General features: G+C 51.2%; 53 protein-coding genes, 1 rRNA gene, 1 other RNA gene, 1 pseudogene and 1 other annotated feature (1 of these 57 cut by a window edge). Of the genes and pseudogenes, 28 read left to right on the top strand and 28 right to left on the bottom strand.

Annotated features, from left to right (window positions below):
- The 10 genes from ACDO57_RS18205 to ACDO57_RS18160 form a co-directional block, all read left to right on the top strand.
- Nucleotides 1-1,102: the end of an ATP-binding domain-containing protein gene (locus ACDO57_RS18205; protein WP_370884375.1), read on the top strand. It extends 1,601 nt beyond the left edge of the window; 1,102 of the gene's 2,703 nt are visible here — the last part of the coding sequence; its start codon lies off the left edge, out of view; it ends in the stop codon at nt 1,100-1,102.
- 75 nt (nt 1,103-1,177) lie between these two features.
- Nucleotides 1,178-3,127 carry a site-specific DNA-methyltransferase gene (locus ACDO57_RS18200; protein ID WP_370884374.1) on the top strand — a complete coding sequence of 650 codons (1,950 nt, stop codon included), beginning with the start codon at nt 1,178-1,180 and terminating at the stop codon, nt 3,125-3,127.
- 11 nt (nt 3,128-3,138) lie between these two features.
- Nucleotides 3,139-6,210, top strand: a complete 3,072-nt coding sequence (locus ACDO57_RS18195) for a type III restriction-modification system endonuclease (RefSeq protein WP_370884373.1) — start codon at nt 3,139-3,141, stop codon at nt 6,208-6,210.
- A 414-nt stretch (nt 6,211-6,624) separates the two neighbouring features.
- Nucleotides 6,625-7,965 (top strand): DUF262 domain-containing protein, encoded by a 1,341-nt coding sequence (locus ACDO57_RS18190; RefSeq protein ID WP_370884372.1) that lies wholly within the window; start codon nt 6,625-6,627, stop codon nt 7,963-7,965.
- The gene (locus ACDO57_RS18185; RefSeq protein ID WP_370884371.1) at nt 7,952-9,043 is read left to right on the top strand and encodes a DUF262 domain-containing protein; all 1,092 of its coding nucleotides are present in this window, start codon (nt 7,952-7,954) and stop codon (nt 9,041-9,043) included. Before ACDO57_RS18190 ends, ACDO57_RS18185 begins: the two co-directional genes overlap by 14 nt.
- 161 nt (nt 9,044-9,204) lie before the next feature.
- Nucleotides 9,205-9,876 (top strand): DUF1524 domain-containing protein, encoded by a 672-nt coding sequence (locus tag ACDO57_RS18180; RefSeq protein ID WP_370884457.1) that lies wholly within the window; start codon nt 9,205-9,207, stop codon nt 9,874-9,876.
- On the top strand, nt 9,876-9,986 hold the full coding sequence (locus ACDO57_RS18175) for a hypothetical protein (RefSeq protein ID WP_370884370.1): 111 nt from the start codon (nt 9,876-9,878) through the stop codon (nt 9,984-9,986). The genes ACDO57_RS18180 and ACDO57_RS18175 overlap by 1 nt, the downstream gene beginning before the upstream one ends.
- A 209-nt stretch (nt 9,987-10,195) precedes the next feature.
- Entirely contained in the window at nt 10,196-11,812 is a 1,617-nt protein-coding gene (abpA, locus tag ACDO57_RS18170; protein ID WP_370884369.1) for an anti-bacteriophage protein AbpA, read from the top strand.
- Nucleotides 11,809-13,992, top strand: coding sequence for a DEAD/DEAH box helicase (locus tag ACDO57_RS18165; protein WP_370884368.1), 2,184 nt, complete (start codon nt 11,809-11,811; stop codon nt 13,990-13,992). The genes abpA and ACDO57_RS18165 overlap by 4 nt, the downstream gene beginning before the upstream one ends.
- 207 nt (nt 13,993-14,199) lie before the next feature.
- Entirely contained in the window at nt 14,200-15,741 is a 1,542-nt protein-coding gene (locus tag ACDO57_RS18160) for a glycosyltransferase family 9 protein (RefSeq protein ID WP_370884367.1), read from the top strand.
- Here the strand turns inward: ACDO57_RS18160 and ACDO57_RS18155 are convergent.
- The 12 genes and pseudogenes from ACDO57_RS18155 to ACDO57_RS18100 form a co-directional block, all read right to left on the bottom strand.
- A complete protein-coding gene (locus tag ACDO57_RS18155) occupies nt 15,696-16,487 on the bottom strand; it encodes a hypothetical protein (protein ID WP_370884366.1) in 792 nt (263 codons plus the stop codon). The genes ACDO57_RS18160 and ACDO57_RS18155 overlap by 46 nt on opposite strands.
- Nucleotides 16,484-17,614, bottom strand: a complete 1,131-nt coding sequence (locus ACDO57_RS18150; protein WP_370884365.1) for a hypothetical protein — start codon at nt 17,612-17,614, stop codon at nt 16,484-16,486. Before ACDO57_RS18150 ends, ACDO57_RS18155 begins: the two co-directional genes overlap by 4 nt.
- A gap of 11 nt (nt 17,615-17,625) precedes the next feature.
- Nucleotides 17,626-18,471 (bottom strand): histidinol-phosphatase, encoded by an 846-nt coding sequence (locus ACDO57_RS18145; RefSeq protein ID WP_370884364.1) that lies wholly within the window; start codon nt 18,469-18,471, stop codon nt 17,626-17,628.
- Entirely contained in the window at nt 18,468-19,496 is a 1,029-nt protein-coding gene (locus ACDO57_RS18140; protein ID WP_370884363.1) for a radical SAM protein, read from the bottom strand. The genes ACDO57_RS18145 and ACDO57_RS18140 overlap by 4 nt, the downstream gene beginning before the upstream one ends.
- Nucleotides 19,497-19,615: 119 nt before the next feature.
- Nucleotides 19,616-21,202, bottom strand: coding sequence for a hypothetical protein (locus ACDO57_RS18135; protein WP_370884362.1), 1,587 nt, complete (start codon nt 21,200-21,202; stop codon nt 19,616-19,618).
- A 9-nt stretch (nt 21,203-21,211) separates the two neighbouring features.
- Nucleotides 21,212-22,426, bottom strand: a complete 1,215-nt coding sequence (locus ACDO57_RS18130) for a YaaW family protein (protein ID WP_105177914.1) — start codon at nt 22,424-22,426, stop codon at nt 21,212-21,214.
- Nucleotides 22,416-23,408, bottom strand: coding sequence for a YafY family protein (locus ACDO57_RS18125; protein WP_182934602.1), 993 nt, complete (start codon nt 23,406-23,408; stop codon nt 22,416-22,418). Before ACDO57_RS18125 ends, ACDO57_RS18130 begins: the two co-directional genes overlap by 11 nt.
- Before the next feature lie 360 nt (nt 23,409-23,768).
- A pseudogene (locus ACDO57_RS18120) lies at nt 23,769-24,213 on the bottom strand (ATP-binding protein); the annotation flags it as partial.
- A 229-nt stretch (nt 24,214-24,442) separates the two neighbouring features.
- Nucleotides 24,443-25,123: an inovirus Gp2 family protein gene (locus ACDO57_RS18115; protein ID WP_370884361.1), complete on the bottom strand. Its 681-nt coding sequence runs from the start codon at nt 25,121-25,123 to the stop codon at nt 24,443-24,445.
- Between the two features lie 256 nt (nt 25,124-25,379).
- Entirely contained in the window at nt 25,380-26,093 is a 714-nt protein-coding gene (locus tag ACDO57_RS18110; protein WP_370884360.1) for a DUF3987 domain-containing protein, read from the bottom strand.
- A gap of 38 nt (nt 26,094-26,131) precedes the next feature.
- Nucleotides 26,132-26,893, bottom strand: coding sequence for a DUF3987 domain-containing protein (locus ACDO57_RS18105; protein ID WP_370884359.1), 762 nt, complete (start codon nt 26,891-26,893; stop codon nt 26,132-26,134).
- 26 nt (nt 26,894-26,919) lie between these two features.
- Nucleotides 26,920-27,132, bottom strand: coding sequence for an AlpA family transcriptional regulator (locus tag ACDO57_RS18100; protein WP_370884358.1), 213 nt, complete (start codon nt 27,130-27,132; stop codon nt 26,920-26,922).
- Nucleotides 27,133-27,256: 124 nt separating this feature from the next.
- Here ACDO57_RS18100 and ACDO57_RS18095 point away from each other — a divergent pair, with 124 nt between their 5' ends.
- The gene (locus tag ACDO57_RS18095) at nt 27,257-28,132 is read left to right on the top strand and encodes a hypothetical protein (RefSeq protein WP_370884357.1); all 876 of its coding nucleotides are present in this window, start codon (nt 27,257-27,259) and stop codon (nt 28,130-28,132) included.
- 69 nt (nt 28,133-28,201) lie between these two features.
- Here ACDO57_RS18095 and ACDO57_RS18090 read toward each other — a convergent pair whose 3' ends face one another.
- From ACDO57_RS18090 to smpB, 3 genes are all read right to left on the bottom strand, one after another.
- A complete protein-coding gene (locus tag ACDO57_RS18090) occupies nt 28,202-29,443 on the bottom strand; it encodes an integrase (RefSeq protein ID WP_370884356.1) in 1,242 nt (413 codons plus the stop codon).
- A gap of 204 nt (nt 29,444-29,647) precedes the next feature.
- Nucleotides 29,648-30,011: a transfer-messenger RNA gene (gene ssrA / locus ACDO57_RS18085) on the bottom strand.
- 89 nt (nt 30,012-30,100) lie between these two features.
- Complete coding sequence (gene smpB, locus ACDO57_RS18080) at nt 30,101-30,583, bottom strand: SsrA-binding protein SmpB (RefSeq protein WP_008502505.1); 483 nt, start codon at nt 30,581-30,583, stop codon at nt 30,101-30,103.
- Nucleotides 30,584-30,739: 156 nt separating this feature from the next.
- On the opposite strand from smpB, the gene ACDO57_RS18075 reads away from it, so the two are divergent.
- On the top strand, nt 30,740-31,177 hold the full coding sequence (locus ACDO57_RS18075) for a type II toxin-antitoxin system RatA family toxin (protein WP_024908332.1): 438 nt from the start codon (nt 30,740-30,742) through the stop codon (nt 31,175-31,177).
- The gene (locus tag ACDO57_RS18070) at nt 31,167-31,454 is read left to right on the top strand and encodes an RnfH family protein (RefSeq protein WP_023308884.1); all 288 of its coding nucleotides are present in this window, start codon (nt 31,167-31,169) and stop codon (nt 31,452-31,454) included. The genes ACDO57_RS18075 and ACDO57_RS18070 overlap by 11 nt, the downstream gene beginning before the upstream one ends.
- Nucleotides 31,455-31,557: 103 nt before the next feature.
- Here ACDO57_RS18070 and bamE read toward each other — a convergent pair whose 3' ends face one another.
- From bamE to nadK, 3 genes are all read right to left on the bottom strand, one after another.
- Nucleotides 31,558-31,896, bottom strand: coding sequence for an outer membrane protein assembly factor BamE (gene bamE, locus ACDO57_RS18065; RefSeq protein WP_023308883.1), 339 nt, complete (start codon nt 31,894-31,896; stop codon nt 31,558-31,560).
- Between the two features lie 138 nt (nt 31,897-32,034).
- Complete coding sequence (gene recN, locus ACDO57_RS18060; RefSeq protein ID WP_090418274.1) at nt 32,035-33,696, bottom strand: DNA repair protein RecN; 1,662 nt, start codon at nt 33,694-33,696, stop codon at nt 32,035-32,037.
- Nucleotides 33,697-33,781: 85 nt separating this feature from the next.
- The gene (nadK, locus tag ACDO57_RS18055) at nt 33,782-34,660 is read right to left on the bottom strand and encodes an NAD(+) kinase (RefSeq protein WP_008502500.1); all 879 of its coding nucleotides are present in this window, start codon (nt 34,658-34,660) and stop codon (nt 33,782-33,784) included.
- A gap of 122 nt (nt 34,661-34,782) precedes the next feature.
- Between nadK and grpE the strand changes: the two genes are divergently transcribed.
- Complete coding sequence (gene grpE, locus ACDO57_RS18050; protein WP_032646909.1) at nt 34,783-35,376, top strand: nucleotide exchange factor GrpE; 594 nt, start codon at nt 34,783-34,785, stop codon at nt 35,374-35,376.
- Nucleotides 35,377-35,428: 52 nt separating this feature from the next.
- Here the strand turns inward: grpE and ACDO57_RS18045 are convergent, their stop codons facing one another.
- Together ACDO57_RS18045 and ACDO57_RS18040 are read right to left on the bottom strand one after the other, a co-directional pair.
- Nucleotides 35,429-36,715: an HlyC/CorC family transporter gene (locus ACDO57_RS18045; protein ID WP_032640969.1), complete on the bottom strand. Its 1,287-nt coding sequence runs from the start codon at nt 36,713-36,715 to the stop codon at nt 35,429-35,431.
- A gap of 18 nt (nt 36,716-36,733) precedes the next feature.
- Nucleotides 36,734-37,525: an inner membrane protein YpjD gene (locus ACDO57_RS18040; RefSeq protein WP_014884879.1), complete on the bottom strand. Its 792-nt coding sequence runs from the start codon at nt 37,523-37,525 to the stop codon at nt 36,734-36,736.
- A gap of 166 nt (nt 37,526-37,691) precedes the next feature.
- Between ACDO57_RS18040 and ffh the strand changes: the two genes are divergently transcribed.
- From ffh to ACDO57_RS18005, 7 genes are all read left to right on the top strand, one after another.
- Nucleotides 37,692-39,053 carry a signal recognition particle protein gene (gene ffh / locus ACDO57_RS18035; protein ID WP_014884878.1) on the top strand — a complete coding sequence of 454 codons (1,362 nt, stop codon included), beginning with the start codon at nt 37,692-37,694 and terminating at the stop codon, nt 39,051-39,053.
- Nucleotides 39,054-39,169: 116 nt separating this feature from the next.
- Nucleotides 39,170-39,418: a 30S ribosomal protein S16 gene (gene rpsP, locus ACDO57_RS18030; protein ID WP_003863133.1), complete on the top strand. Its 249-nt coding sequence runs from the start codon at nt 39,170-39,172 to the stop codon at nt 39,416-39,418.
- Between the two features lie 15 nt (nt 39,419-39,433).
- On the top strand, nt 39,434-39,973 hold the full coding sequence (rimM, locus tag ACDO57_RS18025) for a ribosome maturation factor RimM (RefSeq protein ID WP_032645319.1): 540 nt from the start codon (nt 39,434-39,436) through the stop codon (nt 39,971-39,973).
- A gap of 31 nt (nt 39,974-40,004) precedes the next feature.
- A complete protein-coding gene (gene trmD, locus ACDO57_RS18020; RefSeq protein WP_008502493.1) occupies nt 40,005-40,772 on the top strand; it encodes a tRNA (guanosine(37)-N1)-methyltransferase TrmD in 768 nt (255 codons plus the stop codon).
- A gap of 43 nt (nt 40,773-40,815) precedes the next feature.
- Nucleotides 40,816-41,163 carry a 50S ribosomal protein L19 gene (rplS, locus tag ACDO57_RS18015; RefSeq protein WP_002914145.1) on the top strand — a complete coding sequence of 116 codons (348 nt, stop codon included), beginning with the start codon at nt 40,816-40,818 and terminating at the stop codon, nt 41,161-41,163.
- Between the two features lie 132 nt (nt 41,164-41,295).
- On the top strand, nt 41,296-41,700 hold the full coding sequence (locus ACDO57_RS18010; protein ID WP_024908337.1) for a DUF2946 domain-containing protein: 405 nt from the start codon (nt 41,296-41,298) through the stop codon (nt 41,698-41,700).
- 39 nt (nt 41,701-41,739) lie between these two features.
- Entirely contained in the window at nt 41,740-43,110 is a 1,371-nt protein-coding gene (locus ACDO57_RS18005) for a PepSY domain-containing protein (protein WP_208763182.1), read from the top strand.
- 2 nt (nt 43,111-43,112) lie between these two features.
- Here ACDO57_RS18005 and ACDO57_RS18000 read toward each other — a convergent pair whose 3' ends face one another.
- The 4 genes from ACDO57_RS18000 to ACDO57_RS17985 all read right to left on the bottom strand — a co-directional run bounded on the left by ACDO57_RS18000 (nt 43,113) and on the right by ACDO57_RS17985 (nt 45,888).
- Nucleotides 43,113-43,598 carry an OmpA family protein gene (locus ACDO57_RS18000; RefSeq protein ID WP_024908339.1) on the bottom strand — a complete coding sequence of 162 codons (486 nt, stop codon included), beginning with the start codon at nt 43,596-43,598 and terminating at the stop codon, nt 43,113-43,115.
- Nucleotides 43,599-43,610: 12 nt separating this feature from the next.
- Nucleotides 43,611-44,831 carry a diguanylate cyclase DgcN gene (gene dgcN / locus ACDO57_RS17995; protein ID WP_024908340.1) on the bottom strand — a complete coding sequence of 407 codons (1,221 nt, stop codon included), beginning with the start codon at nt 44,829-44,831 and terminating at the stop codon, nt 43,611-43,613.
- On the bottom strand, nt 44,824-45,375 hold the full coding sequence (locus ACDO57_RS17990) for a YfiR family protein (protein WP_194266141.1): 552 nt from the start codon (nt 45,373-45,375) through the stop codon (nt 44,824-44,826). Before ACDO57_RS17990 ends, dgcN begins: the two co-directional genes overlap by 8 nt.
- Before the next feature lie 138 nt (nt 45,376-45,513).
- Entirely contained in the window at nt 45,514-45,888 is a 375-nt protein-coding gene (locus ACDO57_RS17985) for a DUF2799 domain-containing protein (protein ID WP_024908342.1), read from the bottom strand.
- A 214-nt stretch (nt 45,889-46,102) separates the two neighbouring features.
- Between ACDO57_RS17985 and aroF the strand changes: the two genes are divergently transcribed.
- The 3 genes from aroF to ACDO57_RS17970 are packed head-to-tail and all read left to right on the top strand — an operon-like array spanning nt 46,103 to nt 49,239.
- A complete protein-coding gene (aroF, locus tag ACDO57_RS17980) occupies nt 46,103-47,173 on the top strand; it encodes a 3-deoxy-7-phosphoheptulonate synthase AroF (RefSeq protein WP_024908343.1) in 1,071 nt (356 codons plus the stop codon).
- A gap of 11 nt (nt 47,174-47,184) precedes the next feature.
- A complete protein-coding gene (gene tyrA, locus ACDO57_RS17975; RefSeq protein ID WP_024908344.1) occupies nt 47,185-48,306 on the top strand; it encodes a bifunctional chorismate mutase/prephenate dehydrogenase in 1,122 nt (373 codons plus the stop codon).
- A 60-nt stretch (nt 48,307-48,366) separates the two neighbouring features.
- Complete coding sequence (locus ACDO57_RS17970; protein WP_370884355.1) at nt 48,367-49,239, top strand: SMP-30/gluconolactonase/LRE family protein; 873 nt, start codon at nt 48,367-48,369, stop codon at nt 49,237-49,239.
- Here ACDO57_RS17970 and pheA read toward each other — a convergent pair.
- From pheA to bamD, 4 genes are all read right to left on the bottom strand, one after another.
- Nucleotides 49,236-50,396: a bifunctional chorismate mutase/prephenate dehydratase gene (gene pheA, locus ACDO57_RS17965; RefSeq protein ID WP_061714606.1), complete on the bottom strand. Its 1,161-nt coding sequence runs from the start codon at nt 50,394-50,396 to the stop codon at nt 49,236-49,238. The genes ACDO57_RS17970 and pheA overlap by 4 nt on opposite strands.
- Nucleotides 50,397-50,426: 30 nt before the next feature.
- Nucleotides 50,427-50,552: a sequence feature (Phe leader region), on the bottom strand.
- Nucleotides 50,504-50,551 carry a pheA operon leader peptide PheL gene (gene pheL / locus ACDO57_RS17960; RefSeq protein WP_100249759.1) on the bottom strand — a complete coding sequence of 16 codons (48 nt, stop codon included), beginning with the start codon at nt 50,549-50,551 and terminating at the stop codon, nt 50,504-50,506. Its footprint overlaps the feature before it by 48 nt.
- Nucleotides 50,553-50,662: 110 nt before the next feature.
- Nucleotides 50,663-51,004, bottom strand: a complete 342-nt coding sequence (gene raiA / locus ACDO57_RS17955; protein ID WP_003863162.1) for a ribosome-associated translation inhibitor RaiA — start codon at nt 51,002-51,004, stop codon at nt 50,663-50,665.
- A 268-nt stretch (nt 51,005-51,272) separates the two neighbouring features.
- Nucleotides 51,273-52,010 (bottom strand): outer membrane protein assembly factor BamD, encoded by a 738-nt coding sequence (gene bamD, locus ACDO57_RS17950; RefSeq protein WP_023308867.1) that lies wholly within the window; start codon nt 52,008-52,010, stop codon nt 51,273-51,275.
- A gap of 131 nt (nt 52,011-52,141) precedes the next feature.
- Here bamD and rluD point away from each other — a divergent pair, with 131 nt between their 5' ends.
- From rluD to ACDO57_RS17930, 4 genes are all read left to right on the top strand, one after another.
- Nucleotides 52,142-53,122 carry a 23S rRNA pseudouridine(1911/1915/1917) synthase RluD gene (gene rluD, locus ACDO57_RS17945; protein ID WP_023308866.1) on the top strand — a complete coding sequence of 327 codons (981 nt, stop codon included), beginning with the start codon at nt 52,142-52,144 and terminating at the stop codon, nt 53,120-53,122.
- A complete protein-coding gene (gene yfiH / locus ACDO57_RS17940; RefSeq protein WP_090418264.1) occupies nt 53,119-53,850 on the top strand; it encodes a purine nucleoside phosphorylase YfiH in 732 nt (243 codons plus the stop codon). The genes rluD and yfiH overlap by 4 nt, the downstream gene beginning before the upstream one ends.
- Nucleotides 53,851-53,979: 129 nt before the next feature.
- Nucleotides 53,980-56,553 (top strand): ATP-dependent chaperone ClpB, encoded by a 2,574-nt coding sequence (gene clpB / locus ACDO57_RS17935; protein WP_032646889.1) that lies wholly within the window; start codon nt 53,980-53,982, stop codon nt 56,551-56,553.
- 428 nt (nt 56,554-56,981) lie between these two features.
- Nucleotides 56,982-57,052, top strand: a 16S ribosomal RNA gene (locus ACDO57_RS17930); the annotation flags it as partial.

Genomic DNA, 57,052 nt, shown 5'->3' with positions numbered 1-57,052 from the left:
GTGGTTAGGGGAGCGTAGTCTGACAGAAGCGGATCGCGTTGAGGTGGGTGCAAGTCTTCTGGTGCAGGCCAGTGCACGCCGCTTCGTTAATCCGGTCAAGCGCTACCTCGAGGGCATCCCGAAGCGCTACCGTGCATTCAGGCGCGAACGCCAACCGGCAAACACCTGGTATCGCCACGAAGGCTTTGAGGCGCGCGACATCCACCCCCTGGAGTTGGACATAGTACTGCTTGCGATCTTGCGCGCCGCAGGCGACCTGCTCAGTCGGCCCAACGTTCAGCGCGACATAGATAGTCCCGCGTGGTCATCGCTCCAGCCCATTCTGGGGCATTACTGCAACCAGATCCTGGTGGATGAAGCCACTGACTTCTCGCCCATCCAGCTGGCGAGCATGGCGGCGCTGACGCATCCGCGGCTGCGCTCATTTTTCGCCTGTGGCGACTTCAATCAACGCCTGACCACCTGGGGCGCACGCTCCGCCGACGACTTGAAGTGGGTTTTCGCCGATTTCGATATCAAGGAGATCACTGTCTCCTATCGGCAGAGCAAGCAACTGAACGATTTGGCCCGCGCCATGATCCGCGCTGTCGGTGGCACCGAGCAAAACGCCAGCTTGCCAGCGCATATGGACAGCATGGGCGTTGCGCCGGCCTTGCTGGAGCACGCGACCAACGCAGAAACCATTGTCGGTTGGCTGGCTGATCGCATTCGCGAGATTGAGCGCTTTGTCGGCCAGTTGCCATCCACCGCCATTTTTGTGAACACCGAGGACGACGTTGCTCCGTTGGCCGACGCGCTGAATATCACCCTAGCCGAGCACAACATCCAGGTCATTGCTTGTCGAGAGGGCCAGGCTGTGGGGCAGGAAAGCAACGTGCGCATATTCGACATCCAGCACATCAAAGGCCTGGAGTTCGAGGCGGTGTTCTTTGTCAGCATTGACCAGCTTGCCACACTGCATCCGGCGCTATTCGACAAATACCTTTACGTCGGCACTACCCGGGCGGCCACCTACTTGGGTGTGACCTGCCAGGGCAGCTTGCCCTCCGCCATCGAAAGTCTGCGCCCGCACTTTTGCCAGGACTGGCAACAAGGCGACTGAACCTGCAAATACGAATTCGAATTGTGAGCCGCTATGCCTTTTCTATAAAAATCATAGCGACCAGAGGAAAAGAACATGGAAAAGCTAAAAATGCATTCACCCAATCTCACGCAGGACAACATCGCCCGCATTCGCGATCTGTTTCCTGGCTGCGTCACCGAAGCCAAGGGCGAGGACGGCAGCGTGAAGTTGGCAGTGGATTTCGACCAGTTGCGGCAAGAGTTGGCCGAGTCGATTGTGGAAGGTCCACAGGAACGCTACCACCTGAACTGGCCGGGCAAGCGTGAAGCCTTGCTTACGGCCAACGCGCCGATTGCCAAAACGCTGCGCCCTTGCCGCGAGGAGAGCGTGGATTTCGATACCACGAAGAACCTATTCATCGAAGGCGATAACCTCGATGCATTAAAGCTGCTGCAGGAGAACTACCTCGGTAAGGTCAAGATGATCTACATCGATCCGCCTTACAACACTGGCAAGGATTTCATCTACGAAGATGATTTCAGTTCAGATGCTGAGAGTTACTTGATGAAATCCAATCAAGTCAATGCGACCGGAGACCGTTATGTTGCGAATCTAGAGACAAATGGACGGTTTCACTCGGACTGGATGTGCATGATTTATGCGCGGCTACGTCTCGCTCGCAACCTTCTTTCGGATGACGGGGTGATATTCATATCGATCGACGACAATGAAGTCGACAACCTTCGGAAAATGTGCAGCGAAATATTTGGCGAAGGAAACTTCATTGCGCAGATGGTCTGGGAAGGGGCAAACAAGAACGATGCTAAACAAATCGGCGTGTCTCATGAATACGCCTTGGTGTATGCAAAGAATCGGGATGCGGTTCCGCGAAACTGGAGCATTCGGAAGGAAGGAGTGGAGGAAGCGCTAGCTGAAGTTGCTCGTCTGAAGAGCAAATATGGTACAGATTACGAGTCTGCATCGAGAGATTTGGCAGGGTGGTTCCGCTCTATGAAGGCAAAGCCTGTTTTTGGGTTGCGCCGGTTTAGGTACATAGATGCCACGGGAGCGTATAAGGAGGACGATCCCACGGCACCAGGAGGACGGCGCTTCCAACTCGTCAACCCGAATTCAGGTGAGCCGATTCCCCTGCGTCGCAATCGTGGATGGAGCTTCGATCAGAACGAATTCAATCGACTGGTTGAAAAAGGGCGTGTTAGCTTTATTACGCCCACCAGCATCATGATTCGGCGTTATCTCCATGAAACAGATTCGCTCACCCCTCCCAGCGTTTTCTATCAGCCGGCACGATCGGCATCGGAACGCCTTGCGTCGCTACTGGGTTCAGGCATTTTCGATTATCCGAAGGATGAGACAGTGATTGCCAAATTCGTCGAAATGGCGACGACGGGGGCTGATGATGACTGCATCGTTATGGATTTCTTCGCTGGATCGGCAACCACTGCACACGCTGTATTACAGTTGAACGCAGAGGATGGAAAGCGACGGCGGTTCGTGCTCGTTCAATTGCCGGAACCTTGTCTCGATTCATCCCCTGCGCAGGAGGCAGGCTACAAAACGATTGCCGATCTCTCTAAGGAGCGCATCCGACGAGCTGCCCACGCCATTCACTCACAAGGATGGCGCGGTGACGGAGGGTTCCGTGTCCTGAAACTCGACACATCTAACATGGCCGACGTTTACTACGCGCCCGATGCGCTGGACAAAGCCAAGTTCGACCTGTTCGTTGACAACATTAAGGCCGACCGCACTCCCGAAGACCTGCTATTCCAGGTGATGCTGGATTGGGGTATCGATCTAGCGTTGCCCATTGCCAAGCAGTCCATCCAAGGTAAGGACGTGTTCTTTGTCGATGGGAATGTGCTTGCAGCCTGCTTCGACGCCAGTGGCAGCATTGACGAAGCCTTTGTGAAGGAACTAGCCAAGCAGCAGCCGATGCGTGTGGTGTTCCGCGACGCGGGCTTCAATAACAGCGCGGTCAAGATCAACGTCGAGCAGATTTTCAAGCTCTTGTCGCCCGTCACCGAAGTGAAGTGTATCTGAGGGCGCGCGCAATGAAACTTAAATTCAAACATCAGCCCTATCAGGCTGCCGCCGTGCAGGCGGTAGTAGATATTTTTCAGGGGCAGCCACCGGCATCTGATTCGGCCACGAGCTATCGCCTTGACCCTGGTAATACCAAAAACGGCATGGGTGATCTGTTTGCGGTAGATACCGGTTTTAAAAATGCTGAGCTAAACCTCAGCGAGGTTGCCTTGTTTGACAATATCCAACAGGCGCAGCGCCAGCAAAACCTGCCGTTGTCGGATAGCTTGGTCAAGACCAAGGTCGCCAGGCTAAATCTTGATATCGAGATGGAGACGGGTACTGGCAAGACCTACTGCTACATCAAGACGATCTTCGAGTTGAACAAACAGTACGGCTGGAGCAAGTTCGTTATAGTGGTGCCAAGCATTGCTATCCGCGAGGGCGTGGCCAAATCGCTGGAAATCACTGCCGAACACTTTCTGGAGACCTACCACAAGAAGGCTCGTTTCTTTATTTACAACTCTAAGCAGTTGCACCATCTGGAGAGCTTCTCCTCCGATGCCGGTATCAATGTCATGGTGATCAACGTACAAGCATTTAACGCCACCGGCAAAGATAACCGCCGCATCTATGAAGCGCTTGATGATTTTCAGTCACGTCGCCCGATCGATGTGATCAGCGCAAACCGACCCATCTTGATCCTCGATGAGCCGCAGCGGATGGAGGGGGGCAAGACGCTGGATTCCTTGGCTAATTTCAACCCGTTGATGGTGTTGCGCTATTCCGCTACCCACAAGACCACACACAACAAGATCCACCGTCTGGATGCGCTCGATGCCTACAACCAGAAGCTGGTGAAGAAGATTGAGGTGCGCGGTATCTCGGTGAAGGGACTGGCGGGAACCAGTGCCTATCTCTATTTACAAGCCATCGAAATCTCAAGCAAAAAACCGCCAGTCGCGGTTGTGGAGTTCGAACAGAAACTCAGCGGAGGAAACATCAAGCGCGTCACTCGCAAACTGTGCAAGGGTGACAATCTATTTGTGCTATCGAACGAGCTGGATCAATACCGCGATGGGTTTGTGGTATCGGACATCAATGCTAATACGGACATCTTGAGCTTTACCAATGGCATAGAGTTGACGGTGGGTGATGCGACTGGAGATATTTCTGAGATAGCGCTGCGTCGCATTCAGATCCGGGAGACGATCAAGGCGCACTTTGATAAGGAGATGGAGCTCTTTGATAAAGGGGTGAAGGTTCTCTCGCTGTTCTTTATCGACGAAGTAGCCAGGTACCGGGACTACTCCGCTGCCGATGAAAAGGGAGAGTACGCAAAAATCTTTGAAGAGGAGTACGCTAAGCACCTTCAAGAAGCGTTTGATAATGGGTTTATGCAGGGGGATACCCCTTATGCTAAATACCTACGCCACATTGCGGCAGATAAGACGCATAGCGGCTACTTTTCCATCGACAAGAAGAGCAAGCGCCTCACCGATCCCAAGACCGTTGCGCGCGGTGAAAATGCGGGCTTGTCGGATGACGTAGATGCTTACGATCTGATCCTCAAAGACAAGGAGCGGTTGTTATCATTAGCTGAGCCGGTGCGTTTTATCTTCTCACATTCGGCCTTGCGTGAAGGCTGGGATAACCCGAACGTGTTTGTGATCTGCATGCTCAAGCATAGTGATAACAACATATCACGCCGCCAGGAGGTCGGGCGTGGCCTGCGTTTGTCCGTCAATCAAAATGGTGACCGCATGGATCACCCGTCCATTGTTCATTACATTAACGTACTGACAGTCGTGGCCAGCGAAAGTTACAAGGACTTCGTGACCGCCTTGCAGAAGGACATTAGTGACTCCTTGTCTGCTCGTCCGCGTGTGGCGGACAAGGCCTACTTCACGGGCAAGATGCTGAACACGAAGGAAGGCACGATTACGGTATCGGACGACCAAGCCACGGACATTGAGTTTTATCTGATCCAGAACGGCTACGTCGATAAGAAGCGCAATATCACGGAGAAATACCACCAAGCTAAGAAAGACGGCACGTTAGAGGCATTGCCGGACGAGCTGCAGCCCTATGCAGAGCAGGTATTCCAGCTGATTAACAGCGTATTCAGCGAAAGCCAGCTCATGCTGGTAGAAGATGGACGCAAGCCCAAAAGACTGCAGACCAACGCCAACTTTGAAAAGCAGGAGTTCAAGGCGCTGTGGGGGCGAATCAATCGTAAAGCTACCTATAGCGTACTGTTTGATGATGTTGAGCTAGTGAACAATGCGATCAAGGTGCTCAATGACAAGAATGCTGGGTTGCGAGTGACGCCGTTACAATACACCATTCACCGTGGCGAGCAGGCTGATACGGCAACTTACGATGACCTCAAAAAGGGTAATGCCTTCGAGCTGAAAGTTACCGAAACAGAATCGCACAACGCTTCCATCCACTCCGCTGTGCAGTACGATTTGATTGGCAAGTTATCAGAGGGAACTTTGCTTACAAGACGAACCGTTGCCGAAATTCTAAAAGGTCTCAATGCTGACGTCTTCGCCCAATTCAAGAGCAACCCGGAAAGTTTCATTGCCGAAGCCATTCGCTTGGTCAACGAACAAAAGGCCAATGTCATAATCGAGCATCTGGCCTATGACACGCTAGAAGACAAGTTTGATTTGGACATCTTTACCACGGGTCAGAGCAAACAGGATCTCAGTAAAGCTGGGAATAAATTGCAAAATCACATCTATGATTACGTGCTTACCGACTCTGCGATTGAGCGCAAGTTCGTCGAAGAGTTGGATACCAGCAAGGATGTGGTGGTATATGCCAAGTTGCCACGTGGTTTTCTGATCCCAACCCCTGTCGGCGATTACAACCCCGATTGGGCCATTTCCTTCAAAGAAGGCTCGGTCAAGCATGTGTATTTCGTTGCTGAGACCAAGGGCTCGATGTCGTCACTGGATTTACGGCCTATTGAAGCTACCAAGATTAAATGTGCCCGTAAGTTCTTCGATGAGATCAATAAGAAGTTTGCTCCAGAAAACGTGAAGTATGACATCGTGGATAGCTTCGGTAAGCTGATGGAAGTGGTGAAGTAGGACGCTAAGGATTGGCCATGTGGTGGGGAGATTATGGCGTACACAAATTGCCACCTATACACATGGCCACATCTGAGCTTTCATCCGGCATCTATTGTTTGCGTTTGTAATACGGCGTTAGTTCTCATCTGAGAACGGCCGTGTAATGCTTTGAGGTAAGATACTTAGCTACGATTAGCTTATCTGAGCGCGCGAAGCAGCAGACTGATCCAGTGTCTGAGGAACATGCAGTTATCGGCAATATTAGCATGACGATAATGGGCGGCTTAACGTTTATCTTCGAATTTGAATCCGCCTAAAACAAAAAGGAAATGAGCTAATGATCCTCAGGGATACGCGAAAAACTTGTCAACGAGCCAACCAGAATACCCAACTCCAACCAGCAAATGCGATTGTTGAGCAGGCATTGTAGTCATGGGAACTGTATCCTATCAGGTAAAAAAAACCGGGATGCTGCTAGAGCAGCGCCTCACTATTCCGTCATACCAGCGCCCCTACAAATGGCAACAAAAACACGTCAATCAATTAATTGATGATGTGTTAACCCACCAAAATAAACAGAGCTATCACCTTGGGACTGTGGTGTTGCATCGGGATAAGTTAAATCCCGCTTATGAAGGTGAGCTCGATATCGTTGATGGTCAGCAGCGCCTTCTGACCTTAACCTTGCTTTGCTCAGTGCTCGATCAGAGTGGTGAGTTTTCAACGCCTCTGCTGGAACAATCTTTTGCTTCAAGGACTAGCATCAATAATCTTGAGCACAATGCCAAAGTCATTGAGAACCGCCTTGTGGGACTAAATGATAACGAGCGCAAATCAATACTTCACTTCGTGTGTAACAAGTGTGAACTGATCGAAGTGACGCTCGATGATTTGAGCGAAGCCTTTCAATTTTTCGACTCACAAAATGCCAGGGGCAAGGCTCTCGCGCCCCATGACTTGCTAAAGGCATACCATTTGCGCGAAATGATGGATGCCACAGAGCAAGCGGAACGACTACATCACGTTAGCCTGTGGGAGCAGGGTGTCAGTCCGGATGATGAATCCGCAAACCTTCCCCTCATTATGGGCGAGTATTTGTTCCGCCTGCGCCGATGGCTGGATGGCGATTATGGCGTTCAGTTCAGCCGCCACAATCTTGAGGTGTTCAAAGGCGTCAACCTCTCCACCTCTGATTACAACTATCTGCAGTCTCTGCTCGCCGTGGATTTTGCAGTTGAGCACTACAATAACGCCCCTATCAGGAAGTGGGACAAGCAGCATAAACCTTATCCGTTTCAGGTTAATCAGTTAATAATTAACGGAAAGCGATTTTTTGAGTATATCCAGCACTACAAATCCCTGCATCACACCCTATTTGAAGGTGACAACGCGCTGCTTGGCAATTTCTTAAAAAAACATACCCGTTACGTTGGCAGTTTACGCAAAGGGGATATGTATATTAAAAATCTCTTTATGTGTGCAGTGATGGCCTATTACGATAAGTTTGGCGATAAAGAATTAATTCAAGCTGCAATAATCTGTTTTTGTTGGAGTTACTACTTGCGCTTGCAATATCAAAAAATCGGTATGGACAGTGTTGATGGCTATGCGCGTGATCCCCGAGGACTATTGAGAGTGCTCGATAAGGCGATCCACCCACAACAAGTCCTACGCTTTCAGCCAAAGCGTTGCATAAACATTCGTTTTCAAAATGCCAAACCCGTAGAAAATTCAATCGCTCAGATGCTGGGAGATGTACATGCCACTGAGTAACGATTTAGCCTTGCTGACCATCGAACAGTTATTCAGCGCTAATAGCCATTATGTTATCCCTATTTATCAGCGTAACTACGCCTGGGGCGCGCAGGAGATTGAACAGCTCATTCAGGACATTGCCGATGCTGCTGAAGCCCTTAAAAATGCAGAGCAACAGGAAGACGCGAAATACTATCTGGGCAGCTTGGTGGTATATGTCCGAGATGGCGCTGATAGCGCACACCAAGGCGTAATAGTCTATGAAACGATTGATGGACAGCAAAGGTACACAACGCTGTCGATTTTGCTCGCATACTTAAAAAAAGTTGCTTGCTGCAGCGAACAAGATTTATCCCTGCTTCACCTAAATCTCGACTTTGACAGCCGTCCTAAATCAGCCCGAACGCTAAATAACCTGTTTCAACAGGTTCAGAGCAATGATCCTGAAGAACCCTCAATCCGAGCGGCATTTACTATTATTGAACGCTACTTTGAGAAAGAGAATATCGACATCAACAACTTTTGCCGATATCTACTCCAGCACGTCACTATTTTGCGGGTTCCGGTGCCAACAGGGACTGATCTCAACCACTACTTTGAGATCATGAATAACCGTGGTGAACAGCTAGAGAAACACGAAGTGTTGAAAGCGAATTTGATGTCAGTTTACAACGCTGATACTGCCGCAAGAAACGGCTTTTCTGCCATATGGGATGCCTGCGCAGATATGAACCGATATGTGCAACTGAGCTTTAGCTCAGAGGCTCGCAAAGCATTATTTGGTGAGCAGTGGTTAGGATTTCCGGCGAGTTTTGAGGTAATAAAATGCGCGATAGAAACTAATCGTGATACAGACGAAAAGCTGACTATACGGGATATTATCGAAAGACGACGCATTCATCACACTGGTGACAACGATGAAAAAGCAAAAGAGCAGCGTTTTGATTCGATTATCGATTTCTCCAACTTCCTACTGCATGTACTAAAAGTGACAGTGGATAATGACGTGTCTTTGGACGATAAAAAGCTACTTCAGGCATTTGAAATCATAAAAAATGACCGAAAAAAATCACCCAGTTTGCTTTTAACTTGCTGAATTTTAGGGTCTTGTTTGATCGCTATATCATTAAGCGCGATCAGGCTGAGAAGTGGAGCCTGCTGACGCTTGAGTACTATGCCAGAGACAGGAGTTCGAGCTTCAGCTATAACAACTCTTTCGATCAAGATGAACTGTCTGGTGTAAATAAACAACTAGCGATGATTTTGTCGATGTTCCATGTCTCCCACCCTGCCTATGTTTACAAGCGATGGCTCAATCGCTCGCTGGTCATTTTGAATACCCTGACTTCGGACCAACTTAATGTTGACGGAGCTGCTTACCTCAGGGAACTTGAACAACTCAGCCACGAGTTCCTGTCAGAGATTTGTGGTGAAACGGAACAATTCAATGTCGAAGCTCTGCATCGTGGTACCGGTGTGCAGAACTATGTGTTCAATTTACTCGATTATCGTTTGTGGCGTGATCTTAATGCTGGCCAATCATTTGATGGTAAAGGGCTTAATAATCCCGACATTAAGAAGCATTTTGACGGCTTCCAGTTTTCACCAAGCCGAACATCGGTTGAGCACTACTTTCCTCAAACAGATCCCTCTGGCGCAAACAAAATGGGGGATGATGTCCATCGTTTCGGTAACCTCTGCCTGATCTCACCAAGCAGTAACTCGAGACTTAGTAATTATTCACCAGCAGACAAGAAAAAATTCTACGTCGAAACAGAACGAGCAGAGAGTCTAAAACAAGCCATCATGATGAGCTATAAGGAGTGGGGTCCGGATGGGCAAGGCATCAACAACATAGAAAGCCATGAACACGCGATGTTGACATTGCTCAAAGAGCATCGAGATATGACCTTACCAACCAGGAAATAATGCGTGCAACTGTGTTTTATAATATCAAGTGTGATTACAATCGCTGGCGGTGCCATAGTACCGTTGGTGGTCTCAGCTCTGAACTATTTGAAAACCAAAACCTTGATTAAGGCTGTGCCTACCTTACGTCAGTTGGGACAGTATGTTATATAACCAAATTAGACGTCAGGGTTCCAATATTTGTGGAATCCTGAAAAGCTTGATACCTGCGACCGAGAATGGCTGTGAAGTGTTTAGATCACTGGTGATGATGCAGTGACCCGATTGGACTGTGTCATAACATCTCTTTAATTTTCGCAAAATTGTCACGGATATCTAAATGGAGTCGAACGATTCAGGCGGGGTAGCCGCCAAGCACGGTTTCTTATTTCAGGACTGCGTAGCCGCTTACCATGTCACCCGAATGCTTCGTGACAAGACTATCCGCAGTGTACGCTGCGAGGTCACAGACGATATCGACATTGTATCTGATAGATACATCGACTTCGTTCAGGTAAAAAGCACGGGCAAAACACGTTGGAACATTTCGGACATCGTTCAGAATTCAAAAGGTGCTGATAAAAAGACGATCCCCTGCAGTTCAATTTTGCACAAATCAATGCAGTGTGAGTCTGACCAGTCCCTTGGACGTAGGTACTCCATCGTCACAGAGGAAAAGGTCAACAAAACCCTTGAGTACCTGACGATCAACCCAAACGCCCGACTAGATAAGCCAGGTAGACAGGAACTCATCGATGATCTCAATAAACGCACAAACAATTATTTAACAGACTCAGGTATAAGCGTTTCAGATTGGATCGATGCGGCTACATGGGAAGTGTTTTCATCCCTGCGAGAACTGGAACTTCTAGGGATCAAAAATATACGACTGGCCTCCCAAGATCTACATGGGGTCATTCTCAGTTCCGAAACCATTGCCGAAGAAATTTGGTGCCGAATCCTTGATACCGTGACGCGCAAGGGCGAGCATTCTCGACGCATTCACAGTGTGGATGACAAGTCCTACTTACGACCAGAACTACTTGAGTGGTTCAAGCAGCGTGTCGAAGATGACCAATCTCGGTCAGGTCGCAAAATCTACGTCAAACGGGACTTACCCCACATCCTTACGCCATTTAGAGCACCTTTGGCTTCGGTCTGTGCTAAGCGTAAAGGCCAGGTTCTACATCAGCAGTACTCGCTTAAGAAATACCGCTACAAGTACATCGCGGATAACGTCTGCCAATGGTTGGATGAGATTTTTCTCCGACCAAAAGAAATGTCTGATATTCATAAACTGACACTCATTGAAAAGCGAGAACGACTAAAGAATTCAGTCTTCAAATCGCTCAATGACGTCAGCGAATTCTTGGGTCGAGTGTTGTTGCATGCAACGATCCGGCAGCACCACCAAAGCCAGCCTATCCCTTGCATGCTATACGTGGAAAAATCAGGGGCCGAAAAAATTCTTGAAAACGTGCATATCGTTCGCCGCGATCCAGAAGGCGATCAGCTTTGGATTGGCTTCAGCGAGTTGGTGACTGATATTGACATTGCCGTCAGACTGCCGGAGTTAAGGGATCGGTTGTACGAGGACATTTCGGATTGCATCGACACAGCACGCAGAAAGATCCTCGACATTAAAGACGATAACTACCTGCTTCGCCACGACATTGACGAAATTCTTGATGGCAGCCAACCTTTCGATGCTCACCTCGATCGTTTCACGTTTGTTCTGTTCGTGGGCTACGACTCCAGGCTGCTAACTGAGCCTGAAACGCCGGGATTCGAGGGTGACTTGGAGAAGGAAACGACGGCGCTATTCGAAAAATTCGCGGCTGACCTTATCGAGGATTCGCCGTTTGCGAATCTTTGCATCCACGTATTCATTTATCCAGTCCCGAGTCTTGAGCGGTTAACCCAATTAGTTGATGAGAAGGTGAGAGAGGTCGTATGACAGAGATCTATGAACAGGCGAAAAATAGTCTGCAGGGTGAGGACTTCTCATCTTTCAATTACCTGTTTACGGTTAACAAGCTGTTGTCCAATCCTGTTTCGTATGACTTGGGACGGGACTTGATCGTGCGTGCACTCGATTCGCGCGAGCGGTTTTCCGAGCACACCACAATTTTGAAAAATATGGTGAGAAAATCAGGTTTGTTCCCGTACCTCAAAAAAGAGTTCACTAGCCTGACACCGGACGACCTGAGGGTACTTGAGCTATACCGGACGCCATTCTCGGATGGTTACGTTTTCCACTCAATGCAGTTCCACATATTCGATCTGCTCAAGTCCGGCCAAAACGTGGTACTGAGCGCTCCAACAAGCATGGGCAAAAGCGCAATTGTTGATTCGTTGCTCGGCATGGGAACGTTGAAGCGGCTCGTTCTGGTTGTTCCGACCGTGGCTCTTGCCGACGAAACCCGTCGCCGGCTGCAAGAAAGATTCGGTGACCGATATCAGATTATCCACCACAGTTCCCAAGTGTGCCATTCCGATCAGGCTGTCTACGTGTTAACGCAGGAGCGAGTGAACGAGCGTGACGACATCATCGACATTGACCTCTTCGTCATTGACGAGTTTTACAAGTTGGCGTTCCGGCAACTAAAAAGCGGGGCCACTGATCATCAAGACGAGCGAGTCATTGAGCTCAATATTGCGTTGAGCAAACTGCTTAAGGTCTCCAAGCAGTTTTACCTGACTGGACCGTTCGTTAACAGTATTCGCGGTCTCGAAAGACTTGGATATCCGCATACTTTCGTTTCCACCGACTTCAATACGGTCGCACTAGATGTTCAGACGTTCGGCATTAAAGCGAATGACGACGAAGCCAAGCTCAAAGCGTTGGGGAAGATCGCGCACGCATGCGTCGACGCAACGATCATTTATTGCAAGTCACCAACTGTTGCCGGCCAAGTGGCGCGCGAGCTGATCAGGCTTGGACATGGCACTCTAACTAAAAGTCCTCATATCGACTGGATCAGCGAAGAGTTCGATGCCGACTGGGATTACGCGGTCGCACTAAGAAACGGTATCGGCTTGCATTTTGGCGCGCTACCTAGGGCACTGCAGCAATACACCGCTGACCAATTCAATGCTGGAAAACTGCGCTTTTTGCTCTGCACCTCCACGATCATTGAAGGAGTCAACACTATCGCTAAGAACGTTGTGATCTACGACAACCGCGATGGAACTCGCAGCATTGACAAATTCACCCATGGGAACATCAAAGGTCGCGCCGGGCGCATGGGAGTTCACTTCGTCGGCAAAATCTTTTGCCTGGAGGAAATCCCGGAAGACAATCTCAATCAAGAGGTGGATATTCCGCTCGGTATTCAGGACATTGATACCCCAATCAACCTGTTAGCCAGCGTTCAACCAGACCACTTGTCCGAGTTTTCACAGGATCGCTTTGATGAGGTTTTCATAAACGACCGTGTTTCCATCGACCTTGTGAAGAAGCATTCGTACTTCCGTGTCGAGCAGTTCGAAATGCTGCAAAGCATGTTCGAGATGATGGACGATAACGAATTTTCCTCGTTAGTGTTTCACTGGACTCCCGCGACAAACTTCCTCAAGACCTTTGCAAAGATCATTGCCAAACTGGTTCCCCATACGTTCAGTCGCAATGGGGTCCCTGTTAAGCCTACGGATGTCATGATCGCAAAACTTGCCGGCTATTTAAGTGCTGAAAGTTATTCGGAATATCTGAAAAACCAGATCGATTATGCACGACAGTGGGTTTCTGAAGGGGAGAAACGTACTCTTTCCATTGCCCTCAACAATGATTTGAAGCTCATCACCAATACCTTCGGTTATACCCTACCTAAGGTGCTCAGCTTGATGGAAGATGTAGTTAAACACCACGCTTTAAAGCGTGGTATACGCAGCAAAGTCGATTACACGCATGTCAAATTGGCGTTCGAAAGCTTCCACCTACCACCAGGTGTCAATGCCTTGGAAGAGATTGGCATTCCCATTCAGACGTTACACCGACTGGTCGACTTGCTGGAATTTTCTGATCAGGCTGATGTGGATGAGTTGTGCCAGTATCTTCGGGATACTCAGGACATTTGGAGTCGATCGATTGGATATGTAGATCAGACGTTCATCAGGCGCGCGCTTGGCATTGAATAGCATTGATTTAGGTACATGTGTGTTCCTTAGTCGGTATAAACCGGTCGTTCCGTCCTGTTTATAATGGCTTTGACCGAATCTCAGTTCACCTCGCTTGCTATTTCGCTTACTAATTGACGGTAAGACAGGGTTTGAGGCTAATTAGAATACACCGCATCACGCCTAAAAAACCGTATCGTGGGGATCAGCCATATGAGAAAATAACTGGTGAGCACATTGTTAAATTTACAGATTTTACGCAAAACGGTTTTAAGGCTGATATTTCGCCTGCTGGCGGACAAACCTCTGCCTGCAAAAGCCCCAAGCGAAAAAACACATATTCTTCTGCTTCGCTGGGATGCAAAATTAGGCGATGCCATCGTATCTTCTTTCTTTTTTCGCGAATCACGTAAGCTCAATGCCCATTTGACTGTACTTACGGTTAACGAGTTAGCTGAAATGCATACCAACACCTTCGGTGTGGATGAAGTCATCGTTACGAATCCGCATCCAGGGCTTGGTGAACTACGCAGATTGGTGAACCAACTAAGTAATGTCGATGTCGTTGTTCATCTGGTTGGACGACTGCAACCTGCCGAAATCGTTTTTATACGGTTACTCCGCCCAGCGAATCTCTATTCCCTTGATGATTCGCTCCGCTGTGTGAATCGTAAAATGGGTTTTGCTGCAAACACGCTCAATATCGTGGAGCAGTACAAATATATTCTGCAGGATCTGGGGGCGAAGGTGATCGACACCCAGTACATTGTGCCGTTGCCTGCCAAGCTCCCGCCTGCGGCACTTTCCCCCCAAATACTTTTTAATCCTTATGCCAGCCGAAGAGACAAGGGGCTATCCCCTTCCCGTGCAACCGCAGCTCTACAAGCTATCACCGATGAGTTTCCCGGCCATTCCGTGGGAATTCTTTGCAGCCCTTCAACGCTGCACAGCGCACAGCATCTGGAAAACGCAGTTGCACGCGATAACGTGGCAGTCTTGCACGACGGGCTAACACCTGAAAAGGTTGCAGGCTATATTCGCCGCGCGCAGGCAGTTGTTAGTGTGGATACAGCCATTGTGCATATGGCTGTTGGCCTGAAAGCGAAACTGGTGGCGATCTACCCGTTGATTGCAGGTCAACACAACCCATGGTTGCCGCCTCGCTCACCTTTTACACAAGTGATCTACAGCGAGCAACAGCCAGACACACTCCGTCGTACGGGCAAAAAAAATATGGATACTTTTTCGCTAACGTCATTAATGAACGCATTGCAGACTCTCTTAGCACTGCCAGCAGAAGCGAAAAACAGCATGTCGCTTAACGCCAGAATCATCCCAGGGCTAGGGGTAGCGACGGGCACGCTGGCGCGACAACTGCCCTTAATCTGTGAAAAATTTCCTGAAGTTGCAGGCTGTTATGCCGGGACGATCAATCTTGAATTCAGCGTTCCTGTCGCAGTCGTTCGGCCCGATCACCGTACCGCACCGCTGGCCTGGACTCCCAGTGGACGCACCACCGAGATATTCGATCTACTGCGCATTGAACTTGAATTCAGCCATTTAACTGAACGCATCCCCGCATGGCTGTATATTGCCCACAGCTCGCCACACCGCCGGACGCCGACCATTCACGAAGCAATCGCGCCGCGCATTAACCTCAATGGCGCCACGCACTGTCGACTCCACTTAGCCGCTGAAGCTATCGTACTGGGCGAACGCGGTACTCAGTCAACGGAAGCTATCAATTTGTCACTTTCATCAACCCAGTAATCCGTATTCGCCTCAATATGCAAAAACAGTTTTGCCAGCAGCGAGCCACCCGCCAGAAATTCAGCCACGGTTTCTCTCCGGGCTTCGGTACGCCGGAAATAGGTGTTGTAAAGTTTGAGAATGGCCACGTCGTTAATCAAAAATGCCCCGACGGCAATATCTGTGCGACGCATCACCTCGCAACCAGCAAAGTTGTAAAGAGGACGGTATCCGGGATCGATGACCTCCCCGCCAATCGGGATGGCAGCATCGGCAGCCTGGGCAATGATATTTTTGATTCTCCCAGGATTACCCCAAGCGTGATTCTCGCTCTCAAGCCCTATAGCTAAGGCTTGCGCAAGTATGGGGTTTTCCGGCAGGGACGCGAAAATACACTCGCTATGCCACTGCAATTTATGGCTCAGCCCTGTCGGAAATAACTCAACACTCGGATCTCTAAACAGCAACGTATCCGCATCCAACCATGCCCCGCCCCAGCGATACACAAACGCCATGCGAATGAAATCGCTCTTCGCCACAATAGCTTCAATGCCGTTCGCCAGCGTAAAACTCAGCGGTTCAAAAGCCCAAGCTTTATTCATGATGTCAGCATCGATGTACTCGCTTACCGTTCGCGGCGTAAGCAGAAGAAAACGATCGCCTAGAGCTCTGCGCATAGAAACCAGTGCCAGGGCAACATAAGCCGGCATGGTCTGACCCGGTGCGTTTTCCCAGTAACTAACGTAATGGGTAGTGTCGGACATCATTTCACCAGCACCTTACCTTTCGCACACAACAGCCCATTTTGCATCAGATATGTTCTGAGCATCACCAGTGATGGCGCGCATGCAGGCTGAGCCAAAAACTCATTATTTAACGCTGACTTATACAGATTAAGCCAGGTCAGCACCGGCACATTTGGCAGGAAAGCCGGTAAACTATCCCGGTTGTCTTCGCCAAATAACAGACGCAACGCACGCAGAATGGGCTGATAGCCCGGAGCAGAGAGCAGTTGCGCGACGTTTTCATCCAAATGCTGCTTTACGCTCACGCTGTTCAGCCGATCCTCCACCGACGCATCAGTTAATGCCACCCGGGGATCTAGCGCCACTGGGTAAATGGCACGAAATGACCGGGCGCCGTTACACAGCGATTCATACAACACTTTGTCCGCCGTTGCCCCAGTCACCAGCACGTCATCTCCAAAAATGACATGCACGCCGCTCCAGCGGTAAAAATTCTCCGCTGGAATCACATGATCCTGCACAAGATTGACCCGATCGCGCTCGGCCTGACTAAGGCTAGCGTAATTTTCACACGGAGGCGCAATCCTGGGCAGTTTAACGTTGATAATGGTGGGCAATCCTTTATGCGCCAACGTGAGATTAATTTCCTCAACCACGATATCGTAGAGCACATTGGCCGTGGAAGGCACATTACGCCAGCCCGTGGTCATCATAACAACACTCTCGCCCTCCTCTTTGGCCTGGCAAAACAACCCTGACCATGAAGAAGAGGTGTCATCCAGTTCTGCGGCAAGATAGTCGATAACGCACCGTGCCAGATAGCGTATCTCGCTCACTCCGCCATATTTCGCACGGCTATAAATGCCCGCCAATGTTGTAGCGTCAGCACCGGTGCGCATATCGCAAAATGATCCAGTCGCATTCGGCGTCAGATAATGCAGCGCCTTACCACCAAAAATAGCGACGTAATCGGACATGTCGATCAAACCGCGCGCCAGCAAATCGGTCGCGAACGCGCGAAAACCGGATTTAACATCCTGCGCATTGATCTGTGCACTGGCCTGGCGAAACATTGCCAACTGGGTTGCGAGCGGTTCGTTGTGCAACGTGTTCCACGCAAGTGAATGCGGAGTTATTAGTCCATTCATGGTGAAGATCCTTAGCGAGACACTGACACAGTGTGAAATTGAAGGTCATCCAACAGAACGTCAATACGTTGACGCTGCTGATAATAGCTGATGGATTGAAGCCCTAATGGCCTAAGTGCCTCCATCAACTCGGCGATCCCCGTTCCGGCATCACGAGGCTCATGCGCATCGGATCCGATGGTCAATGGAACATTGTTCCTCAGTAATTTCTCCAGCAAAGCGCGGGAAGGATAGGACCATCTTCCTGCAATTTCTTTACCCGTCGTAGGATCAAGGCTGGATTTTCGCAGGCCCGAAGCATTCAGTTCATATGCAATACCGCTGCGTACGAGCGGCGCAATCAACGGTTCAAAGCGACGCAAAAACACATCCTCTGGGATTGCGCGCAGTAGCGTGTCAGCGTGCCCAACCGCATCAAACAACCGGCTTTCCAGCAACGCTTCAAGCTGAGCAAAGTACTTGTCCAGAAAGGAGTCTGCCGCTAACCGGGGCAGTTCCCAGACCTTCACCATCGGCTCATCGGCAACAGTGACGTAGTGAATTGAACCGATGACAAAATCCATTGGATAGCGGGCAAGTAATTGCCGGTTATAACGCTCAGTACCCGACATATAATCGAGTTCCAGTCCGCGTAGCAGCGTGATCTCGCCTTTATAGGCCTGCTGCGCCTTATCAATATCGTTGAAATAGCTCTCCAGTTCCGATTCCAGCAAACGGTTCTGCGCATCCACTGGGAACGGAGCATGATCAGTAATGGTGAGTACCGTCACCCCCGCAGCAATCGAGGCACAAACAAGTTCGTCGATAGTACCTACAGCATGTTTCGAGTAGAACGAGTGGCAGTGCGAATCAATCATGCTGCCTTCCATTGTTCAAGCAACCCGGAATGCTTCCCCATCTCTTTGACCAGCCAGTAAGGATTATTGGCGGTCGCGATGATCGCACGAAGCTGCGGGGTGTCTTCCAGCCGCGCCAGCAGTTCGGTTAACGGCTGGGTATATAACGCGCGCGACAAGGGATTATCCCGCACATGGCTCGCCAGATGATGCCAGTCGATCGCATCAGAATGGATATTTGCAACACGCTCGGTCTCAATACCGTACAGAAACACATCGCCGTTGGGTTTAATTGTCACGTCCATGCCATTGGGCTGGGGTGCACGGTTCAGGCTGCCAAAGGTAAAAGGTTTATCCACTTTGGACTCAATCGCGGCAATATATCCCTGTAAGTCCAGATAACCCTCCGGCGTATCTTTTGCCGGATGAACCAGATTTTTGTAGTCGATGTTAAACGTGTCCGCACCTATTAATAATTTGTCTTCCAGTACGCTGACTGGCTTTATGCTGGCGTTAATTCCCCATGACGCCAGTTCACTCACCAGATATTTGCGAGTGAAGGCCCGATCGATATCAATTGAGCGAAATGAAAAACTGAGCGATGACGGTTTTTTGCGCTGAACATAATCCAGGCTAAATCCATGTGCACGCCATTTTACTTTTTCAATATGGTGGCTATCTGAACTCAGGCGAATATTACAGGTATCACCATTGGCGGAGACAAGACGATTGATCTCATCAAAGATCTTTTCCATCTTCTCATGACGAAAAAAACCGCTGGTAATAAACTCAAAACTGTTGCCCCCTCGGGACAACGCCAGTAAGTCATAAAAGGTATGAATGTTATTGAGCGGTTCACCTTCGCCACTCACGGAAATACGCTTTACAGATGGATCATTAATGAGCGCCGACAGGTTGTCACGTGCCTGCGTTGACAGCACCATACTCTTACCTGTTACGTGCTTATCCGCATACATGCAGAACGCACAGCCGATGCCGCAGATCTGGGTGATATCCACATAAAGTAAATGACCATGTAAATCCATATATAATATTCCGCCATATTTTTGAAAAAAAATTCAATTTGGTACAAATCAAACTCTTTTGCAGTGTGTGTTTCGAACACCTATTCTCTGCGTATATCTCCTCGGTGCCTTTGATGTATTTAGACAGGTTTCGGGTCCGATCCCAACAGAGCCTGCAAACGCGCATCGGCCTGCGCCCTGCCGTCCTGTAACATCGTTAGTACTGCATTGTCTTCCTGCTGGTGCTGCGCACCAAACAGATCTAATCGATCGAGCATATAAACCGTTAATACGGTACCAAGGCCGGTGACGCATCCCGTCAACACAGCCACTAGGGTAGTGATCAGCCCACCGGGCAGAACGGTAAGCAGCGCACCGAGAGTTTTGCTGAGGTGCTCTTCAAGCAGTACGCCACCAATGACGAATGCGCCGCTGACGGCAATCTTCAGCCCTGCATCTAGTGCTTCAGCACGGCTTGTACCCTCTGGTCGCATCAGTACGGTTTTGGCTGCGCGGAACAACGAAAAAACCCCTTCACGGATCATTCGCACCAGGCTGCGTGCGGTGGTGAAGAAAGTATTTATCAGCGTTGTCATCAAGTTACTAATGATCCCGCTGATGGCCCCGTCACGGAACGCCGTTAGCACGTTGCGCCAGTTATCGAGACAGCTCTTTGCCACCCGCCCAGCACGGATTTTTAATGCCTCCCACACATGCTCTTGGTCAACCCCATCACAAAACCCGTTATGCCAACTGTCGTGAACTTCCAACAACAGGCCGTCGACAAAATCCGTCAACACCAGGCCAATCGCCTGCTGTAGGCCCATTTTCCCCGCTTCGACAGCGCTGGTTTTCAGTAAATATGCACCGAATTTCGCACTACCGTAGTAGCCCCAACGAAGACTGCTTTCATACTGCTTGCGTGCCGCTTCATCCAGTTCGCGCAACTTCTCCTGATCGACGGCGTTCTGCTGTTTGTACTTCTCCAGTGCGTTCTGATCTTTTTTGCTTAGAGGTTCATTTTTGGCTTTCTCTTCCAACCGGGCAATTTTAGAATCGCGATCGGCGCGGTTTTTGTTCAACCAAGCGATGTACTCCTCTGCACTCTTTTGCAACTTCGATTCATTGATCGAGTGGTGCGTCTGATGCAAATTGGTTTTGTGGTTCGCCAGATCCGCACCATTGGCTTCCGCCAGCCAAACCGCAGGGTCGTTATGGATAGAGGAGGCAGAAATAAGGTGATCCTGCTCCGCATCGGTATTCCTGCTCAGTGCTTGTCCGGTATAGGCATCCACTGCTTCGCCTGCATCCTGTTTTTTACTGTTTTCGGCGTTGGTCTTCTTGTAGTTGTCGTGCTTATGGTATGGATCACTGTTGTACTTACCGCGGCTTTCATAACGCACTTGCTCCTCTTCCGCGGCATACACCCCGGAGCGAACATTATGAATGGTATCAACATTCCCCCCCACTTTGTCCCACGCAGAGACAATGCTCCCCAGCCCAAACGGACCAATAATGCTATACAGAAGACGCTGTCGGCACTCAGCCAGCATCAATGTGGTTTGTTCCGTGCGCCACTTCTGTTGATACTGCCGAACTTGCTGATGTGCCTGCCAAGCACTGACATCGGATAAGGTAACGACCTCTTTTGTTGGTGATGGTATGAGCTCGCTTGTCTGTCGCTGACGCTGCTGGTTCAGACGCAATAAAAGTGTTTTTCTGTCCATAATATCCCCTTAATACGCACCTGCACGCTGACTAAATGCCTCACGAAGCACCGTCATTAGCTCAGCAGCCTCAGATTCCTGAATACCTAACTCTAACGCTTGTTCAAGCGCAGTATGGATATCAGGCGGATTGGCAATAAGACGATTAATTGTGGCTTGTAATATCGAGGAAAGATGCCCGCTCATCATCCCCAAGCAGCAGGTTTCGATATCGCTGCGTACGTCAGACGGCGCGATGCCTTCCTCTTTAGCACAAGCAAAGGCAACAGCCAGCATTGCCTCACAACGTTTTTCAAAACGCTTAACTTCATCCATTTTTTTGAGGAGCTTATCTGCATATTCTTCCCTCGTCTGCTGTTGCCCGGCCACCACTCCCTGCTCAAACGCCATATTGCGCTCACGTCTTACACTGGCTGCAGTAGAGAGTCCTACCATACGAAACATGTTCGCCACCCAGCTGTCAGCATCTTTCTCATCCTGCCAGCGATGATACTCCCACCAAACTTTATCGGCTTCCGCCGTAGCATGAATCCGTTGGCGAAGTAGCGCTACCTGAACGACTGCAGGGATCGTAACGCGAAACGCTGGTCCCGCCAGATCTATGGCGGTCCAAAGCCCAGTAATCACCCAGCCAATCGGCCCCAGGAAAGAAGCTGCCCCTCGCGCAGCCACAAACGAGGCTGCGGACATCACCACCGTCCGTCCGAGCAGTTGGCTGGCAAAGACGTTGGCAATTAACGATGCCAAGAGCAAACTTGAGAAGCGGCTAGACTGCAACTGCGTCATTAATTTTGCTTCTGGGAAAAGCATCGTACTACCCTGAGTAAGATCCATTTTTTCAAGCAGATTTTTGCGTTGAGCTTGGTCCATATCCGACCAAGCCTTGCGAGTAATTGCCGCCAGCACAGCTAGTTCGATACGATCAACGCTCCAGTCCTTCTCGTAGGTCGCGTCAAACTTGTCCGCCACATCAATCACCACGGTTTTCCACTCCGGGCCGCCGCCGCGAAACAGATTGACGACAGTATTGCCACCAAACTCGCACAGCTCATGGGCAATCAGATCGGTATACTGACTGTGCGCGGGGTAATGGGTTTTATAACGTGCTTTACTCTCAATACCGTTGCTGAACGCCTTCGTAATGTATTCCACCAGCGGGGCCAATTCGCTATCCGATGCATCGCGTAATACTGGCAGCAGTTGACGATCACCATTACTCATCATTGTTTTCCTGTTCTGTACTGACATTGTTTGTTTCGCGTTTAATGTTGCTAATGGTGTTGCCAAAGGTGGCAAGAAAGCCATCAAGCATCGGGCTGTCGATGACCGTGGCGCTAAAATGCAGCCGCCCGTCTTCAAGCTCGCTGACCTGTTGATCCGCTGATAGTGGCGACTCCAGCAACAATTGCGCCCGCGCAGTTTCGAGGGTGAAATGAATGCGGATACTTCTCCCCTCGCCAAATCCGAAGCGCCCATCATCGTCGTAACGTTTGAGGTTAAAATCTGCGGGGCGTGTAAAGTGAAAGGTACTGCAGACCGCCGAGGCAATGCGGTTCAGGGCCAGACTGCGTTCGTTATCGTAGCCTTTAAAGCGGCAAACCAGATAAAGCCGCGAGCCCTGTTGCGCTAGCCCGAGGGGCATCACCTCCGCCTGACGGCGAGTACCGTGAGCATTGCTGTAATCAATATTCAGCCAACGGTTGTGATAAAGCGCTTCACTGACCGCGTCAAACACGCCTTCCTGAATCACTGGTGGTAGGAGCGACTGGCTGGCAGCGACCACCCGCACCTTCTGTGACCATTCCCGCTCTCGATGCGCCTGTTCGCTGTGGTTAAGAGTGTGTCCTGCTTGACTAAAAAACGGCGAGAATGAAGCCATCAGATGCGCAGGTAGCAGATGCTTTAAATGCGCCTGCGCCATTTGCATCAGCAGCGATTCTGCTGGCGATAGCTGCGCCATGCTCAGGCCTCGCGAACCTGCCCGCCATCGCCAGCCATAGGGGCGGCAGCGATCATCACACTCTAGATCGAAGTGCTGGCTAAGGCGTTCAAGCTGGCGCTGAATGGTACGCACATTGCGCTCAATTCCCGCATCTGTAAGTTGCTGATGCAACTCTTGGGCGGTAATGCGCTGGCTGCGCGGAATACGACGCAACAGCTCAAGAGAAAAAAACGTGGTATCGACGCTATTTGTTCGCTTTGCCATTACGGTTCCTGTAGCAGCACGCTGAATGTGTAACACACTTATATATATCAGATTTATCGGCAATAGCCGTCAATACTTAACCGGTTTATTCTCCACCAGATAACGACCTGAGTATGCTAGATGCATGCGACAGACTATGTCGCAATAATAAAAAAATCAGTGGAAAGACACAGCACGGTTATTGGCCATTAGTGATGAATTGCATCCCTTACTTATCCATTCCAGTAACTTTGGGCGATAGCCTATGAGGGAAAATATTATAACCTGTTCTGCTTTAAGCTATTCAGGGTAATTCTCAGCCAGAGGATTACTTTTTGAAATGAGCAGGGATGCATCACTTACGAACGTCTGTTCCCACTACCCGAACGGCAGGTTGGAGGTCAGGATCATCGCGCTCTTCTACCTAGAAGAACATCTTGACTTCCTCCTGGTTGAACGGCAGATAGCCTATTTCATCGATGATAAGCAGCTTTGGGGCCATGACACTGTGATTGAGTGTAATTTTGTAGGGGCCCTGGCGCTGTCAAGTCGACAGCTGTAGTTGTAGGTCTGCTGCTGTTGTGAAACGAACCTTGATATCCGCCCACACTGCTTCGTAACCCATGGCTATCACCAGATGCGTTTTCCCCACGCCTGATTGCCCCAGCAACATGATGTTTTCGTTACACTCGATGAAGCTCAGGGATCGTAACGACTGGATTTGCTTTTGAGGGGCACCGGTGGTGAAGGTGAAGTAGTACTCCTCGAACGTCTTCACCGCCGGGAAGGCTGCCATCCGCATGTACATTGCCTGTTTACGCTGATAGGTGATATTTGAACGTTCAAGCCGGTTGTTGTAAGCCGTATCGCTTAAGCTGAAAATGCACGTCTTGTTTTCTGGAAGGCTGCTACAGCTGCTACATGTAGCGGGTTGTAGCAGGGTTTGGATTTACGATTTAAAATTTCTTCACTAGGGAGAGTGCTTTTTATGCGGGTAAGATCACACCTTTACCGGCGCAACGGTTATTAGGTTGAGCACTATGCCTTACGAATAATTAGCCCGAGTATTGGCTTGTACCAAAGTTCCGGTAACCGCTGTGGACATCCTTTGTTCTGGTTTTCGCCAGATACGCCAGTCGAATTAGGAAATTCCAGTAGACAGGGTTACGATCCAGTGCATCAAATCTGCTAAACCTGTAAACAGCATTTGGTGGGAATTCAGCCAATGAGGAGTAATCTTCGTGAGCAAGCCCTATAGCACTACACCAAGCTTTCTGTATTCGGGTTGCCATATTTTTAGCATTGAGTTCTTGGTAATTGCCTAGGTACCCATACACATCTGCGTTAAACAACAACATCAGATGATAATGTGGGTGTACGCTTGTATCACGTTCCCTGCACCATCCATAAGATGGTAATGTCGGATCTCCCGGTCTTCTGGACCGGTTATGATCCGCTCGTAACTGGCTTTTCAATGACTCATAGAAGCGAGTGATTGCCTGCATATCATCTCGTTGGAAGCATATTGGTAGATCTGGCTCTCCCGGTACATGGGACTGGGCGAATCTCGGGTCAGTGCGAATGGCTAGTATTCGGTTATTCTGCTCCAGAGTGCCGTAGACCATGTTAAGGAGTGGGTTAAGAATATTGAGGTCAATAGGGGATTTATACTTTTGGGCTGCTGTACTTACCAATTCCTCGATTTCTTCATTGGTAAGTAAATATTGTGATTCCATAATAATCCTTAAGTATATAAATAATTATCTTTGGATAATGGGTAGCCCTCATGCTACCCATGTGATGTTGGATGTAACTCCTATAGGGAAGTTACTACGGATAAGCACCGATTAGGCACAGAACCTTAACTAAGGTATATTACATATACCACTTTAAAATCATGAATTGCCCTCCCTAGTCATTTAAGTTGAGGCCGCAGGGTTATTGAGCTTTAGAACAAAAAATATTATCCAGAAACACATAGCTACTCTGAAGTTATTCATTCTTTAGTAGTTTATTAAAAGCAATAGATCCAGATGAAATTAAAGGTATTTTTGATGCTTTAGCTATATCAAAAGGATGCACTTCTGAACTAATATATTTCACATAGTCAACACCGTCCTCTTTAAATAACTGCACCATGCCATCCTTTTCAAGTTCCTTTAAAACGGGTATCAGACGTTCTATGCTTCTAAGAGAGTATGGACCATCTCTACGAATGGTGTGCCTCCTAAAATCGTAAGATTTATTACTGATAACATGTTCCTCAAGCCAAAATAACAACTTTTCTTTCTCGCTAGGTCTTCTGGTGGAATCAACTTTTAAAATTAAATGGGTAATACACCATTCACTTATTTTAGCTGCTGACAGAAAAGTATCCCTAGTAATTATTGGTGAGTCGGGTGTAATAAACATTTGCATTACTGCTGCTATTCTCGTAGTTTGCTCCATAATTCTGGAACCAAAATCATCATAATGATGCAACTCACCTCCTGGTTGCATAAGTTCCCTGATTCGCTTATTTTGTGTTTCCCATAGCGCTTTCGCCTCTTCGGATAAAGTAATACAGATACGTTCTCCATTGTTTTCTCTACGCTGTATGCCGTCTTGCAAGTGCTTAACAAGTATAGAGAAAAAGCCATCAAGCCCTGGCTCATCAGACCATGAACATATATCAGGGATATCGCATAATTCAGGTATTTGCTCCAAATCAATTAGTAATAAACGGGCTAAGAACCCTGAGTTTCTTAATTTTTTTCCTGCTTGCTTAGAAAATCGTTAAATATTGCAGGTTGCAGTAACAGCAATATGGTCAGCCGGACATCATCAACATCGTAGCTGGCACGAGATGCTCTGCTGTCTGAAATTCTCCCTTCTCCCCAAAGAGAGTTGAGAACTGATATATCGCGAAAAAGGCTACTGTCAAACACCCCTCCGGCTTCATCAGAACCAAGCATCAATGACGGAGATCCCAGAGCTAATGTCTTTTTAAGTCCCTCGCTTGTTGAATCATTTTTAGTAAGATACTTCATAATCGGTGCTATCGGTCCACTTTTCTGACATTCCTCCAGTGCTTCGCGTGTTTCAGCTACATCAATCTTCTGGCGAACAGCTTTGCTAAATTGCTTTTTAAGTTCTTTTAATTCCGTATCCCAAGATACTTTTTTCAGTTCATAAAGTTTTTCCTTTTCCAGAAAGACATTCTTCAGTTCCTTTTCCATTTGATGGATTGTTTCCATTAGTGCTTTGAATACCGTTGACTTCCTGCTACCTGACCGTGCTAATAAAAGGAGATAAAGTGATGTAAAGGTTCTCCCATTTTTAAGCTGAACATCAAATTTATCCTGGCAGGCAAGTGCCATTACCCCAAGTAACACTATTAAAATAAGTTCAGCGGCGGCACCTGTTTGATAATGTATGTAGCTTATTAACCGTTGTGCAAAAGTGGGAAGCGTCTGGAACTTTAGTCCAAGTTCTTTATTTTGCGTTGAGCTGTTTTTTTTAGACATACATCCTATCTAACTCCTCTTTATTATTAACTAATAAGACTACGATGTAACAACCATTCATCAATTTCTGATTCAAGCCATCCAACTGATTGTGTTCCAAGCTTTCTTTTCTTCGGAAAAGTTGGATCATATCGTGGCGACCTCGGGTTCAACCAGTCATAAATTGTGGCTCGCGAGATACCTGTTTTATGGATAACAGCAGGTAAGCGGAGTATCCTGACTGCTGATGAAGTGTTCATACTAGTTTGCCTCTTGTTAGCTCAGTTTGGTTCCAGCAAAGAATAGCTGCAAGGATTCTTCGAAAAAATACGGCTAGCAAAGGTTTATTTTTAACAGGTTTAACCTGTTGATATTTGGTGATAAATGTTTTCTATTAAAATTTTTAGTGAAGAAATTAGTCGAAAACGCAGTGTTCTCTCTAGTGAGATGAAAGACTGTGAATGGAGCAAGTATGCCCAAATTCTGGATGAAAAACATACAGGCATGCAGGCTGAGTTGACTATGATGAAAGAGCGGGTCTGGAACTCCAAGAAGTTTGGTCCCGGAATATTATTGTATTCATCATCTTATTTGAAGGAGCATAGCTACAGTGACTCTCATAAGGACTTTCCATCAAATGAGAAAAGCATCGAGTTAGCTAAGCTTATTGAACGTTATTGGAGAACATTGGAGGCTGAATTTCTGAGGGATAATGTTGCTGTCATTATTCCTGAATATATCTCTATGGATGAGCTTTTTAAATTTCACCTTAGGTATGCACAGAAGTGCTATAAATGGGGTGAATTAGTTATATCAGACAATGAGGATGTTGCATTTGAAGCATTTAAAAAAGCATCTGAGTTATTTGATAAAAGCATGGGGATGGTTTGGTATAAGATCTCTTTAGATAAACAAACTAAACTTTTATCTACCAGGAATAGATCAGGAAGAAAAGGTGGGGTAAAAAAATCTGAAATGTATCGACCTATTCAGGAAAAACTGGTGGAACTTATCAATGATTTGGCTCCTGAAGAAGGATGGAGAAGTAAAGCTGCTGCGGTGAATGTTCTCATTGAACCTTTGTGGCTATTTATAGAGGAGTCAAAATTGAATGTTAATAAGCAGGATAAAAAATATCGAATGCCAACTACCAGTCGGGAAGCCTTAGCCGATACTATTTTAAAATCGTGGTCTACAAATGTTGAAAGTGTGAGGCAGGCTTTCGAGGATACTGTAAACAGAAAAAAAAGAACTAGTTAGTTGTAGTTATCTTTTATGTGAATTTGGATAATAAGAATAAGCGCTCCCTATGAAGCGCTTATTCGTGTATTAGCCGACAAGCCTTATACCTCGGATGCCATCTCCAATCATATTTCCGTGATCAGCTGCCATAACGAAGTCAGCCCACCACTGCATCATCGGGCGACGCTGCTCCAGGTAATCGCTGCGGTTATAAGCGCGACGAACTTCATTCTTGTCTACATGGGCAAGTGCTGCCTCAATGACATCAGGCGGAAAGCCTTGTTCATTAAGGGCTGTACTGGCGATAGATCGCAGACCGTGTGAAACGAGCACCCCACCAAAACCTGCGCGTTTTAGCGATGCGTTTACGGTCTGACTGTTCATCGGCTGGTTTGGCTTGATGCGACTGGGAAAGATAAATTCCCGATTTCCACTTAACGGCTTCATTATCTCCAGTATCGCAATTGCTTCATCTGACAATGGAACAGTATGGTCGCGGTTCATTTTCATGCGTGCTGCAGGAATCTTCCACTCTCGCGCTTCTATGTCTACCTCTTCCCAGCGAGCTTCTGCCGCTTCGGCAGGGCGGGTAATAGTAAGAAGTTGCCACATGAACAGGCAGCGTGTGGAAAGGCTAATGCTGGCTGTTCGCATTGTCTGCATCAGTTGAGGTAGCTGATCTGGTCGAATGCTGGGCATGTTCTTTTTCTGAGGCTTCTCGAAGGCTTTACCGATATTAACGCTGGGAACAGCATCAATCAGCCCTGTGTTTTGGGCATAGATCATGACCTCATTAATGCGCTGGCACAGGCGACGAACGGTTTCCAGTGCTCCTCTGGCCTGAACCGGTTGGACGGCCTGAACTAGTGTGTGAGCTTTAATATCTGTAACACTAACGTCGCCAATCGCAGGAAAAACATCTCTCTCAAGAGAGCGCCAGATATCCTCTGCGTAGTCTTCGGTCACACTGGCTTTCTTCACATTCCACCAACGTTCAGCCACGACCTGGAAAGTATTGGTTTTGGCTTCCAGCGAATTGCGAAGTTGTTCTTGCTGATGTTCCTGTGGGTCGATTTGTTTCGCCAGGAGAGAGCGAGACTCTGCGCGATAGTTTCTGGCATCGGCAAGAGTAACTGACGGGTAAGGGCCTATGCTCTTTTTCGCTCGCTTCTTGGTGACAGGCCGAATGTAGCGAAATTGCCAGATTTTACTTCCGCTGGATTTGATAAGTAGCTCAAGGCCATCGCCATCATAGAGCACATAGTCCGCTTCCTTTGGTTTGGCAGATTCGATTTCTTTAACTGAGAGAGGTTTGGTTTGTCTTGCCATTGCCGGGTTTCCATAGTTTTAGGCACCTCAAAAACAATAAAGCTTTATGAGGTGCCTAACAAGGTGCCTAAAAGGTTCGGATTTGATTAGTTGGCATCAGACTTCGCGGGACAAATTCAAGGCACAAAAAAGCCCGCAGGGCTTGCGCCGTGCGGGCTCTCAGGACTTCATCGGATGACTCTGGTAATCGCCGATGGAGAATTTTGGTGGAGCTGGCGGGAGTTGAACCCGCGTCCGAAATTTCTACATCCTCGGTACTACATGCTTAGTTTGTCTTTACATTCGCACGCCAGCTGCGGACAGACACGCCACTAACGAACTAGCCTGATTAGTTTTAACGCTTCAACCCCAGGCAGGGCTTCCACGCGATCTCTTTTGGGTTTGACCTCTCTTTGATCCCCGTCTTAAGAGCGGAAGCTAGGGAGAGAGGGCTCAGAGCAGGTTATTAAGCTGCTAAAGCGTAGTTTTCGTCGTTTGCGACTATTTTTTTGCGGCTTTTAACGAGGCAAACCGCCCCTCGGCATGCACCTTGGGTTTCGCAAATCCCGTCGAATCCAGAATCAGCCCCAATAGTGTTGAACTAAGTATACCAGATTTCACTTCCTGGATACCAGCCCGGAACGCTAACTTATTGAATAGTACAATAAGTGTGCAGAATCAACGTCCTGCGTTTTTCATGATGCGCGCTTTGTCGAGCTGCCACTCACGCTCTTTCAGGTCTGTACGTTTGTCGTGCTGTTTTTTACCCTTCGCGACGCCAACTTTCACTTTGCACCAGGCGTTTTTCCAGTACAGCGACAGGGCGACCACGGTGAAACCTTCACGGTTGATGCGTCCGTAGAGGGATTCCAGCTCACGCTTGTTCAGCAGCAGCTTGCGGGTGCGCGTAGGGTCGCACACGTAGTGTGAGGAGGCGACGGTCAGCGGTGTAAAGTTCGCGCCGAACAGGAAGGCTTCGCCATCTTTCAGGATCACGTAGCTATCGCCGATGTTGGCTTTCCCGGCGCGCAGCGATTTTACTTCCCAGCCCTGCAACGCAAGGCCAGCTTCGAATTCTTCTTCAATGAAATACTCGTGGCGAGCACGCTTGTTGAGCGCAATGGTCGCCGAGCCTGGTTTATGTGCTTTTTTCTTCGTCATAAGTGTCGTAAAGCCGTCGGTAATCTGATTTCAAAAAGTCACCTCATTGCGTCCTGTGAGGTCTAACGCGCTATCTTAGCACGAGATGAGGCTTAGCGTTTTTTTAACAGGTGATAAATGTTATTATTTGTCCGTTGTGTGACCATGGGAAATGCTATGCCTCAGATTAGCCGTACTGCGCTTGTGCCTTACAGCGCGGAACAAATGTATCAGTTAGTGAACGATGTTCAGTCTTATCCAGAATTTATTCCGGGATGCACCGGGAGCCGCGTTCTGGAGTCCGGGCCGACGCAGATGACCGCGGCGGTGGATGTCTCTAAAGCGGGGATCAGCAAGACGTTCACCACCCGCAATACGCTGACCAGCAATCAGAGTATTTTGATGCATCTGGTAGATGGTCCGTTTAAAACCCTGATGGGAGGCTGGAAGTTTACGCCGCTGAGCGCTGACGCCTGCCGCATCGAGTTCCAGCTGGACTTTGAATTTACCAATAAGCTGATTGAGCTGGCGTTTGGCCGCATCTTTAAAGAGCTGGCGTCCAATATGGTTCAGGCGTTCACCACCCGCGCCAAAGAGGTTTACAGTGTCGCATAAGATAGCTGTAGAAGTGGTGTACGCATTGCCGGAGAAACAGTACCTGCAGCGCGTGACGCTGGAAGAGGGAGCAACCGTTGAGGCAGCTATCCGCGCGTCCGGCATCCTTGAGCTTCGCAGCGATATCGACCTGGCGAAGAATAAAGTCGGGATTTACAGCCGTCCGGTGAAGCTGGGGGATGTGCTGAAAGAGGGCGACCGGGTAGAGATTTATCGTCCGCTGATTGCCGACCCGAAAGAGCTGCGTCGTCAGCGTGCGGAGAAGGCGGGTAAGTAGCGTGTTTTCCCCTCACCCTGACCCTCTCCCCAAAGGGGCGAGGGGATAAAAGAAATACAAAAAAGGTGCTCAATGAGCACCTTTTTGCATTTCTGACTTCTGATTATTTGGTCAGGGCAGGCTTGTTGTCGATGTTGGTCAACACACCGGCGCTGCTGAAGGTCAGCGTCAGGGTCTGCTGGGTCGCATCTTCGTGGCCCGGCTTCTGACGGAATACATAGAACCAGGTGTTAGTGCCGAACGGATCGGACATCATCGGGGTTCCCAGTGTATAAGCGACCTGCTGTTGTGTCATCCCCACGCGGATTTTGGACACATCGTTAGGGGTAAGGTAGTTCCCCTGGTTGATGTCAGGACGGTAAACCACTTTCTCCAGAGTGGAACAGCCTGCGGTCAACATCAGAAGAACCGCAGCGGCAGCGGTCAGCATTTTACAACGCATAGTGATTTGATTCCTTTTCGGGCCCGAGCAGAACGCGGCTCATATGTAATATGCCGATGATAATAGACCTTGCCCCACTTTGAAACCGGTCTGGCGGCGTTTTTGTTGTTCTGTATGACCCTGAGATCCCGAAAAAGTTTATGCCGCCAGCAGTTCTTTCGCGTTCGCGAGCGTGTTACGCGTGACTTCGCTGCCGCCGAGCAGGCGTGCCAGCTCCTGCAGGCGCGCACGTTTATCCAGCGGCTTCATGTGCGTTTCGGTCATTTCACCGTCGGTTTCTTTGCTGACGATAAAGTGATGATGACCACAGCCCGCGACCTGCGGCAGGTGGGTGACACACATCACCTGCGTTGATTCTCCTAGCTGGCGCAGCAGTTTACCCACCACCGCCGCCGTTGGGCCGCTGATGCCGACATCCACTTCATCGAAAATCAGCGCCGGGGTGTCCATTTTACGCGCGGTAATTACCTGAATTGCCAGCGCAATACGCGACAGTTCACCGCCGGAGGCCACTTTGGAGATAGCCTGCAGCGGCTGCCCCGGGTTGGTAGTGACGCGGAACTCGATGCGGTCCGCACCTTCTGCCGTCAGGTGATTCTCTTCAAAGCGGACATCAATGGTGAATACACCGTGCGGCATCGCCAGCGTGTGCATGCTGTCGGTGATGTGCTGGCTTAGCTCCTGGGCGTAATGCTGACGGATTTCATGCAGCTTTTGCGCTGTCGCCAGGGCCTGTTCATGGTGAAGGTTCACCGCCAGAGAAAGGGTTTCCTGCGAGTCAGCCTGATCGTCAAGCTGCTGCTGCTCTTCCAGCAGAGACTGATAGTAGCCCGGCAGCTCTTCCGGCGTTACGTGGTGCTTGCGCGCCAGTGAAATCTGACGGGAGATACGCTGCTCCAGCTCAAACAGACGGTTCGGGTCGAGATCCAGACGTTCACAGTAGTGGCGCAGTTCGTCACTGGCTTCGGAGATCTGAATAGCCGCTTCCTCCAGCATATCCAGGACGCCTGAAAGCTTGCTGTCCATGCCGACCAGTTCGGTAATCAACTGGCGGACGTTATACAGCTGTCCTTGCAGGTTCACGTCTTCGCCATCCGCCAGCAGGTTAAGCGCATTCTGGCTGGTTGAGAGCAGGTGACCGCTGTTCGCCAGGCGTTTGTACTCTTCGTCGATTTGCTCAAACTCACCCGGCTGTGGGTTGAATTCGTTCAGCTCTTTAAGCTGGTACGCCAGCAGCTCCGCACGTGCGGCGCGCTCCTGGCTTTGCTGCTGGTGCTGGGCGAGCTCGCGGCAGCTTTGATGCCACTGGCGATAGTGTTCCGCCATAAGCTGAGTAAGCGCGTACTCACCCGCATAGCCATCCAGCAGCGCTTTCTGTTGTTCGGGTTTGACGAGTTGCTGGTGCGCATGCTGACCGTGGATCTGGATAAGCAGTTGGCCGAGTTCACGAAGCTGGGAAAGCGGAACCGCCGTGCCGTTGATAAAACCGCGGGAACGGCCGTCGCTGCTGATGACGCGGCGGAGTAAACACTCACGTCCATCTTCGAGCTGGTTCTGTTCCAGCCAGCGCTGGGCGGCAGGGGTGTCTTTCAGGGAGAAACGGGCGCACAGGTCGGCACGGTTGGCGCCCATGCGCACCATATCGCCCTCTGCGCGGCCGCCAAGGCACAAGCCGAGGGCATCAATGGCAATGGATTTACCTGCACCGGTTTCCCCGGTGATCGCCGTCATGCCGCTGTGGAAATCGATCTCAAGCTCACGAACAATGGCAAAGTTGCTGATGGTCAGTTGTGCCAGCATAATTGTTTTCCTGTATGAAAAACCATAACTGTGTTTTCATACAGTATAAACTGGTTTTTTATACAGTAAAGTACTGGATGCAGAATCAGAACAATTTTTTTGACCAGCCAAGCTTCGAGCTTAATGTGTTGAAATAGCTGTAATCTTTCGGATGAATCAGATTCAGGTGGTAATCACACCGGCGAATAAGCACATCTTCACCTTCCTGGATCGGCAGCGCTATCTGGCTGTCGCAGCTGATCTCCAGGTCGTTACGGCGGTGCGAGAAGCGCAGACGGATCGTGCTGTCGCCGTTGATGACCAGCGGGCGGGCGGAGAGCGTGTGCGGGAACATCGGCACCAGGGTAATGGCATCCAATGAGGGCGTCAGAATCGGGCCGCCGGCAGAAAGCGAGTAGGCGGTTGAGCCGGTCGGGGTGGAGATAATCAGCCCGTCAGAACGCTGGGAGAAGGCAAAGATCTCGTCGATATAAACTTCGAACTCGATCATGTGCGCCACTTTACCGGGGTGAAGGACCACCTCGTTAATCGCGGTGCTGATGCGCTTCTGGCAGTCCTGCTGGCACACCTGCGCTTCCAGTAAAAAGCGTTTTTCACTGATATAGTGGCCTTCCAGCACGTCGGCCAGCTGCTGCTGCGCATTGTCCGGGTCAAGGTCGGTTAAAAAGCCGAGATTGCCACGGTTGATGCCGATGACCTTAATGTCATAACGCGCCAGCGTGCGGGCCGCGCCGAGCATGTTGCCGTCGCCGCCCACCACCACGGCGAGATCGGCCTGTTGGCCTATTTCCGCCAGCGTGCCGGTTTTGACGCTCTTCAGCTGCAGCTCCTGAGCAATCTGCTGCTCGACCATCACTTCATAGCCTTTGCTACACAACCAGCGATACAACATTTCATGTGTCGTTAGTGCGGTAGGGTGACGCGGATGCCCGACGATCCCAATACACCTGAAATGATTATTCATTTTCTGGAGGTCCTTGTGCCTGATGAATGATGACAATCTGTCTTGTTCCCTTGAATCCCGGAAACTGATCCCCATAATAAGCGAAGTTAGCGAGATGAATGCAGAAAAACGCGGAGAAATTCATGAGTAGTAAAGAACAGAAAACGCCTGAGGGGCAAGCCCCTGAAGAAATTATCACGGAACAGCACGATGAAGTTGAGGCTGTAGAGCCAGACGCATCTGCTGAGCAGGTGGACCCGCGCGATGAAAAAATTGCGAATCTGGAAGCCCAGCTGGTAGAAGCACAGAATCGCGAACGCGATGGTGTTCTGCGCATCAAGGCAGAAATGGAAAACCTGCGTCGCCGTACCGAGCAGGACGTTGAGAAGGCGCATAAATTTGCGCTGGAGAAATTCGTCAACGAACTGCTGCCGGTAATCGATAGCCTCGATCGCGCGCTGGAAGTGGCTGACAAAGCTAATCCGGACAACGCGGCAATGATCGAAGGTATCGAACTGACGCTGAAATCCATGCTCGACGTGGTGCGTAAGTTTGGCGTGGAAGTAATTGCCGATACCGACGTTCCGCTGGATCCAAACGTTCACCAGGCGATTGCGATGGTTGAATCTGAAGAGATTGAAGCCGGTAAAGTGCTGGGCGTAATGCAGAAAGGTTACACCCTGAACGGCCGTACCATTCGCGCTGCGATGGTAACCGTGGCGAAAGCGAAAGCGTAATTCGCTATCCGTAGTGCCGGGTAGCGGCGTCCGCCTTACCCGGCCTATAACCTTACTCCGCGATACTTTCGCGCAGGGGTTTAACGGGCAGGACTTTCACCTGCTTGATCATATTGTCCTGCACGTCCAGGATATCAATATCGTACTGCTCAATGCGCACCCGCGTGCCCGCCGCCGGGATCTCTTCCAGCGCTTCCAGAATCATCCCGTTAATGGTGCGAGCCTCATCTTCCGGCAAATGCCAGTTAAAGGCTTTGTTGAGTTCGCGAATGTTCGCGCTGCCGTCAATCAGCACCGATCCGTCGTTTTGCGGGGTGACCTCTTCCGCGAGGGAAGGCGACATTGAGGTGGTAAAGTCCCCGACAATCTCTTCCAGAATATCTTCGACCGTCACCAGCCCCTGAATATCGCCGTACTCATTGACCACCAGGCCAACCTTCTTCTTGTTACGCTGGAATTTCACCAGCTGCGTGCTGAGGGGGGTTCCTTCCGGCACGTAGTAAATTTCGTCGGCGGCGCGCAGCATCACCTCTTTGGTGAACTCTTTTTTCTCGGTCATCAGACGGTAGGCTTCGCGCACGCGCAGCATGCTGATGGCGTCATCCAGCGAGTCGCGATAGAGCACAATGCGCCCGTGCGGGGAGTGCGTCAGCTGGCGAACGATGGCTTTCCAGTCGTCATTGATGTCGATACCGACGATTTCGTTACGCGGCACCATGATGTCGTTCACGCTCACCTTTTCCAGATCCAGCACCGACAGGAGCATGTCCTGATTGCGTCGGGAGATCTGCGAGCGGGATTCATGCACGATGGTGCGAAGCTCTTCTTTGCTGAGCGCGCTGCTGATGGTGACATCGGCCTTGATCCCCACCATCCGCATCAGGACGCGCGTCACCATGTTCAGCAGCCAGACCAGCGGCATCATCAGGATTAGCAGCGGTGCCAGCAGGAAGCTGCTCGGGTAGGCGACTTTCTCAGGGTAAAGCGCGGCGATGGTTTTCGGCAGCACTTCGGCAAACACCAGCACCACGAACGTCAGCACGCCGGTGGCAATCGCCACCCCGGCGTTGCCGTACAGGCGCATCCCGACGATGGTGCCGAGGGCAGAGGCCAGAATGTTGACGAGGTTGTTGCCGATGAGCACCAGGCTTATCAGGCGATCCGGCTTGCGGAGCAGTTTTTCAACGCGGCGTGCGGCACGGTTACCCTGTTTAGCACGATGCCGTAACCGGTAGCGGTTTAAGGTCATCATGCCGGTTTCCGAGCCGGAGAAATAGGCGGAGATGACCACCATGACGATCAGCGTAACGATCAGCGTGGTGGTAGAGATGTGTTCCAGGGGGAACTCCTTTGTTTCTTAGCCAGCAAATTGCTGTATGAAGCGGCTGCCAAAATAGGCAAGGGTGAGAATGCCCGCACCCGCGACGTTGAACCAGACCACGCGACGACCGCGCCAGCCTTCATGATAATGGCCCCATAACAGGACAATATAGACAAACCACGCGATGATGGAGAGCACCGCTTTATCGATATTCTCCACGCTGAACAGGTTCTTCATGTAAAACAGGCCCGTGCAGAGCGTCAGCGTCAGCAGCACCACGCCCACCTGGGTGATGTGGAACATCTTGCGCTCAATGACCATCAGCGGCGGCATTTCATGGTTAAAGGCCAGCTTTTTGTTTTTCAGCTGATAGTCAATCCATGCGAGCTGCATGGCGTAAAGCGCGGCGATGATCAGCGTCGCGTAGGCAAAGAGCGACAGGCCGATGTGCACCAGCATCCCCGGGGTAGCCTCCAGATGCGTAATAAACTCATTAGGCATAAAGGTGGCGAGGGCCAGATTGATCAGCGCGAAGGTGTAGACAATCGGCAGCAGCAGCCAGCCGCGATTTTTAGACGCGACGATGGTCATCACCGTACAGATCATCAGGCTGACCAGCGAGCCGACGTTGAGGACGCTCAGGTTTTGCACGCTGCCGTCGCCGGGAATGATGCGTGATTCCAGCGCAAAGGCGTGGCTAATCAGTGCGATGACCGCAGAAAGAATAGCCATGCGCCGCCAGCCGCTGTTTTTTTGCAGCAGTCCGGGAACGATCAGCGCGAGGCTGACAGAGTAGGCAACAAGGGCGATCAGTGCGAAAACAGGCATATAGGCATCGACAGTTGTCTTAATAAGAAAGAGAAGCAGTATAACGTTACGTGACGCCTGCTCCAACCGTTGCATAACAACAAAGACGCCTTCATGTTATACTCCGGCAAAATTCTGTGTATGTGTCGCCCATGGCGGCCCAACGTTTCTACTCAGGCGAGAGACAATGTTTGATAATTTAACCGATCGTTTGTCGCGCACGCTGCGCAACATCAGCGGCCGCGGACGCCTTACTGAAGAGAACATCAAGGAAACGCTGCGCGAAGTGCGCATGGCGCTGCTGGAAGCAGACGTCGCGTTGCCGGTTGTTCGCGATTTTATCAACCGCGTAAAAGAGAAGGCGGTTGGTCATGAAGTTAACAAGAGCCTGACCCCGGGTCAGGAGTTCGTCAAAATCGTTCGTAATGAACTGGTTTCGGCGATGGGCGAAGAGAACCAGGTGCTTAACCTGGCGGCTCAGCCACCGGCCGTGGTGCTGATGGCGGGCCTGCAGGGTGCGGGTAAAACCACCAGCGTCGGTAAGCTGGGTAAGTTCCTGCGTGAAAAGCACAAGAAGAAAGTGCTGGTGGTCTCTGCGGACGTCTATCGCCCGGCGGCGATCAAACAGCTGGAAACCCTGGCAGAGCAGGTTGGCGTGGATTTCTTCCCGTCCGACGTGGCGCAGAAGCCTGTCGACATCGTTAACGCCGCGCTGAAAGAGGCGAAGCTGAAATTCTATGACGTGCTGCTGGTGGATACCGCCGGTCGTCTGCACGTCGACGAAGCGATGATGGACGAGATCAAGCAGGTGCATGCCTCTATCAACCCGGTAGAGACCCTGTTCGTTGTCGACGCCATGACCGGTCAGGATGCGGCGAATACCGCGAAAGCGTTTAACGAAGCGCTGCCGTTAACCGGCGTGGTGCTGACCAAAGTGGACGGTGACGCCCGCGGCGGTGCGGCGCTCTCTATTCGTCACATCACCGGTAAGCCGATTAAATTCCTCGGCGTGGGCGAGAAAACCGAAGCGCTGGAGCCGTTCCACCCGGACCGTATTGCCTCCCGTATTCTCGGCATGGGCGACGTACTGTCGCTGATCGAAGATATCGAGAGCAAGGTTGACCGCGCGCAGGCCGAGAAGCTGGCCAGCAAGCTGAAAAAAGGTGACGGTTTCGATCTCACCGACTTCCTTGAGCAACTGCGTCAGATGAAAAACATGGGCGGCATGGCCAGCCTGATGGGCAAACTGCCGGGCATGGGCCAGATCCCTGACAACGTGAAAGCGCAGATGGATGACAAGGTGCTGGTGCGTATGGAGGCGATCATCAACTCGATGACCCTCAAAGAACGCGCAAACCCGGATATCATCAAAGGTTCCCGTAAACGCCGTATCGCAGCCGGTTGCGGCATGCAGGTGCAGGACGTTAACCGCCTTCTGAAACAGTTCGACGACATGCAGCGCATGATGAAGAAAATGAAGAAAGGCGGCATGGCGAAGATGATGCGCGGCATGAAAGGGATGATGCCTCCCGGTTTTCCAGGGCGTTAATCGCTTTTGAGATTGCTTTTTGCCCGAAAATGAGTAAAATTTTCGGGCTTTTAATATGACACCCGGGCTCCGTTCCTCGATGGGGCCCGGTTGTTTTATTCACACAAGAGGATGTTATGGTAACTATTCGTTTAGCACGTCACGGCGCTAAAAAGCGTCCGTTCTACCAGGTTGTTGTGACTGACAGCCGTAATGCACGCAACGGTCGCTTCATCGAGCGCGTTGGTTTCTTCAACCCACTGGCCGCTGGCGCAGAAGAAGAAACTCGTCTGGATCTGGATCGTATCGCTCACTGGGTTGGCCAGGGCGCTACTGTTTCCGATCGCGTTGCTACGCTGATCAAAGCAGCAAACAAAGCAGCTTAATCTGTCACGGTGGTCATGATGAGCAATAAAGTACCTGTTGAACCGATCGTATTGGGAAAAATGGGTTCTTGCTACGGTATCCGTGGTTGGCTCAGAGTGTTTTCCTCCACTGAAGACGCTGATAGCATTTTTGATTACCAGCCTTGGTTTATCCAGAAAGGCGGTAAGTGGGAAGAGGTCGAGCTGGAAAGCTGGCGTCACCACAATCAGGACATCATCATCAAGCTGAAAGGCGTTGACGATCGTGATGCCGCGAATGCGCTGACTAATTGTGAAATTGTCGTGGATTCGTCGCAGTTGCCACAGCTGGAAGAGGGCGACTACTACTGGAAAGACCTTATGGGTTGCCAGGTAGTCACTACCGAAGGCTACAGCCTGGGGAAAGTCATCGATATGATGGAAACCGGGTCGAATGACGTTCTCGTCATTAAGGCAAACCTGAAAGATGCATTTGGCATCAAGGAGCGGTTGGTCCCGTTCCTCGATGGACAGGTTATCAAGAAAGTCGATCTCACTACTCAAACCATTGAAGTAGATTGGGATCCTGGTTTTTAAATTCTCCGGATAAACGGTAAAAGACGGCGCTATGTGGATTGGCATAATTAGCCTGTTTCCTGAAATGTTCCGCGCGATTACCGATTACGGGGTAACTGGCCGGGCAGTAAAGAATGGCCTGCTGAGCATCCAGAGCTGGAGTCCTCGTGACTTTACTCATGACCGGCACCGTACCGTGGACGATCGTCCTTACGGCGGCGGACCGGGGATGCTAATGATGGTGCAACCCTTACGGGACGCCATTCACACAGCAAAAGCCGCGGCAGGTGAAGGCGCAAAGGTGATTTATCTGTCACCTCAGGGACGCAAGCTTGATCAAGCGGGCGTGAGCGAACTGGCGACGAATCAAAAGCTGATTCTGGTCTGTGGGCGCTACGAAGGGATAGATGAGCGCGTAATCCAAACCGAGATTGACGAAGAATGGTCTATCGGTGATTACGTTCTCAGCGGTGGTGAGTTACCGGCAATGACGCTGATTGACTCCGTCGCCCGGTTCATTCCGGGGGTTCTGGGCCATGAAGCTTCGGCAACGGAAGATTCCTTTGCCGATGGGTTGCTGGACTGTCCACACTATACTCGTCCTGAAGTGTTAGAAGGGATGGAAGTACCGGCAGTGTTACTGTCTGGAAACCATGCCGAGATACGTCGCTGGCGTTTGAAGCAGTCGCTGGGCCGAACCTGGCTTAGAAGACCTGAACTTCTGGAAAACCTGGCTCTGACTGAAGAGCAAGCAAAGTTGCTGGCCGAGTTCAAAACTGAACACGCGCAACAGCAGCATGAACATGATGGGAATGCGTAATACGCTCCCGAATATCAGTTTACCCAGGATAAGAGATTAAATTATGAGCAACATTATTAAGCAACTTGAACAAGAGCAGATGAAGCAGGACGTACCTTCCTTCCGTCCAGGTGACACCGTGGAAGTGAAAGTATGGGTTGTTGAAGGTTCCAAAAAACGTCTGCAGGCATTCGAGGGCGTGGTTATCGCTATTCGTAACCGCGGTCTGCACTCTGCATTCACTGTTCGTAAAATTTCCAACGGCGAAGGCGTTGAGCGTGTCTTCCAGACTCACTCTCCGGTAGTTGACAGCATTGCTGTTAAACGTCGTGGTGCTGTACGTAAAGCTAAACTGTACTACCTGCGTGAGCGTACTGGTAAGTCTGCTCGTATTAAAGAGCGTCTGAACTAAGATTCGCTTAAGCGACATCCTGTTAGAAAGGGCTGGCCGAAAGGCTGGCCCTTTTTTTATCCCATCGCACCTCTCGCGTTAACCCTTTTGTCATAAATCATTTACAATGCTTGCCTCTTGAATGGAGGGGAAGTGGATAACGTACTGCATCAGCCTGACCGGAAACGCGCAGCGGCATTGACCGCGCTGTTCGCGATCCTGCTGATCGTGGTAGCACCGCTTATCTCCGTCTCGTTGCAGAAAGATCCCATGAGCGCCATGCCGGGCATGCATCATGACATGAGCATGATGTCGATGGACGAGCATCACGGCGATATGCCGCACACGATGCCTGTCGACCATGCTGAAGCGTGCGGTTACTGCGTGCTGTTAGCGCATGTCCCTGGCGTGATGCTGGCGCTCATCATCCTGCTCAGCGTGGTGCTGCAGAGGCTTCGCGTTAAGCCGCCGCGTCAGGCGGTCAACCACTGGCACTTCTTCCCCTGGCTTTACCCTGATACCCGCGCGCCGCCGCGACAGTCTGCTTTTTCCCTTTAAAAACAAAATCGATAACTTTTTGCCTTAAAAAGGAAAAGTATGACTACTTGCACTCCGCGCGCGGCATGGGGAAACCTGCTGCGTCGCCTCCATTTCTACGTCGGGCTGTTTGTCGGCCCGTTTATCTTCTTCGCCGCGCTGACCGGGACGCTATATGTGGCGACCCCGCAGCTGGAAAACGCACTCTACCGGCACGCGCTCCACGCGGATTCCGTGGGCGAGCCGCAGCCTCTGGCAGAACAAATCGCCGCGGCGGAAAAAACCGTTGGATCAGATTTACGTTTGCACGCCGTGCGTCCGGGGCTGGTTGAGGGCGAAACCACCCGCGTGATGTTCGCTGACCCGAAACTTGGGCCATCGGAGAACCGGGCTATCTTTATCGATCCGGTGAGCCTGGCGGTGCTGGGAGATCTGACGGTATACGGCACCAGCGGGATTTTACCCCTGCGTCAGACCATTGATTACCTGCATACTTCTCTGATGCTGGGCGACATTGGGCGCCTTTACAGCGAGCTTGCGGCCTCGTGGATGTGGGTTGCCGCGCTGGGCGGTGTTGCCCTGTGGTTTTATACCCGACCCAAACGGCGGATCAACAATCGCTTCCAGAACCGGCGTCGGGTGCACGTGACGCTGGGCTGGGTTCTGCTGGGTGGAATGCTGCTGTTCTCCGCAACCGGCCTGACCTGGTCCCAGTGGGCTGGCGAGAACGTGGATAAGCTGCGGGCAGAGATGAACTGGCTCACCCCGCAGGTGAACACGACGCTATCCGGCCAACATGAGGTTATGGATGAACATGCCGAACACCGTGGTCATCACGGCGGGATGATGATGCCGGAAATGGCGATGGATTTGACGCAGTTTGACGGAGTGTTAAGCGCGGCGCGTAAAGCGGGGATTGATGCCAACAGGCTGGAGATCCGCCCGGCGAAAACGATGGATCGTGCCTGGACCGTGACGGAAATCGATCGCAGCTGGCCGACCCAGGTCGATGCCGTTGCGGTTGATCCTTCTACGATGCAGGTTCTGGACAGAACCCGATTCGAGGATTTCCCGCTAATGGCAAAACTGACCCGCTGGGGCGTGGATTTCCATATGGGGATCTTATTTGGGCTGGTAAATCAGCTGCTGCTCGTGGCGTTTGGTCTTTCCCTGTGCGTGCTCATTATCTGGGGATACCGGATGTGGTGGATCCGTCGTCCGGCGCAATCGGCAGTGAGTCCGGTACAAACGCTTTGTCAGAGCTGGCTGGCGCTGTCAGGATGGGGAAGAGGCGTTGCGGTAGTAACCAGCGTACTGTTGGGGCTGGCCCTGCCGGTCATGGGCGCGAGTCTGGCGCTGTTTGTTCTGGTGGACTGGCTGCGCTGGCGAGCGGCAACCAGGGTGACGCTCGCCGAATCATCCGCTAAATAACCCTATGGCGTGCTGATAACCACTGCGACGCGGCGGTTTTCAGCGCGCCCTTGTGGGGTACTGTTACTCGCAACCGGGTATTTTTGACCTAATCCCCGCGTGGTGAGATTGCTGCGAGGGATATTTGCACCCTTAGCCCAGGCTTCGGCCACCGCATTGGCGCGTTTTAACGACAGCGCTTCGTTGTAGCTTTCTTCCCCGTAGTTATCCGTGTGACCGTCCATTCGCGCGTGGTTCAGCCCGGTTTCCGCCAGGCGAGAGGCCATGGACTGGATCTGTGTTTCACTCTCCGGGCGCAGCCTGGCGTCATTTTTATCAAACAGGATGGTGTCCGATATGCCAAGTGACCAGTCACCGTTCAGTTCGTTAAAACCGTAAGACTTCATCGCCGCAATTTGCTCAGGAGTGAATTTGCCTTCCGGCGGCGACTGACAGCCTGCCAGAATCAGTGAGGCCAGTACTATCGGCGCGAAGTAACGTTTTAACATAGAATTTCCTTTCTAACTTATTGTTTTCGTACGCTGGTTTTTAACCTGGTACATGTTGCGGTCAGCCCTCTCCAGTAATGCTTCCACGGAAGCATTTTCCCACGCCAGAGCAAAGCCAATGCTGAGTGACATCGATGCTTTTTGTCCGTTATGAAGATCAAACGGACGGATAAATTGCTGCGAAAGCGCAGCACAAATGTGTTGAACCTCAAGCTCAGAGTGCACGCCGTACAGCACCATGGCGAATTCGTCACCGCCAAGCCGGTATGCCTGGTGACGTTTGTCGCCAAACTCCATCATCCTGCTGGCGACTTCAATCAGCACGCAGTCTCCTGCCGCGTGTCCCCAAGTGTCGTTAATAAACTTAAAATTATCACCGTCGAGGAAGAGCAGGGCCGAGTTTGTTTTGGCTGAAGGGTCGTTCATTAAGGCTGCAATGCTGTTACGAAATGCCGCACGGTTGGCAAGACCGGTAAGCGGGTCGTGCATGGCGGTACGCAACAGCTGGGCGTTTTTCGCCTGCAGCTTGAGCTGCCACTCTTCCATTTCATCCAGAAGACTGTTGAAGTCCTCGCCAAACTGGTGAAATTCTTCGATACGGCCATCTTTCACCCGGCGGGAGAAGTTGCGGTTCGTGCGTACGTCATGCACGACGTCGGTAATGTTCTGCAGGGCCGTCACCATCCCACGATGCAAAGACTGGGTAATGATGAACGCGACGACGGCGGCAAAGAGAATGCAGCCGGTCAGAACGGCAAACGACATCCAGATGAAATGGCTGATCAGACTGTCACGCGCGGTAAGGCGGATTTCGCCGATCGTTAAGCCGTTATGCATGATGGGCTGCGCAACCGGTACGGGGAAAAGCCAGCGGCTGACCAGTGCCCCAAGCGTGTCGTTGTTATCTTCCGGGTTCCAGGACCAATAGGCGAACCGCTTTTTATGCGCGTTAATCACCTCGGCCACGGCAAACTGCCCCTGTTTGCCCAGGGCGGCAAGCGTTTCGCTGGCCGCCAGCGAGTCGTTGAAAACCAGCGAGGCTTCCAGGCTGTGGCTCATTGTGGCGCCGGTTAATTCGAGATTCTTTTGCGCGTATTGTTTTAAGGTTACGACGGAGGCAAAACAGAGCAACAGCCATATTAACGTCATGGTGATAATGACGCTTATCATGCTGTTTCGCCTCAATGTTCTTTTAAACGTCGGACGTGATGTTGAAGTGAAATCTTTATCCATGCTGCTTATTCCGTGCCAGCATTAATACATCCGGATTGACTCTTACGCCACTGCGCGTCAATGCATCCAGGTTGACGGAAAACCGTACCTGGCCGCGATCGATCATCAGGCAAAAGGCACTGCCAATTACACATTCCGGATTTTGCTCTGAGATTAATAGCAACGCTCTGCCCTGATATTGACTTATTAATTCAAGTTGTTTTGCCGGTGATTCAGATCCGAAATAAATCGCATCGCACGTCGCGGCCAGGGCTTCCCGATCGTTATGTACAATAACGGGGGTATAAGGTAACTCGTTGTGCCCTTCGTCGCCGCTGAGGGCATGCGTATAGTGAGAAGTGGCGTAGACGCAGAGTTTAGGTTGCCCGGTAAGTGACGGCCATCGCGTATAGCTCACAATGCCTGAGACAATTGAGCGTACTGATTTATCCGTTTCCGTAAGTGCGCCTGCCGTCGTTGGGCCCACCATAAGGAACAGCATTAACACCAGAGTGAGTCGGAATAAAGAGATCAAGAATGAATTTCTCACCAGAATCCGCCACATCGCTCCGGAAATAGACGTCCTTAAGAGTTGCGGGCAGAATACCATTGTTTATCAGATCCGTCATTATGTCAGAAATAGCATGAGGCCAACCTAAGCTAAATCCTACTGTTGTGTATTTTCCGGTGGATAAAAACAGACTTAATTGAGTCTGCTGGAGCGCATACTTTCATCCATCCCTTTCTGCCATGACGCACGCAGTGTTGCCGCGTTTTCGGCAGTATCGCAGCTGGCAGGGAAAGATTTCCCTGCTAATCCCCAGGCATGAATAAATCCTTCTTCGCAGACTTTCTTCTGACCATCGGCATAGCCGCGAAGATATTCACTACGATCGACGTGCGTGTCGTTAAAACTATCGGCCAGGGCCTGGTTATCTTTAACCGGCAGGCCATTCATGGCGTCTTCTTTACCGGCATCAAACCAGGATGGGCTGGTCCAGTCGGGCTGGAAGGTGTAAGGATTGATCTGACAGCCCGTTAAAAACAGCGACAACAGCGCGAGAGCAATTGAACGCATAGCCATTCTCCTTTTTTCTTCAGCATAGCCTGGCTAAAGAAAATCTGTCTGTAATTTAAAGTTTACGTTTTTATCGGCTGATTTTTGCAATAAATTGGCATATGTAAACTAATCTGTACGTATTTTGGATTGAAATGTTTACTTTTTATGGTATCGTGGTCTCACCTCATCGAGGAAAACAACTATCGCAAACGAGCTTTACAGGATCGCCATCATGCAAAAAGACGCGCTGAACAATGTACATATCACTGACGAACAGGTTTTAATTACTCCGGATCAACTGAAAGCAGAATTTCCGCTGAGCGTCGCGCAGGAGGCTCAGATTGAGCACTCTCGTCAGACCATTTCTGACATTATCGCCGGCCGCGATCCGCGCCTGCTGGTGGTATGCGGTCCTTGCTCCATTCACGATCCTGAAACCGCCATTGAGTACGCTCGTCGATTTAAAACATTAGCGGAGGAGGTCAGCGATAGCCTCTATCTGGTGATGCGCGTCTATTTTGAGAAGCCACGTACTACCGTCGGCTGGAAAGGGTTGATTAACGATCCGCACATGGATGGCTCGTTTGATGTGGAAGCAGGCCTGAAGATTGCGCGTCGCCTGCTGGTGGAGCTGGTCAGCATGGGGCTGCCGCTGGCAACCGAAGCGCTGGATCCGAACAGCCCGCAATACCTTGGCGATCTGTTCAGCTGGTCCGCGATTGGTGCGCGTACCACGGAATCGCAAACCCACCGCGAGATGGCGTCGGGTCTGTCGATGCCGGTTGGCTTTAAAAACGGTACCGATGGCAGCCTGGCGACGGCGATCAACGCTATGCGTGCTGCCGCCATGCCGCACCGTTTTGTCGGTATCAACCAGGCGGGCCAGGTCTGCCTCCTGCAAACGCAGGGCAACCCCGATGGCCATGTGATCCTGCGCGGCGGGAAAGCCCCGAACTACAGCCCGGCGGACGTGGCGCAGTGTGAAAAAGAGATGGAGCAGGCGGGACTGCGCCCGGCACTGATGGTAGATTGCAGTCATGGTAATTCGAATAAAGATTACCGTCGCCAGCCAGCGGTTGCGGAATCTGTGGTCGCACAGATCAAAGATGGTAACCGTTCGATTATCGGTCTGATGATCGAGAGCAATATTCATGAAGGCAATCAGTCATCTGAACAACCGCGCAGTGCCATGAAGCACGGCGTCTCCGTGACGGATGCCTGCATCAGTTGGGAGACGACCGATGCACTGCTGCGTGAGATCCACAAAGATTTGAACGGCCAGCTGGCGACGCGTCTGGCTTAAGAGGTTTAGTTATGGTTGCTGAATTGACCGCACTGCGCGATCAAATTGATGAAGTGGATAAGGCGCTGCTGGATCTGCTGGCGCGCCGTATGGCGCTGGTTGCCGAAGTGGGTGAGGTGAAAAGCAAATACGGCCTGCCGATTTACGTCCCGGAGCGCGAGGCCTCCATGCTGGCCTCCCGTCGCAAAGAGGCGCAGGCGCTGGGCGTTTCTCCCGACCTGATTGAAGATGTTCTGCGTCGCGTGATGCGGGAGTCCTATTCCAGCGAAAACGACAAGGGTTTTAAAACTCTCTGCCCGTCCCTGCGTCCGGTGGTGATTGTCGGCGGTGCAGGGCAGATGGGGCGTCTGTTTGAAAAAATGCTGACGCTGTCTGGCTATCAGGTGCGCATTCTGGAAAAAGAGGACTGGGCGCAGGCACCGGAACTCATGAAAGATGCCGGGATGGTTATCGTCAGCGTGCCGATCCACGTGACGGAGCAGATCATCGAAAAGCTGCCTCCTTTGCCGAAAGATTGCATCCTGGTGGATCTGGCCTCTGTCAAAAATGGTCCGCTACAGGCCATGCTGGCTGCACATACCGGCCCGGTGCTGGGCCTGCACCCAATGTTTGGCCCGGACAGCGGCAGCCTGGCTAAGCAGGTGGTGGTTTACTGCGATGGTCGTCAGCCGGAAGCCTATCAGTGGTTCCTGGAACAGATTCAGGTATGGGGGGCGCGACTGCACCGCATCAGCGCGGTCGAGCACGATCAGAACATGGCGTTCATTCAGGCGCTGCGCCACTTTGCGACGTTTGCCTACGGCCTGCATCTGGCGGAAGAGAACGTGCAGCTTGAACAGCTGCTGGCACTCTCTTCACCGATCTATCGTCTGGAGCTGGCGATGGTCGGGCGCCTGTTCGCGCAGGATCCGCAGCTTTACGCGGACATTATTATGTCCTCCGAGAACAACCTGGCGCTGATCAAGCGCTACTATCAGCGCTTTGGGGAAGCCATTACGCTGCTGGAGCACGGAGACAAGCAGGCGTTTATCGACAGCTTCCGCAAGGTCGAGCACTGGTTTGGCGATTACGCGCAGCGTTTCCAGAGTGAGAGCCGGACGCTGTTGCGCCAGGCAAATGACAGTCGCCAGTAATGCGATGATGTATATACTGAAAGCCAGCATCGCTGGCTTTTTTCATTTTGGGGAACTGTCATGGCCGAACCGCAGCTGCTGTTGAATTACACCGGGCATCTGCCTGAATGCCCGACGTGGAGCGCAGAAGAGCACGCGCTCTACTGGGCCGATATTCTGGAAGGGGAGATCCACCGCTACCATCTGCCGGCGGCGGAACACACCGTACTTTCTTTCCACGAGGAGGTGGGCTGTTTCGCGCTGCGCGAGCGCGGCGGGTTTATCGTCGCCATGCGCAATGGCATCTGGCTTGCCGATAAGCATGGCCTTCTGCAGCGCAAGGTGTGCGATAACCCCTCTAACCCGCAGCTGGCGCGTTTTAACGATGGGGGCACCGACCATCAGGGCCGGTTCTATGCGGGCACGTTCTGGGGACCGGGAGATTACAACGGCGCCCTGCTGATGCGCATCGACAACGATCTGACGCCGAAGGTGATCCAGTGCGATATTCACGGTCACAATGGCTTAGCGTTTAGCCCGGATAAGCAGTGGATGTTTACCTCAGACACGCCAAACGGTGTGATCTACCGTACCCCGCTTGATGGGCAGGGCGAACCCGGCAGGCGCGAGGTGTTTCGTCAGTTTAAAGAGGGGGAAGGGATTCCGGACGGCGCGGCGATGGACGTGGAAGGCTGCTACTGGAGCGCGCTGTTTGACGGCTGGCGGATTGCGCGTTTTTCACCGCAAGGGGAGCAACTGGAAGAATACCGCATGCCGGTACGTTGCCCGACGATGGTCTGCTTTGGCGGCGATGACATGAAAATGCTGTTTATTACCACCACGCGGGAAAATATGGATGCAGAAGAGGTGGCGAAGTATCCGCTCTCCGGCGCCATCTTCACCCTGCCGGTTAACGTGGCAGGGATGAAGAAAAGCCGCTTTATCGAACGTTAGCTCGGATCGACCGGGACGACGTTTTCGCTCGGGTAGCAGCCCAGCACCTTCATGGAACGTGTGATCTCGCCCAGCTCGCGCAGGGCTTTCTGCATGGACGCAGATTCCAGGTTGGCCTGGATATCGAGGTAGAACATCTCTTCCCACGGGTTACCGTGGATCGGACGTGATTCCAGCTTCGTCATGATCAGGTTGTGATTACGCAGCACCAGCAGGGCTTCAACCAGCGCACCGGCCTGCTGGCCGGTGGCCATCAGCAGCGTGGTTTTAGCCGGTACCTGGTCAGACACATTGATTGCCTTGCGGGCCAGCACCACGAAGCGGGTAATGTTTTGTGTCTGGTTTGCCAGGTTGCGTTCCAGCACCTGTAAACCATACAGCGCGCCGCCCGCTTCGCTGCCGAGCGCCGCGACGGTGGGGGAGTTCGCCTGCGCCACTTTTTCCATCGCCGCCGAGGTGCTCTCGGTGTACTCAATTTTCCAGTTCGGATAGCGGTTCAGGAACTGGCTGCACTGCTGGAACGGCTGCGGGTGGCTGTAGACCGTTTCGATCGTGTTCAGGTCCGTTGAGCCGGAGACCAGCACGCAGTGATCGATAGGGATCGTCAGCTCGCCGACTAGCGACAGGCTGGTGTGCTGCAGCAAGTCGTAGACGTCGTTGATGGCACCGGAGCTGGTGTTCTCAATCGGCACCACGGCGTAATCCGCCTGACCGGTTTCGACCTGGTTAAAAATGTCGGCAAACTTCGCGCAGCCGCTTTCAATAAATTCTTCGAAATGGCGTGCGGCATACTGACGTGCGGCCAGGTGAGAATAAGAGCCCTTGGGCCCGAGGAAGGCGATACGCGCAGAATGCGGATTGGTTTTATTGAGATGCTGCTGGAGTAGCGCTTGCTGGGTGAGAACGGAATCTTCGATGATGAGCTGGAACAACCGGGTAATGTAGTGGGCATCGAGGTGATGCGCTTTGCCGAGCTGAATGAGACGTTCCAGCAGATCCCGCTCGCGGTCGATATCACGGACCGGACGATGGGAGTCCAGCTTGGCTTTGCCCACTTCAACGGCAAGGGCGCGGCGTTCGGCCAGCAGCGCCAGCAGTTTCTCATCCAGCGCGCTGATTTTTACGCGCAGATCCAGTAACGGGTTTTCCGGTGTCATAGTGTTGCCTGTCTCATTTTATCGTTATCAATAAAAAAGGCCCCCCGGTGTGGGAGGCCTTGTTGTTCGTCTTCGCATTCTTTATCACACGACGAAACGCCTCCCGTTCAGGGGAAGGTAAAAAAGAATGCGAAGAAGAACGGCGTAAGTTTCATAAAGTCATCCTGTGAGTGATACCGTTAAAGTACCCGTACTGTTTTCACCCTGTCAATAAAAAACAAAAAACGCGCCCGAAGGCGCGTTGGCGGTACACTCAATTTAAAGGATTACTCTTCTTCAACTTCTTCCGCGAAGCTGGCGTCTTTCACCGATGTTGCGGCGCGACGGGCTTCACCTTTGTGTTGCACTTTATTGAGCTGCCGTTCCAGCTTGTTGATCAAATCGTTAATAGCGGTGTACATATCCTCGTGTTTTGCGCTGGCGACCAGATGGCCGTTTGGAGTATTGATAGTTGCGTCAGCGATGAAACCCTGCGGCTCCTTGGACAGGATGATATGTGGATTAATCAAATGTGTTTGCCATTTATCCAGTTTGGCGAGACGGTCTGCGACGTGCTGGCGAATTGCCGGAGTAATTTCCATTTGTTTACTGGTAATGTTCATTGTCATAAATTTTACCTCTTGTCTTTCCGTCTTGGTGATTCCAGCATACCCGACCTAATGTCAAAATGTGTGATTTATATCACGTTATTTTGTCGGTTTTTGTCAGGGAATCTTTTTTGTGAGGCAGGGCAGGAAGAGGTGAGATTTACCTTGTAGAAGGCATAAATTGGGGCCATAGTTGACAGGATGTGTTGAGGCTAGCGCGCTTCAGCGACGCTCAGAAACGAATAAAAAAACGGCAGCCCGAAGGCTGCCGTTTTGCATTGAGGCAAAATCAGGTGTTGCTGCTGTTCGCGGCGATGATTTTCGCCACTTTTTCAGCCTGAGCGGTCATCTGCATCTGACGGTAAGCATTTTCCATCAGCTTCAGGCCGTCGCGCGTTGCCTGAGTATCCGGGTAATCACGCAGCATACCTTCTACGCGGTTAACCACGGCAACCCATGCGCCACGGCGGGTATAGTATTCCGCCACGGAGTATTCATATTTCGCCAGACGATCTTTCAGGAACACCAGACGCTTTGTGGCGTCGGTCACGTACTGACTGTTCGGATAGCCGCGCACCAGCTTGGAGAAGTCATTGAAAGCATCACGCGCATGCTGCGGGTCACGGTCGGAACGATCCACGCCGAAGAAGCCCTGCAGCGCACTGTCGTCCAGCGCCATGTTGGTAAGACCGCGCATGTACATCACGTAGTCGATGTTAGGATGAGTCGGGTTCAGACGCATGAAACGATCGATGGTTGCCTGAGCCAGCGGCAGATCGGCATTTTTATAGTATGCGTAGATGAGATCTAACTGTACCTGCTGCGAATACGGACCAAATGGATAGCGATTATCCAACGCTTCCAGTTGCGTTATCGCCTGTTTCCAGTTACCGTCCTGCAACTTTTGTTGTGCAGTCGCATAGATTTCATTCGGCGGATTGTCAGGGACCTGTTCATTTGAACCGGAGCAGCCCACCAAAGCCAGGCTCAACGTGGCCGCTGCCACCAGATATTTCATGCGCGTCATGACGTTTTGACTTTCCTCAAATGTTTGTCCGGGAGAAACTCTGTTCCTGCTCCCGATTAAGACCAGCTACAATAGCACACTATATTAAACGGCAAAGCCGTAAAACCCAACGTTAAACGAAGAAGCAGTTTATGGCACAACGAGTAGAACTCACCGCAACAGTCTCCGAAAATCAGCTCGGTCAACGCTTAGATCAGGCTTTGGCCGAATTGTTCCCTGATTATTCGCGTTCACGCATAAAAGAATGGATCCTTGACCAGCGCGTGCTGGTAAACGGCAAGATCTGGGACAAACCAAAAGAGAAAGTGTTAGGTGGGGAAGCTGTCGCCATCAATGCTGAAATCGAAGAGGAAATCCGCTTCGAGCCGCAGGATATCCCACTGGACATCGTCTATGAAGATGATGACATTCTGGTGATCAACAAGCCGCGCGACCTGGTTGTTCATCCGGGCGCGGGGAACCCTGACGGTACGGTACTTAACGCACTTCTCCATTACTATCCACCGATCGCGGATGTCCCGCGCGCGGGCATCGTGCACCGTCTGGATAAAGACACCACGGGTTTGATGGTGGTGGCGAAGACCGTTCCTGCTCAGACACGTCTGGTGGAGTCGCTGCAGCTGCGCGAAATCACCCGTGAGTATGAAGCGGTAGCCATTGGGCATATGACCTCTGGCGGAACGGTGGAGGAGCCTATCAGCCGTCACCCAACCAAGCGTACCCATATGTCGGTGCATCCGATGGGTAAACCGGCGGTGACGCACTATCGCATTATGGAACACTTCCGTATTCATACGCGCCTGCGTCTGCGCCTGGAAACCGGGCGTACTCACCAGATCCGTGTGCATATGGCCCACATTACCCATCCGCTGGTGGGCGATCAGGTCTACGGTGGCCGTCCGCGTCCGCCTAAAGGCGCATCGGATGAGTTCATCAGCGTATTGCGTAAATTCGATCGTCAGGCGCTGCACGCGACGATGCTGCGTCTTTACCATCCTATCACCGGCATTCAGATGGAGTGGCATGCGCCTATCCCTCAGGATATGGTGGATCTTATTGACGCCATGCGTGCTGATTTCGAAGAACATAAGGATCAAGTGGACTGGTTATGACCAAACTGATTGTCCCGGAGTGGCCATTGCCTGCTGGCGTGGCTGCCTGCAGTTCAACCCGCACTGGCGGTGTTAGCCAGGGCGCGTGGGAGTCATTGAACCTCGGTGCGCACTGTGGTGACAACCTGGAACACGTGGAAGAGAACCGCAGGCGTCTGTTTGCTGCGGGGAACTTGCCGTCGAAGCCGGTCTGGCTGGAACAGGTTCACGGCAAGGCGGTGCTGAAGTTGACGGGAGAACCCTATGCTTCTAAACGCGCTGATGCCTCTTACAGCAATACTCCGGGAACCGTTTGTGCCGTAATGACCGCCGATTGTCTGCCAGTGCTGTTCTGCAACCGTGCAGGTACCGAGGTGGCTGCAGCACACGCGGGCTGGCGTGGACTGTGTGAAGGCGTGCTGGAAGAAACCGTCGCCTGTTTTAAGGATGAGCCCGCCAATATTATGGCCTGGCTTGGCCCGGCCATTGGTCCTCGCGCTTTTGAAGTGGGCCCAGAGGTCCGCGACGCCTTTATGGATAAAGATCCGCAAGCGGTGGACGCCTTCCTGCCTTCTGGAGATAAATATCTGGCCGATATTTACCAGCTTGCGCGTCAGCGTTTGAATAACGTGGGCGTAACGCAGATCTCCGGCGGCGATCGCTGCACATTCACCGAAAAGGGTGATTTTTTCTCTTATCGCCGCGACAAGACCACTGGTCGTATGGCAAGTTTTATTTGGCTGATATAACCTAAAGAATCAAGACGATCCGGTACGTGCCGTTTTCTTTTCACATAATTCAGGTCATTAACCTTGAATAATTGAGGGATGACCTCATTTAATCTCCAGTAGCAAATTTGACCTGTTATGGGAGGAGTTATGCGTCTGGATCGTCTTACTAATAAATTCCAGCTTGCTCTCGCCGATGCCCAGTCCCTCGCACTGGGGCACGACAACCAATTTATCGAACCTCTTCATTTAATGAGCGCCTTGCTGAATCAGGAAGGGGGATCGGTACGTCCTTTATTAACGTCCGCTGGCATTAATGCTGGCCAGTTACGCACCGCTATCGATCAGGCGCTGAGCCGTTTGCCGCAGGTCGAAGGGACCGGCGGCGACGTTCAGCCGTCGCAGGATCTGGTGCGCGTGCTGAACCTTTGCGACAAGCTGGCGCAAAAACGTGGGGACAACTTTATTTCGTCAGAGCTATTTGTTCTGGCGGCGCTTGAATCACGCGGTACCTTGACCGACCTGCTGAAATCTGCCGGTGCGACCACCGCCAATGTGACTCAGGCGATTGAGAAAATGCGCGGAGGTGAAAGCGTGAACGATCAGGGAGCCGAAGACCAACGTCAGGCTTTGAAGAAATTTACGGTCGATCTGACCGAGCGTGCTGAACAGGGCAAACTTGACCCGGTTATCGGCCGTGATGAAGAAATCCGCCGTACCATTCAGGTACTGCAGCGTCGTACCAAGAACAACCCGGTGCTGATTGGTGAACCGGGTGTCGGTAAAACCGCCATTGTTGAAGGGCTGGCGCAGCGTATCGTCAACGGTGAAGTGCCGGAAGGCCTGAAGGGCCGCCGCGTGCTGGCGCTGGACATGGGCGCGCTGGTGGCCGGTGCGAAATACCGCGGCGAGTTCGAAGAGCGTCTGAAAGGCGTGCTTAACGACCTGGCGAAGCAGGAAGGCAACGTTATCCTGTTTATCGATGAACTGCACACCATGGTTGGCGCGGGTAAGGCAGACGGCGCGATGGATGCCGGGAACATGCTGAAACCTGCGCTGGCGCGCGGTGAGCTTCACTGCGTCGGCGCTACTACGCTGGATGAGTACCGTCAGTACATTGAGAAAGATGCTGCGCTGGAACGTCGTTTCCAGAAAGTGTTTGTTGCTGAACCAAGCGTTGAAGATACCATCGCGATCCTGCGTGGTCTGAAAGAGCGCTATGAACTGCACCACCACGTGCAGATCACTGACCCGGCCATCGTTGCGGCAGCGACGCTTTCTCATCGTTATATCGCTGACCGTCAGCTGCCGGATAAAGCGATCGACCTGATTGATGAGGCGGCATCCAGCATTCGTATGCAGATTGACTCGAAACCGGAAGAGTTGGACCGGCTTGACCGACGCATCATTCAGCTCAAGCTGGAACAGCAGGCGCTGAAGAAAGAGTCTGATGAAGCCAGTAAGAAACGCCTCGATATGCTCAATGAAGAACTGGACGATAAAGAGCGCCAGTATTCTGAGCTGGAAGAAGAGTGGAAAGCCGAGAAAGCATCCCTTTCCGGTACGCAGACCATTAAAGCTGAACTTGAACAGGCAAAAATTGCCATTGAGCAGGCTCGCCGTGTCGGCGATTTGGCGCGGATGTCTGAACTGCAGTACGGCAAAATTCCTGAGCTGGAAAAACAGCTTGAGATAGCGACGCAGTCAGAAGGGAAAACGATGCGTCTGTTACGTAATAAGGTGACGGATGCAGAAATCGCGGAAGTGCTTGCTCGCTGGACCGGTATTCCGGTGGCGCGCATGCTGGAAGGCGAGCGTGAAAAACTGCTGCGCATGGAGAACGATCTCCACAATCGTGTGATTGGTCAAAACGAAGCGGTTGAGGCGGTATCGAACGCTATTCGCCGTAGCCGTGCGGGGCTTTCCGATCCTAATCGTCCTATCGGTTCGTTCCTGTTCCTGGGGCCGACCGGTGTCGGTAAAACCGAGCTGTGTAAAGCGCTGGCTAACTTTATGTTCGACAGCGACGATGCGATGGTGCGTATCGACATGTCCGAGTTTATGGAGAAACACTCCGTCTCGCGTCTGGTCGGTGCGCCTCCGGGATATGTCGGTTATGAAGAAGGCGGTTACCTGACGGAAGCGGTTCGCCGTCGTCCTTATTCCGTCATCCTGCTGGATGAAGTGGAAAAAGCACACCCGGATGTGTTCAACATCCTGTTGCAGGTGCTGGATGATGGGCGTCTGACCGACGGGCAGGGGAGAACGGTCGACTTCCGTAATACGGTTGTCATTATGACCTCGAACCTGGGTTCTGATTTGATTCAGGAACGTTTCGGTGAACTGGACTACAGCCATATGAAGGATCTGGTGCTCGGTGTGGTGAGCCATAACTTCCGTCCGGAGTTCATCAACCGTATTGATGAAGTGGTGGTATTCCATCCTCTGGGTGAGAAACACATTGCGTCGATTGCGCAGATCCAGCTGCAGCGTCTGTACAAACGTCTGGAAGAACGTGGATATGAAATTCACATCTCCGACGAGGCGCTGAAGCTGCTGAGCGAGAATGGTTACGATCCGGTTTACGGTGCGCGTCCATTGAAACGTGCTATCCAGCAGCAGATCGAAAATCCGCTGGCGCAGCAGATCCTCTCCGGAGAGTTGATTCCAGGCAAAGTTATTCGTCTGGAAGCCAACGACGATCGCATTGTGGCAGTGCAGTAAGTCACAAAACGCAAAAACGAGCCGCTTGCGGCTCGTTTTTGTTTAAAAACCAGGCGAAAATTGAGGTCTGGAGTTGGTTTTGCCTGGAAAGTGAGCAGTCAGTAAATAAATTTCACTTTATCCTTGCAGGTTCGGAATTACTCCCTATAATGCGCCTCCACTGACACGGAACAACGGCACACACGCCGCCGGGTCAGCAGAGAAAAGCGAAAATAAACGCTTGACTCTGAAGCGGGAAGGCGTATTATGCACACCCCGCGCCGCAGCGAAAAGCGAAGCGGCACTGCTCTTTAACAATTTATCAGACAATCTGTGTGGGCACTCAAAGTGACATGGATTCTTAACGTCCTCGGACGAAAAATGAATACCAAGTCTCTGAGTGAACATGCGTAATTCATTACGAAGTTTAATTCACGAGCATCAAACTTAAATTGAAGAGTTTGATCATGGCTCAGATTGAACGCTGGCGGCAGGCCTAACACATGCAAGTCGAGCGGTA

Origin of the sequence: Enterobacter cloacae complex sp. 2015409, from assembly GCF_041365315.1 — a bacterium.
Classification (GTDB): domain Bacteria; phylum Pseudomonadota; class Gammaproteobacteria; order Enterobacterales; family Enterobacteriaceae; genus Enterobacter; species Enterobacter pseudoroggenkampii.
This window is presented reverse-complemented; position numbering and strand designations above follow the sequence as displayed.

What these genes read in the sequence shown, in the direction of transcription:
- bamE (WP_023308883.1), bottom strand. Translation starts at nt 31,896, where the DNA reads ATGCGTTGTAAAATGCTGACCGCTGCCGCTGCGGTTCTTCTGATGTTG.
- ACDO57_RS17970 (WP_370884355.1), top strand. Translation starts at nt 48,367, where the DNA reads ATGGCCGAACCGCAGCTGCTGTTGAATTACACCGGGCATCTGCCTGAA.
- rplS (WP_002914145.1), top strand. Translation starts at nt 40,816, where the DNA reads ATGAGCAACATTATTAAGCAACTTGAACAAGAGCAGATGAAGCAGGAC.
- ACDO57_RS18100 (WP_370884358.1), bottom strand. Translation starts at nt 27,132, where the DNA reads ATGAACACTTCATCAGCAGTCAGGATACTCCGCTTACCTGCTGTTATC.
- rimM (WP_032645319.1), top strand. Translation starts at nt 39,434, where the DNA reads ATGATGAGCAATAAAGTACCTGTTGAACCGATCGTATTGGGAAAAATG.
- ffh (WP_014884878.1), top strand. Translation starts at nt 37,692, where the DNA reads ATGTTTGATAATTTAACCGATCGTTTGTCGCGCACGCTGCGCAACATC.
- ACDO57_RS18130 (WP_105177914.1), bottom strand. Translation starts at nt 22,426, where the DNA reads ATGATGAGTAATGGTGATCGTCAACTGCTGCCAGTATTACGCGATGCA.
- ACDO57_RS18200 (WP_370884374.1), top strand. Translation starts at nt 1,178, where the DNA reads ATGGAAAAGCTAAAAATGCATTCACCCAATCTCACGCAGGACAACATC.
- ACDO57_RS18155 (WP_370884366.1), bottom strand. Translation starts at nt 16,487, where the DNA reads ATGATGTCCGACACTACCCATTACGTTAGTTACTGGGAAAACGCACCG.
- raiA (WP_003863162.1), bottom strand. Translation starts at nt 51,004, where the DNA reads ATGACAATGAACATTACCAGTAAACAAATGGAAATTACTCCGGCAATT.
- grpE (WP_032646909.1), top strand. Translation starts at nt 34,783, where the DNA reads ATGAGTAGTAAAGAACAGAAAACGCCTGAGGGGCAAGCCCCTGAAGAA.
- nadK (WP_008502500.1), bottom strand. Translation starts at nt 34,660, where the DNA reads ATGAATAATCATTTCAGGTGTATTGGGATCGTCGGGCATCCGCGTCAC.
- ACDO57_RS18180 (WP_370884457.1), top strand. Translation starts at nt 9,205, where the DNA reads ATGATTTTGTCGATGTTCCATGTCTCCCACCCTGCCTATGTTTACAAG.
- ACDO57_RS18185 (WP_370884371.1), top strand. Translation starts at nt 7,952, where the DNA reads ATGCCACTGAGTAACGATTTAGCCTTGCTGACCATCGAACAGTTATTC.
- ACDO57_RS18165 (WP_370884368.1), top strand. Translation starts at nt 11,809, where the DNA reads ATGACAGAGATCTATGAACAGGCGAAAAATAGTCTGCAGGGTGAGGAC.
- recN (WP_090418274.1), bottom strand. Translation starts at nt 33,696, where the DNA reads ATGCTGGCACAACTGACCATCAGCAACTTTGCCATTGTTCGTGAGCTT.
- rluD (WP_023308866.1), top strand. Translation starts at nt 52,142, where the DNA reads ATGGCACAACGAGTAGAACTCACCGCAACAGTCTCCGAAAATCAGCTC.
- trmD (WP_008502493.1), top strand. Translation starts at nt 40,005, where the DNA reads ATGTGGATTGGCATAATTAGCCTGTTTCCTGAAATGTTCCGCGCGATT.
- ACDO57_RS18005 (WP_208763182.1), top strand. Translation starts at nt 41,740, where the DNA reads ATGACTACTTGCACTCCGCGCGCGGCATGGGGAAACCTGCTGCGTCGC.
- ACDO57_RS17990 (WP_194266141.1), bottom strand. Translation starts at nt 45,375, where the DNA reads ATGTGGCGGATTCTGGTGAGAAATTCATTCTTGATCTCTTTATTCCGA.
- ACDO57_RS18145 (WP_370884364.1), bottom strand. Translation starts at nt 18,471, where the DNA reads ATGATTGATTCGCACTGCCACTCGTTCTACTCGAAACATGCTGTAGGT.
- bamD (WP_023308867.1), bottom strand. Translation starts at nt 52,010, where the DNA reads ATGACGCGCATGAAATATCTGGTGGCAGCGGCCACGTTGAGCCTGGCT.
- ACDO57_RS18095 (WP_370884357.1), top strand. Translation starts at nt 27,257, where the DNA reads ATGTTTTCTATTAAAATTTTTAGTGAAGAAATTAGTCGAAAACGCAGT.
- clpB (WP_032646889.1), top strand. Translation starts at nt 53,980, where the DNA reads ATGCGTCTGGATCGTCTTACTAATAAATTCCAGCTTGCTCTCGCCGAT.
- aroF (WP_024908343.1), top strand. Translation starts at nt 46,103, where the DNA reads ATGCAAAAAGACGCGCTGAACAATGTACATATCACTGACGAACAGGTT.
- ACDO57_RS18000 (WP_024908339.1), bottom strand. Translation starts at nt 43,598, where the DNA reads ATGTTAAAACGTTACTTCGCGCCGATAGTACTGGCCTCACTGATTCTG.
- smpB (WP_008502505.1), bottom strand. Translation starts at nt 30,583, where the DNA reads ATGACGAAGAAAAAAGCACATAAACCAGGCTCGGCGACCATTGCGCTC.
- ACDO57_RS18090 (WP_370884356.1), bottom strand. Translation starts at nt 29,443, where the DNA reads ATGGCAAGACAAACCAAACCTCTCTCAGTTAAAGAAATCGAATCTGCC.
- ACDO57_RS18150 (WP_370884365.1), bottom strand. Translation starts at nt 17,614, where the DNA reads ATGAATGGACTAATAACTCCGCATTCACTTGCGTGGAACACGTTGCAC.
- ACDO57_RS18075 (WP_024908332.1), top strand. Translation starts at nt 30,740, where the DNA reads ATGCCTCAGATTAGCCGTACTGCGCTTGTGCCTTACAGCGCGGAACAA.
- ACDO57_RS18140 (WP_370884363.1), bottom strand. Translation starts at nt 19,496, where the DNA reads ATGGATTTACATGGTCATTTACTTTATGTGGATATCACCCAGATCTGC.
- rpsP (WP_003863133.1), top strand. Translation starts at nt 39,170, where the DNA reads ATGGTAACTATTCGTTTAGCACGTCACGGCGCTAAAAAGCGTCCGTTC.
- tyrA (WP_024908344.1), top strand. Translation starts at nt 47,185, where the DNA reads ATGGTTGCTGAATTGACCGCACTGCGCGATCAAATTGATGAAGTGGAT.
- ACDO57_RS18195 (WP_370884373.1), top strand. Translation starts at nt 3,139, where the DNA reads ATGAAACTTAAATTCAAACATCAGCCCTATCAGGCTGCCGCCGTGCAG.
- ACDO57_RS18115 (WP_370884361.1), bottom strand. Translation starts at nt 25,123, where the DNA reads ATGGAATCACAATATTTACTTACCAATGAAGAAATCGAGGAATTGGTA.
- ACDO57_RS18040 (WP_014884879.1), bottom strand. Translation starts at nt 37,525, where the DNA reads ATGCCTGTTTTCGCACTGATCGCCCTTGTTGCCTACTCTGTCAGCCTC.
- pheA (WP_061714606.1), bottom strand. Translation starts at nt 50,396, where the DNA reads ATGACACCGGAAAACCCGTTACTGGATCTGCGCGTAAAAATCAGCGCG.
- yfiH (WP_090418264.1), top strand. Translation starts at nt 53,119, where the DNA reads ATGACCAAACTGATTGTCCCGGAGTGGCCATTGCCTGCTGGCGTGGCT.
- abpA (WP_370884369.1), top strand. Translation starts at nt 10,196, where the DNA reads ATGGAGTCGAACGATTCAGGCGGGGTAGCCGCCAAGCACGGTTTCTTA.
- ACDO57_RS18135 (WP_370884362.1), bottom strand. Translation starts at nt 21,202, where the DNA reads ATGGACAGAAAAACACTTTTATTGCGTCTGAACCAGCAGCGTCAGCGA.
- ACDO57_RS17985 (WP_024908342.1), bottom strand. Translation starts at nt 45,888, where the DNA reads ATGCGTTCAATTGCTCTCGCGCTGTTGTCGCTGTTTTTAACGGGCTGT.
- dgcN (WP_024908340.1), bottom strand. Translation starts at nt 44,831, where the DNA reads ATGGATAAAGATTTCACTTCAACATCACGTCCGACGTTTAAAAGAACA.
- ACDO57_RS18125 (WP_182934602.1), bottom strand. Translation starts at nt 23,408, where the DNA reads ATGGCAAAGCGAACAAATAGCGTCGATACCACGTTTTTTTCTCTTGAG.
- ACDO57_RS18190 (WP_370884372.1), top strand. Translation starts at nt 6,625, where the DNA reads ATGGGAACTGTATCCTATCAGGTAAAAAAAACCGGGATGCTGCTAGAG.
- ACDO57_RS18105 (WP_370884359.1), bottom strand. Translation starts at nt 26,893, where the DNA reads ATGTCTAAAAAAAACAGCTCAACGCAAAATAAAGAACTTGGACTAAAG.
- ACDO57_RS18175 (WP_370884370.1), top strand. Translation starts at nt 9,876, where the DNA reads ATGCGTGCAACTGTGTTTTATAATATCAAGTGTGATTACAATCGCTGG.